Source organism: Mycolicibacterium aubagnense (assembly GCF_010730955.1).
Taxonomy (GTDB): Bacteria; Actinomycetota; Actinomycetes; order Mycobacteriales; family Mycobacteriaceae; genus Mycobacterium; species Mycobacterium aubagnense.
Window position 1 is genome coordinate 4,000,483 of record NZ_AP022577.1, and the last position, 54,858, is coordinate 4,055,340.

Here is a 54,858-nt window from a genome sequence, read left to right on the forward strand (position 1 = left end):
AACCACGGCGCCGCGCCGCAGACGCTGCGCGACGCCTTCGTGAAGGTCCGCGGCAGTGCCCGCGTCACCAGCGCCGACCCCGAGGGCACCTACCAGGCGTTGGAGAAGTACTCCACCGACCTGACCGCTCGCGCCCGGGAAGGCAAGCTCGACCCGGTCATCGGTCGCGACAACGAGATTCGTCGCGTGGTCCAGGTTCTGAGCCGGCGCACCAAGAACAACCCGGTGCTGATCGGCGAGCCCGGCGTCGGCAAGACCGCCATCGTCGAGGGTCTGGCCCAGCGCATCATCGCCGGTGACGTGCCCGAGAGCCTGCGCGACAAGACCGTCGTCAGCCTGGACCTCGGGTCCATGGTGGCCGGCGCCAAGTACCGCGGTGAATTCGAGGAGCGGCTCAAGGCCGTCCTCGACGACATCAAGAACTCGGCCGGGCAGGTCATCACCTTCATCGACGAGTTGCACACCATCGTGGGCGCCGGCGCCACCGGCGAGTCCGCCATGGACGCCGGGAACATGATCAAGCCGATGCTGGCCCGCGGCGAGCTGCGCCTGGTCGGCGCGACCACGCTCGACGAATACCGCAAGTACATCGAAAAGGACGCCGCCCTGGAGCGCCGGTTCCAGCAGGTGCTGGTCGGCGAGCCGTCGGTCGACGACACCGTCGGCATCCTGCGTGGCCTCAAGGAGCGCTACGAGGTGCACCACGGTGTGCGCATCACCGACTCCGCGCTGGTCGCGGCGGCCACGCTGTCGGACCGCTACATCACCAGCCGGTTCCTGCCGGACAAGGCCATCGACCTCGTCGACGAGGCGGCGTCGCGGTTGCGCATGGAGATCGACTCCCGACCTGTCGAGATCGACGAGGTCGAGCGGCTGGTCCGTCGCCTCGAGATCGAAGAGATGGCGCTGGAGAAAGAGGAAGATGCGGCGTCCAAGGACCGGCTGGAGAAGCTGCGTTCCGAGCTTGCCGACTACAAGGAGAAGCTCAGCGAGCTGACCACCCGGTGGCAGAACGAGAAGAACGCCATCGACATCGTCCGCGAGTTCAAGGAACAGCTGGAGACGTTGCGCGGTGAGGCCGACCGGGCCGAGCGCGACGGTGACCTGGCCAAGGCCGCCGAGCTGCGGTACGGCCGGATTCCGGCGGTCGAGAAGCAACTCGACGCCGCGCTGCCGGTCGCCGAGGCCCGCGAGAACGTCATGCTGAAGGAAGAGGTCAGCCCCGACGACATCGCGGATGTGGTGTCGGCGTGGACCGGCATCCCGGCCGGCCGAATGATGGAAGGTGAGACCGCCAAGCTGCTGCGCATGGAGGCCGAGCTGGGGCACCGGGTGATCGGTCAGGAGCTCGCCGTCCAGGCTGTTGCCGACGCGGTGCGTCGCAGCCGGGCAGGGGTGGCCGATCCCAACCGGCCGACGGGTTCGTTCATGTTCCTGGGCCCGACCGGTGTCGGTAAGACCGAACTGGCCAAGGCGCTGGCGGAGTTCCTGTTCGACGACGAGCGCGCCATGATCCGCATCGACATGAGCGAGTACAGCGAGAAGCACGCAGTGGCTCGTCTCGTGGGGGCCCCTCCCGGGTACGTCGGGTACGACGCCGGTGGCCAGCTGACCGAGGCGGTACGACGGCGGCCGTATTCGGTGGTGCTGTTCGATGAGATCGAGAAGGCGCACCCTGATGTGTTCGACATCCTGCTGCAGGTGCTCGACGACGGCCGGTTGACCGACGGTCAGGGTCGTACCGTCGACTTCCGCAACACCATCCTCATCCTCACGTCCAACCTGGGCGCGGGCGGCACCGAGGAGCAGGTGATGGCGGCGGTGCGCTCGCGGTTCAAGCCGGAGTTCATCAACCGCCTGGACGACGTCATCGTCTTCGAGGCGCTCAAGCCCGAGGAGCTGGTGCGGATCGTCGACATCCAGCTGGCTCAGCTGCAGAAGCGGCTGGCGCAGCGGCGGTTGACGCTCGAGGTGTCGCTGGAGGCCAAGAAGTGGCTGGGGGAGCGCGGTTTCGACCCGCTGTACGGTGCCCGTCCGCTGCGCCGCCTGGTGCAGCAGGCCATCGGCGACCAGTTGGCCAAGAAGCTGCTGGCCGGCGAGGTGCACGACGGCGACGTCGTGCCGGTCAACCTCAGCGCCGACGGCGAGAGCCTGGTGCTCGGCTGAGTCCGGGTTGGTTACGGGAAAGCCCCGCCACACTTCGGTGTGGCGGGGCTTTTCTAGATGTTGAAGCGGCCGGCGAATCCGCGCAGCGGGACGTCGGCGCTCGTCAGTAGTCCGGGTGGCGCTGCGACCACCGAGGCGATGGCGTTGAGCGCGGGCAGCCCGGTGACGGTCATGCCGATCGAGGCGAAGTTGTCCGGATTCGACAGGTCCACACCGGGTTTCGGGTAGATCATGTGCTTGTTGTAGACGCACGGATCACCCTTGATCTGGGTGATGTAGCAGCCCTTGATGTTCCAGCTTGGGTCGGTGTGCGGCGTCATCTGCCACTCGAGGTGTGTCTCGATGCGCGGCACCCCGTCGACCATGCCCTGGTACTTGATGTAGTTGCCGCCCAGCGAGCCCTTGGGCAGCGTGTACCAGCCCAGGTCGACATCTTTTGTGCAGGCGCCGAGCTCGTAGCTGAACTTCACCTCGTCGAGCTCGAGTCCGAAGCAGTCGGCCATCATCAGCACGCTGTCGGCGAACACCCGGGTGTACTTTTCCAGCTTCGCCGGGATCGACGGATCATCAACGGGCAGGCCGTATCCCACCTCGATCCAGGTGTCCTTGCTGTGGTGGCAGGACACGTCGACGGATTCGATGGTCGTGACGTTCTCGATCTCGGCGACGTCGGCCGAACACACCACGCCCAGGATCTGGTTCACGCCCGGGTTCATGCCGGTGCCGTAGAACGTGGAACCACCACGTGCGGCCGCTTCCGCCAGGACCTGGGTGACCGGTCTCCCGGAGGGGTGCGGGTGGTTGGTGTCGCGGTGCCAGCCCGTGATCCAGTCGGCCGTCGTGACGATATTGATCCCGGCTTCAAGGACTTTCACGTAGAGGTCTTCGTCGGGGAAGACGCCGTGGAACGTCAGTACGTCGGGTTTGGCGGCGATGATCTCGTCGACCGATCCGGTGGCGATGACTCCGATGGGCCCGATGCCGGCGATCTCACCGGCGTCACGCCCGATCTTTTCCGTTGTGTAGCAATGCAATCCGACCAACTCGAGGTCGGGGCGCTTGCCGATGCGCTTGATCATCTCGGTGCCGACGTTGCCGGTGGCGACCTGGAAGACGCGGATTTTGGCACTCATGGTGTTCAGCCCTTCGGCGTTTCGGGATAAAACTGCATGGCCCATTTGCGGATTGCGGTGAAGCCTTCGTATTCGGCGGTGGCCAGCGCCGGCGGATCGGAGTACCGCTGGTGCGACCAGATGTGGATGTCCTGGGTGAACTGCCGGATCACCTCGTCGCCGAACGCGGCGGCACGTTCGGCGGCTCGCGGACTGTCCTTGCCGGGCGTCCGCCCGATGTAGACCATGAACCGCACGTCGGAGGTGGACTCGTCGACGGGAGTGACGGCCGAGATGGTGCGGTTGTCGATCATTCCCCAGCTCTTGGTGACGGCGATGCCCAAGCCACCGTTGATGGCCTCGACTCCGCTGCGCACGTCGTCGATCGACTGCTGGTCGCCGCCCTCAAAGGTGATGGTGAAGTCGACGTACGAGACCGGCGCGGCGAAGTCGTGGCGGGTGAAGACCGGCACGATCGGGGTCTGGTGCACGAACTTGAAGTGTGCGAAATCGACGCCGTTCTCCAGCACGTACTGCGGATGCAATTCGAGTGCGTCACGGAAGAGCCGCTGCTGCGGGTAGTAGTCGGCGGCGCTGCTGCCGTCGCTGAACGAGGCGAACACGTCGGGCGCCTCGAAGAACGGTTCGCGCCCCTCGACGTCGTGCCAGATATAGATGGCCTCGTTGAGTTCGGTCACGGGGTAGGTGCGAATCCGGCGGCCGCGGTTGGGCCGGTCCTGGTACGGGATGCAGACGTTGTGGCCGGCGGCGTTCCACTGCCAGCCGTGAAACGGGCACTGGATCGTGTCGCCGACGACGTGGCCGCCGAAGCCGAGGTGCGCACCGAGGTGCTCGCAGTAGGCGTTCATGACGGTGACGGCGCCGGATTCCGAGCGCCAGGCGACCATCTCCTCGCCGAAGTACTTCATGGCGTGCACCGCGCCGATGTCGACCTGGTCCGACCAGGCGACCTGGAACCATCCCGTCGGCTTCGTGGGCAACTGCGGTTTGGCCATGACGGGAATCGTAGGGGGTTCTGTGAAACTTGTGAAGGGTTTAGTAGAGGGTTCTGCGAAACTGCGTGCGAGCGGCTAGCCTGCTGAAGATGACCGAGGTGAGCGTGCGCCGGACCAACAAGCGCGGCGACGCCACCCGGGAAAGCATGTTGGAGGCCGCGCGCAAGGCGCTGGCCACCGGAGATCCGGGCGCGGTATCGGCCAACCGGATCGCCAAGGAGATCGGCGCCACCTGGGGTGCGGTGAAGTACCAGTTCGGCGACATCGACGGCTTCTGGGCCGCGGTTCTGCGCCGCACCGCCGAGCGTCGCGCGGGCATGCTGAGCCAGCACGACAGCGGCGCTACGCTGCGGCAACGCGTCGCGACCATCATCGACCTGCTGTATGACGGCCTGACCATCGGCGATTCCCGGGCCATCGAGAATCTGCGCGCGGCGCTCCCGCGGGACCATGCCGAACTGGAACGGCTCTATCCGAAGACGGCCGCGGAGCTGTCGTCCTGGGGGCAAAGTTGGCTGCAGACCTGCCAACAGGCCTTCGCTGACCTGGACGTGGACCCCGAGCGGGTGCGCGAGGTGGCCGCCTTCATCCCCGGCGCGATGCGTGGCATCGCGTCGGAGCGTCAGCTCGGCACGTATACCGATCTCGACCTGGCCCGACGGGGGCTGACGAACGCGATCGTCGCGTACCTGAAATAGCATGTGACCAGCTTGTGACCAATTCGAGTTCGGGCATTTCGGGTACCAGCCAGTAAGCTTGGTGCGATGGTTCCGCTCTGGTTCACGCTTTCCGCGCTCTGCTTCGTGGGTGCGGCAGTGCTGCTGTACGTCGACATCGACCGTCGACGTGGCCTCGGCAGGCGCCGCAAGTCATGGGCGAAGTCGCACGGGTTCGACTACGAACACGAGACTCCCGACCTGGTCAAGCGGTGGAGCCGCGGCATCATGTCGACCGTCGGCGAGAACGTGCACGCCCGCAACGTCGTGCTCGGTCAGATCCGCGGCGAGGCCGTGTTCATCTTCGACCTCGACGATGTGGCCACCGTTATCGCCCTGCACCGCAAGGTCGGCACCAACGTCGCCGTGGACGTCCGGCTGAAGGACATCCCGGAACCTCGGGAAAACGACATCTGGCTCCTCGGTGCCATCGGGCCCCGCATGGTCTACTCCACCAACCTCGATGCCGCTCGTCGCGCCTGCGACCGCCGCATGGTGACGTTCTCGCACACCGCCCCGGATTGCGCCGAGATCATGTGGAACGAGCAGAACTGGACCCTGGTGTCCATGCCGATCACCAGCACCCGCGCGCAGTGGGATGAGGGTCTGCGTACCGTCCGTCAGTTCAACGACCTGCTTCGGGTGCTGCCGCCGGTGCCGTCCGGCCAGAACAGCGTCGCCGGCCAGGCCGTCGCCCGTCGCAGCGGTTCGCCGAGCCGTCCGCTCAGCGCCGGCCCGATGCGCCAGAACGAGCTGCCCGCCGGCCGCAGCAACCAGGCCCCCGGCCGCGCCGATATCGGTCGCTACACGCAGTTCGCTCCGGCCCGCAACGGCCGTCCCGCGCCCAATTATCAGCGCTGAGGTCGTCCGGCTAACCTGAGCCGCATGTCTGTTCGCACGTTGGCCTCGCGGCTGCTGACAATGCTGCTGGCCGGCGTGCTGGTCGCTTGTTCGGGTGGCGGTTCCGCCGACAACAGCATCTACGGTGCGCCCAGTGCGAAAATCGGTGAATCGCAGTCGCTGCTGGGCTGGAACGTGTCGGTCTCCAACCTGCGCTTCCAAGACGACCAGGTGTTGGTCGATGTCGACCTGGCTGCCGCGAAAGCCGGCGGTGAACACGCCAAGCCCGAGACGCTGCGCTTCGGCCTGTACGGCGCGCTGGCACACCCCCTCGAGTCCAACGTGATCGGTGGTTGCGACGGCGTTCCCAACCTGAAGATCAACCCGGCGGTGGTCCAGAACCCGGACAAGGTAACCGGCACAGTCTGTTTGGGTCCGATGCGTGACCAGTCGCAGGTGCGGGGCGTCTACCTGTACTCGCCGGCCGACCGGATCAAGGACACCACCGTGGCCTATGGTGCGGCGTACCCGGTGGGCCTGACACCGACCAACGAGTCCGACACCGGACTGACCCTGAAGGCCACCAGCGTCGATGGGTTCCGGGCCGACGGCGGGCAGTTGATCCCCGCGGCGCTGGGGGACCCGACGGCGTTCACCGGCAAGGGCTACATGCTGTTGGGCCTCGAAATCGGCGGTCTGGCAAGCCGATACAAAGCGGACTCCGTCAAGCGGGGCGGCCCGCTGATGATCGCGGTGGCGCCGACGCTGCCGCCGCCCGGCCTGTCGCATATGTGTGACCTCTACGGTGCCACGCTGCTGGTGCTGCCGGATTCCAAGCTGGGCGCGATCTCGACCCGGGCCTCCTTGTGTACGCAGGGCGATATCAACCAGGCGTTGCTGTACGCCACCGTTACCGTGGTGGGAACCCATGCGGCGGTGTGGATTTCGCGTGAGTGATCACGTCGCCGAGCATGTCGATGTGCCAGGCCCCACCGAGTGGGGCGCCGGGCCCGGCGTCGGCCCATGGCCGGGCGAGCTGCCCGACGATCCGCGCTACGACCCGGAGTTGTTGCGCGAGGGCGACACTCGCAACGTCGTCGACGCCTACCGGTACTGGACGCGGGAGGCGATCATCGCCGACATCGATCAGCGCCGGCACCCGCTGCACATCGCGATCGAGAACTTCGGCAACGACGCCAACATCGGCGCGGTGGTCCGCACCGCGAACGCGTTTGCCGTGGACACCGTGCACATCGTCGGCCGGCGGCGGTGGAATCGGCGCGGCGCCATGGTGACCGACCGCTACCAGCGACTCATGCACCACGCCACTACCGCCGAGCTGCTGGCCTTCGCCGACGGCGCCGGGCTGACCCCCGTGGCCGTGGACAACGTGCCCGGCTCCGTGCGGCTGGAAGAGACGACGCTGCCCCGCGAGTGTCTGTTGATCTTCGGGCAGGAGGGGCCCGGTATCACCGACGACGCCAAGACGGGATCGATGATGACGGTGTCCATCGCACAGTTCGGCTCCACCCGGAGCATCAACGCCGGGGTGGCCGCCGGGATCGTCATGCACACCTGGATCACGCAACATGCACGACTGGATCGGGCCTGGTAGGGCAGGATAGACCGCATGGATCAGCGTCCGGTGGAGCGGAGCGACGGGGATGCAGTTTGGGCGAACCGTGCGGCCAGCGCCGAAACGGCTGTGTTCAATCGGCATATCCGGCGGCTCTGGGGCATACCCGGAACCCAGCTGGGCGTGGTGGCCTGGCCGTCGACCCGGGCCGACCGGCTGTTCAAGAGCTGGGATTACTGGTGGCAGGCGCACCTGCTCGACTGCATGATCGATGCGCAGCTGCGCGACCCGCAGGAGTACCGCGTGGCCCGCATCAGCCGTCAGATCCGCGGACACCGACTGCGCAACAACGGTTCGTGGACCAACAACTACTACGACGACATGGCGTGGATGGCGCTGGCACTGGAGCGCTCGGGCCGGCTGGTCGGCGTGGCGCGGCCCAAGGCGCTCAAGACGTTTGCCGACCAGTTCCTGAACGCCTGGGTGCCCGAGGACGGCGGCGGTATCCCGTGGCGCAAACAGGATCAGTTCTTCAACGCCCCCGCCAACGGCCCGGCCGGCATCTTCCTGGCCCGCCACGACCGGCTGCGGCGAGCGCAGCAGATGTCCGACTGGATCGACGACACGCTGATCGACCCCGATACGCACCTGGTGTTCGACGGCATCAAGGCCGGCTCGATGGTGCGCGCCCAGTACTCCTACTGCCAGGGCGTGGTGTTGGGGCTGGAGGTGGAATTGGCTGTGCGCACCGGGGATTCGCGGCATGCCGAGCGGGTGCACCGGCTGGTGGCCGCGGTCAAGGAACACATGCTCGACGACGGCGTCATCCGGGGCGCCGGCGGCGGCGACGGTGGTCTTTTCGGTGCCATCCTGGCCCGCTACCTGACGTTGGTGGCCACCGCGCTGCCCGGGGATTCCGAGGACGACGAAGCCGCCAGGGCGACTGCCCGCGAGCTGGTGCTGAAATCGGCAGAATCGGCGTGGGACTACCGGCAGTCGGTCAACGGCATCCCGCTGTTCGGCGCGTTCTGGAACCGTGCCGCCGAGGTGCCGAAGGACACCGGCGAGCAGGCGAAATCCGTTGACGGCGCGGTAAATTCATCTGATATCGCGGAACGGGACCTCTCGGTGCAGGTGGCCGGCTGGATGCTGATGGAAGCGGCCTTCGCATTGACCGAGCGCTGACGGCTACTTGGGCGCCAGATCCCGGCAGTAGGCGTAGATGGCCAGCCCGCCGAACTTGACGGCGTCATCGTTGGACATGTTGCCGGCGTTCTTCTTGAGATAGGTCAGCGCCGAGTTGACGCCCCCGCTTCGCATGGCGGTGCAGGTGCCGTGCGCGAGCTTGAGGGCGGTGTTGTTCGGCATGATGAAGCCCTTGTCGTGCAGGGCTTGCAGGAACATGGGGTCGACCTGATCGTCGGCGTGGGCGGGCACGGCCAGCACTATGGTGACCGCCGACGAGACCGCCGCGAGCAGAGCTGCGGTGCGTGAGCGCTTCATCCGGATCCCCCATCAATGTGTGTTTGCTGACAGGCTACGCGAACGGACGCCGCCGGATGCCGGATCGAATCGATCGGAAAGTTTGCGGTATGGCGTGTCGACCGCCGGTACCGGCGGTGCCGGATGTTGCCGCGGCGCGATCTGCGCTGGCAGTCAGCCGATTTCGGGGACCGGGGAATGGAACCGCGGACGACGGCGTCTTATACTTAGGTCGGTTTATTACTTATTGCATTTTTGTTTTTTCGGAGGTTGGCCATGGCCACGTTGAAGAGGATTGCGTCCACTACTGCACTTGCGGCAAGCCTCGGAGCCGCGCTTTTGGGTATCGGTTCAGGTGTCGCCGGCGCCGCGCCGGCGCTCGATCCAGGCATGATCCCGATGGATCACGGGCATGGTTGGGGTGGCGGCGACTGGAATGACCACCACGACTGGCGTGGCCGCGGCTGGGGCGGCGGTCCGTCGTGGGATGGTCCGAGCGTGTACATCGCCCCGCCGTGCGTGACCGGCCCGCTCGGTTACGTCACCGTGTGCGCATAGCGACGGCGGTGTCCTAGCGAAGTGTTCGTACCCGGGCCGGTTGGCGGCCCGGGCATCGACGCTTGTGTTTGCTAATTACGTTGCAGCGCACTATTTCTGAACGTCTCCTGCTTGACAGCTGAACATCCGAAGCGTTTGGCCAGGAGACGGTTGAACCTTCTCGCCCTGGGTAACTCATCGACGACCCGGCCTGCAAATCAGGCATCAGCGGCTGAGAAGGAGGAGAGCAGTGGTCCACAAGCAGATCCAGCGGGATCTCGCGGTTGCTTCGTTGACCGCAGCGGCAATCGCCGCTGGGCTGACCGGGTGCTCGACCGGGGCATCTGGTACGAACGCGGGTTCGCCGACCACCCCGGGCGCTCCCGGTTCATCAGCGTCGTCGAACAGCGTGACAGCGCTCGCGCCGCAGGTTGTCGTCGATGGCCAGCCTCAGCCGGTCACCGGTGGAGTCACCTGCAACAAGTCAGGTAATAACGTCACGATCGGCATCGGCGACGCGTCCAACGGGGTTGGTGCGGTAGTCAGTACCGACAACCCACCTCTGGTTCATACCGTCGGCCTCGGCACTGTCAGCGGTGTGACACTGGGCTATTCAGATGCGGACCCCGGGCAGGCCAGCAGAGCGGGCGCCGCGGCGCGCGGCAACTCCTACACCATCAAGGGCACTGCGACCGGCAGTGACCTCAGCAATCCGCAGGCGCCACAAGAGATCAGCAAGTCCTTCGAGATGGACGTCACGTGCCCGTAACCCCAGCTGGATCCCGCTACTGATCGAGGGGACCTGTCGTCCGCAGTTCACCGTGGCATGCCAAGGTGATTGACCATGACCGCGCCGCCGCCCAGTTTGGGCACTGTCCTGCGAGAGTGGGGCACCATCGGGTGCATCGGTTTCGGCGGGCCGCCCACGCACATCAAGCTGCTGCGCAGCCTGTGTGTGGAGCGGCGCCGCTGGATCGGTGCCACTGAGTTCGAGGACGCCATCGCGACCTGCAACCTGTTGCCGGGGCCGGCGTCGACGCAGCTGTCGATCTACTGCGCCTGGCGGGTACGTGGCCGGCTGGGTGCGCTGGTCGGTGGCGCCGCATTCATCATTCCGGGGCTGATAGTCATCCTCGGCCTGGCGGCGCTGTTCCTGTCCGGTGCGCCGCCGCGGTGGGTCCTGGCGGCCGGCGCCGGTGCGGGTGCCGCCGTGGCTGCTATCGCGGTGCATGCGGGGGCCGCGCTGATCCCCGCGAGCTGGCAGCGTCGCACCAGCGCCATCCGCTGGTCGGTGTACCTGGTGCTGGGAGCGGTCGCCGCGGCGGTGCTGGGTCCATGGCTGGTGGTGGTGCTGTTGGCCTGTGGCGTAATGGAATTGGTGCGGACGACGACGCTGCCCCGATCCGGTGCGCGCAGCATGCCGCTGCTGGCGTTCCACTCGCTGACGCTGGGCACATTGGGTTCGCTGTGCTGGGTGGCATTGAAAGTCGGGGCCCTGTCGTACGGCGGCGGCTTCGTCATCATTCCGCTCATGCAGGGTGACGCCGTCGACCAGTACCACTGGATGACCGGGCCGCAGTTCCTCAATGCCGTTGCGCTGGGCCAGATCACGCCCGGGCCGGTGGTGCAGACCGTCGCCGTCGTCGGCTATGCGGCTGCGGGACTGGTCGGCGGGGTGCTGGCGTCGGTGGTGGCGTTCAGTCCTTCGTTCCTGTTCATTCTGGTGGGTGCCAAGCACTTCGACCGGATTCGCGGCAACGGCTATGTGCGGGCGTTCCTCGACGGTGCGGGTCCGGCCGCCATCGGGGCGATCCTGGGTTCGGCGGTGCCGTTGGCCATGTCGATCAGCCGGCCCTGGCAATACGTGGTGCTGGCCGTTGCAGCGATCGCGGTATTCAGCCGGCTGAACGTCGTCGTCACGTTGCTGCTGGCCGCGGTGGCCGGCGTTGTGGCCACCGCATTCGGCTTACCGCTACCCAGCTGAGCGCCGTCAGCAGCAATTCGGATCGAGTACCCGGCACAGCGCGGCGAGCGCGTCCCGCCGGGCGGTGTGGTGCACGTTCATGCCCTGCCGTTCGGAGGTGACGAAACCCGCCGCACGCAATTGTCCAAGGTGGTGACTGACCGTCGATTCGGCCAGGCCCACCGCGGCTGCGAGAGACCCGGTGGTGCTCGGCCCGGCGTCGGTGAACAGCAGTGACATCAACTTCACGCGCGCCGGGTCGGCAAGTGCCTTGAGTCGCATGGCCACATCGAGCGCGGCGTCGTCGTCGGTCGGGGTGGCGGCCACCGGTGCGCAGCACAGCGGCTCGGACATATCGATGACGGGCAGTGCCTTGGGCATGACCCTGATGCTACGCCCTTTGTTGACATATATCGAAAAGGTGCGTAGAACGAGTGCATCTACATTTTCGATATACGTCTCAAGCCCTAGGGGTAGGTCATGTCCCGAACTCAGCTCGCCCTCAATGTCGACGACCTCGACGAGTCGATCACGTTCTACCGCAAGCTCTTTGGTGCCGAGCCGACGAAAGTCAAGCCCGGTTATGCCAACTTCGCGATCGCGGACCCGCCGCTCAAGCTGGTCTTGATCGAGAATCCGGGGCACGGTGGTTCGATCAATCACCTTGGCGTCGAGGTGGATTCCAGCGACGCCGTGCACTCGGAGATCGCCCGACTCACCGAGGCGGGGATGTTCACCGAAGAGGAGATCGGCACCACCTGCTGCTTCGCGACGCAGGACAAAGTGTGGGTGACCGGTCCGGGCGGGGAGCGCTGGGAGGTTTACACCGTGCTGGCCGACTCTGAGTACTTCGGTGACGGCCCCGGGGCCGACCAGCAGGGTGGCGGCGTGTGCTGCGGAACGGCGTCGTGACGCAGACCTCAAACGCCGGCCACCCGCCGGCGGCCTCCCGACTGTCGACCCTCGACCGGTACCTGCCCGCCTGGATCGGGCTGGCGATGGCTGCCGGCCTGTTGCTGGGCCGCTGGATATCCGGACTGGACACCGCGCTGGAAAAGGTTCAGATAGCTGGGATTTCACTGCCGATCGCACTTGGGCTGCTGGTCATGATGTACCCGGTGCTGGCCAAAGTTCGCTATGACCGGCTCGACACCGTGACCTCCGACCGCAAGCTGCTGCTGTCTTCGCTCGTGCTGAACTGGGTGCTGGGGCCGGCGTTGATGTTCGCACTGGCCTGGCTGTTCTTGGCCGATCTCCCCGAGTATCGGACTGGACTGATCGTGGTGGGCCTGGCCCGGTGCATCGCCATGGTGATCATCTGGAACGACCTTGCCTGCGGTGACCGCGAAGCCGCGGCCGTCCTGGTGGCGCTCAACTCGGTGTTCCAGGTGCTGATGTTCGCGGTACTGGGATGGTTCTACCTTTCGGTGCTGCCGGGCTGGCTGCACCTGCCGCAGACCACGATCGCGACCTCGCCGTGGCAGATCGCCAAATCGGTTCTGATCTTCCTGGGCATTCCCTTGCTGGCCGGCTACCTGTCGCGCCGACTCGGCGAAAACGTCAAGGGGCGCAACTGGTACGAGTCGTCGTTCCTGCCCCGGATCGGTCCATGGGCGCTCTACGGACTGCTGTTCACCATCGTGATTCTCTTTGCGCTGCAGGGACATCAGATTGCCACTCGGCCCTGGGACGTGGCGCGGATCGCGCTGCCGCTGCTGGCCTACTTCGCGATCATGTGGGGCGGCGGCTACGCGCTGGGCGCCGTTCTCGGCTTGGGCTATGAACGCACCACCACGCTGGCATTCACCGCGGCCGGCAACAACTTCGAACTTGCCATCGCCGTCGCCATCGCTACGTGGGGTGCAACCTCGGGGCAAGCGCTGGCCGGTGTCGTCGGACCGCTCATCGAAGTGCCCGTGCTGGTCGCGCTGGTCTATCTGTCGCTCGCACTGCGACCACGGTTGAGGAGCACTCCCGCATGAGCGCCCAGCCGAGCGTCCTGTTCGTCTGCGTACACAATGCCGGCCGATCGCAGATGGCGGCTGCGCTGCTGACCGAGCTGTCCGGTGGTCGCGTCGAAGTGCGTTCTGCCGGAACGGCTCCCGCTGACGCGCTCAACCCCGTTGCCGTCGCGGCCATGGCCGAACTCGGCATCGACATCATGGCCGCGGTGCCCAAGGTGCTCAGCGCGGACACGGTGCAGTCCAGTGACGTGGTGATCACCATGGGCTGCGGCGACACCTGTCCGTATTTCCCCGGGGTGTCCTACCGCGACTGGAAACTCGATGACCCCGCAGGGCAGCCGATCGAGGCTGTGCGCGCCATCCGAGACGCGATCGCCGAACGGGTGAGAGAGCTCGTCGCCGAACTGATGCCCGGCGGGTAGCCGACTCAGTTGGTCGACGGTGTCGGCGGCGGTTCAAAGGGTTGGTACCACCACCATTGGGCGCGTTCGCCGGTGGGTCCGGGGCAGGGTGGGACATCCGGTGTCGGTGTGGTGGGTGGTCGGGCCAGGGATCGGTTGGTCAGGGGTTGTCCCGCTGGGTCGGTGACGACGAGCTGGTCGGCGGGCCCGGTGATGGTGATGCCGCCCTTGTGGTGCAGGCGGTGATGGAACGGGCAGACCAGTACCAGGTTGTGCAGTTCGGTGACCCCGCCGTCCTCCCAATGGATGACGTGGTGGGCGTGCAGGCCCCGGGTGGCGCCACAACCGGGCACCACGCAGCAGCGGTCGCGATGTTCCAACGCCCGGCGCAGCCGGCGACTGATGGTGCGGGTCGTGCGCCCGGCGCCGATCGGCTGACCGTGCCGCTGCAACCACACCTCACAGGTTGCGTCGCACAACAGCAATCTGCGTTCATCATCGGTCAGTGCCGGTCCCACATGCTGTGCGGCTGTGTGCTGTTCGATGTCGAGGTGCACCACCACGGTGGTGTGGTGACCGTGTGGACGACGTTCCACGTCGGCGTCCCAGCCGGCCTCGACCAGGCTCATGAACGCATCGACCTGGTTCGGGAACGGGGGCACCCCTTCCGGCACCGAATCGCCGGACTCTTCGTGGTCGCGTTGGTAGTCCGCGACCAACGCATCCTGGTGCGAGGCCAGAGCCGCGTCGACTTTCGCGGCTTCCAGCTTCGGCAGCCGGATCTTGTAGGTGGTGGACCCGTCGTCGTGCGTGGTTTTGGTGATCGATCGCGGCGGTTCGGGCTTGGGTTCGGGGTCCGGGCGCGGTTCCAGGCTCACGGCTTTACGCAGTTGGGTGACGGTGGCGCTGGCCGCGAACTGCGCGTAATGCTCATCAGCCCCCTCGGCCGCATGCTCGGCCACCACGCCGACCTGATCCAGCGACAACCGGCCCTCACACATCGCCTCGGCGCACCGCGGGAACTCCTCGACCCGGTGCGCGACCGCGACCATGACTTCCGCATTACGCGGCGACACCCCGGTTTTCCACGCCACCAGCGACGTGATCGACTTCGCGCCGGTGGCGCCCCAGAGCCCGTCGCGGTCGATCTCGGCGACGATCTCCACCAGGCGTCCGTCGATCGCGTTGCGCTGACCGGTCAACTCCCCGATCTCGGCGAAGAACGCATCGAGACGCTCGCACGGCGACCCGTCAACATCGGAAGCCGTTGCGGTGCTGGACATGACACCATCAAAGCAGAAGGGTACGACAAGTTTGATCGCCGACGATTCGCCGACCGGGCAGATAGTCCTAGACCAGGCTCCCGAGATGCGCCTGCGACTCGATCAGCCCTTCGTCGCTGGGCGCGCGGCCTTCGCCGAACACGCGCCGTTGTTGCCTGGCGCGCAGATCATGGTGTGCGTCAGCGGGTTTGGCATAGCCGTAGCGGCTGCGTGCCTGCTCGGGGGTGAGGACCTCGTCGGAGATCGGCGCCACGCCCAAGATGTACGGCGCGGCCACCGGGGCCAGCGACGGTGCGATCAGTTGCGCCACAGCCAGTTTCAGTCGCGGGCTCCGATCAGCGATGCCGTAGGCGAGCTTGAGTACTGGACGCACCGCGATGTCGACGGCTCGCGGCTGGTCGAAGCCGCTGAGCTTGCGCATCCATCGGGGCATGGTCGCAATTGCTCCGGCGCGCAGGAACCAGTTGACGACTTCTACCGTCGGTCGCAACGGCAGCGGCGCCGGGGGGAGTACCACCTTGGCGTTGAGCAGGTGGTCCATCATGTGGCGAGCGGCCTCGCTGACCGCCAGATGCGGGCGCATCTGGTCGAAGTACGCACGCACGCGAACCGCTTCGAGCGCATGGTGCGTACGGTGCGGGACCTGGCCGGCCGCTACGAGATGACGCCGTAGCCTGACGACTCAGTCGAGCCGGGTCCAGAGGCAGTACCCGGAGAACTCGACGGAGGACGCCGTGGGGGCGACGTCGAAGTGCAGTGTCTGGTCCGGCGCACCGTCGGTCACCACGGGCGCGCCGACCACGCCGGCACTGATCACCGCGCGCTGCTCGACGCGGCACCGGTTGCCTGGGGCCAGCGGGGTTCCACTCCACGTGCCGGACAACAGGTTCGGATTGCGCATGCCCTGACCGTGCAACGCGATGGCGGGGCCGGTGCTCCACCACCGGTCGCTGGGTTCGGCGGGTAGTGCGACCGCCTGCCAGTGCCCTTCGTGGCACTGCAGCGGAGTGTTGGCTCCCGACGCGGGGGCCGGCGTCGTCGGCATAGTGGTGGCCTCGTCGGCCGTCGGCGGGCACAGCTGATCCTGTTGTGGTGCAACGGGATCAGCCGAAGACAGCGGCGCCACCACGGTCGCCAACGCCACTGCGGCGGCAGTCAGGACGGTCGTGCGAATCACGGCTACACCTTGGTGAGATCGGTCTTCATCAGCATGACGTTGTATTCACTCCACAATGACAGGTTCCAGTACAGATCGGTGCCAGTGCCCAGGGTCGACGGCGACCACGGGTCCATCATGGGGGCGTAGATGCCGCCGTTCTGTTGTGGCATCAGCACTTTGGCCTGAGACCACGTGCCCTGCGGAGTATCCGACGTGCTCATCACGACGTTGTTGAACTGGTCGGCGTAGAGGGTCACGTATTTGTTCAGGGTCTTGTTGTACTGGACGGACATCTCGCCGACGTTGTTGCCCGCCTGGGCGATTCCGCACGCACCGGTGCTCTGGCCGAAGACGGGGGTGGCCATCGACGGGTCGTTGTACCAGCCGGCACTGACGGCACCGAGGCCGAAGAACCAGCCGGGGTTGCCCTTGTTGTAGTACTGGTACTTCGATGCGTCCAGGATGTTGGCTTCCGTCACGCGTGACACGTAAGCCGCGCCGCCGCGACCGTTCGGCGTGCCGTATGAGTAGACGTAGCCATCACCGGGACGCAGCAGCGCTGCCTGCTGGAAATTGGCGTTACCGCCCCAGTTCTGCCGCACGCTCTGCGGCGCGATGGTCCAGTTCTCCCCGTTGTCGGTCGAGTACGCCATCGCCGAGTAATTGGTCGTCCATTGACCCGGGGCGCCCCACTGCTTGACTGACATGAAGCTCAGGTACTGCGTGGCGCCGAATTGGGTGCCCGGTGTCGGCACCGAGATGCCTGACGTCGGGATCAGCGTCACGCCAGAGGGCAGTCCGGGCGGCAAGTTGGCGGGCAGGATGATCTGGCGTGCCGTTGTCGGTGAGGACAGCGGAGTTCCGCCGAACATGTTGCCGTTGAACCACTGGCCGTCCGGGATCGAGATGCCTTTGGAGAGGTCGGTGTTCGAGGTGCGGAACAGGATGTTGTTCAGCCAGTTGCCGGTCATGTTGGGGCCGCTGAAGGTGTCACCGAATGCCATCAACACCTGATGCTCGTCGATCGGTGTGCTCGGATTATCGGGGATTCCGTTGTCCCACATGGTGCCGACGTCGGTACCCCAGACACCGAAGCGGGAATAGGTGTTGTTGGGAGCGAAGTTTCCGGTGACCCAGTTGACGAAGCTCGTCGACGCGCTGATCTGCTGACCAGGGGTCGGGAAGGCTGGTTGTGGGTTGCTCACGGTCGCGGCAGCCACGACCGCGGTGGCGGTCAGTGGCTGGCTCGTGGTGACCAAAGCGGCCGCGGCGTTCTGCGGCTTGATCGCTGACAGTAGGTTGTCGAATTCTCGACGGGCGAAGGCCAGCACGGTCCAGGCCAGGGTCGGCTGGGCCGGGCTGCCGTTCGGATTGAAGGCCCAATTCAGCACGCCGGCAACGGCATTCACGACGGCGGCCACCGGGTTCAGTGCCGTGACGGTCGGAGCGGTGACGGTCGGGGTGATCACGTTCGTCGTCGCGGCGACAGGCGTCGGCGAGGTGGTGACCGCGCTGGTGGTGATCTTCAAGGCAGTCGGTGCGACGGCGGCCACGCTGATCGGGGTGGGTGTCGTGGTCTGTTGGGTGGCGAGCGGCGTGCTGGGTGGGCTCAGCCGTGGTGTTTGCGGCGTGTTCGGGGCCGTGGCGGTCGGTGCGGCGGTTTTGGTATTGGCGTTCTTCGGCCGGTTCGCGCGGTCGCGGTTCGTGGTCGGCAGCTTGTCCGTCGTGGTCTCGGCCGTGGTTTCCGATGTGGGGTCGGTCTTGGGCTCGGCCGCGCTGTCGGTAGACGGCGCCGCGGTCTTGTCGTCGTCCTTCTTGGGCTTCGACTTGTCGCGGCGAGGTTTGGTGGGTGTCCCCGAAGTACCGGATGCACCGGCTTTTTCGCCTGTCGAGGAGGTCGCCGCTGGGCCGGCGGGTGTTCCGGTGTCGGTCTGGTCGGCCCACGCGACGCCCTGCCCGGATACGATCGCGGTTCCGATACTGAGTGCGAAGGCGAGCCGACCGGCCCGGCCGACATATCTGGTGGCGCCCATGGTGCCTCCCCTGTTACTCCAGCTAACTAACCTATGGAACAACATCGGCGCGCGCCGCGGAAGCGTTTCGGCAGGTTGTTGTTGTTCCGATACCGTCAGTTGGTCAGGCCGGCCTCGCGCAGCGCATCCTCGTACAACTCGATGGCGTGGTCGATGCCCCGATCGACCCAGCTGTCGACGAACGCCACCCGGCCCGCGACCAGCTGGATGCCAGTGGCCCAGCGTTCGAAATCCCCGGTGCGACGCAGGATGTCGATCTGCACGCGCGTGCCCTTGATGTGGACGAAGCCGCCCAACTCCGTGGTCTGCGGTCGCAGGATCGTGATGTCGAACTCCTCGATCCGGCCGTCGTCGACGAGTGCCTGCAGGTAGCCGCGAGCATTGCGCAGGGCGGCGAGGGCTTGGAGTTCGCGGCCCTGGGTGGGCAGGCCCCAGGCGATCCAGATTCCGGTCTCGGACATGGCGCTCTACGCTACGCGCGACCCGAGCAGTCGGCGGGGAAGGCGCGGGCGTCGCAGGGTGCGCGCCACCCATTCGCCGAGCGTCACCCCGGCGGCCAGCGTGCACCCGACCATGACGGCGGTGAACAGATTGGAGATGGCCGCGACCGTCTGGCCAGCCATGATCTCCGACAGCCCGCGATAGACCGCGAGACCCGGCACCAGCGGGGTGATGCCGGCGACGGCCACGATGATCGGCGGAACCACCGCGCGCCGGGCCAACATGCCGCCGGCGAGGCCGACGACCGTCGCGGCGGTGGCCGAGGCGACGATCGGCCCGAGCCCGGCGTTCAGGATCGTCCCGACCAGTCCCGCCCCGACAGCACCCGACGCGAAGGAGGTGGCCAGCGCTTTGAGCGAGGCGTAGCTGGCGAGGGCGAACGCTGCGGACGCGAGCCCGCCGGTGAGCACCATCACTGGCAGTGGCGCGTAGGGCAACACCTCCTGCTGCATCGGCGGCAGGCTCGCGCCGAGGGCGGAGGTGAGCCGCAGCGCGATGCCGACACCACCGACCAGGCCCGCGGTGTAGACCATGACTTCGATGAATCGCCCAGCGGCCGTGACGGGCGCGCCCGTGATGGCGTCCTGCACCGAACCGACGAGCGACAGCCCCGCCATGAGCACGATGATGCCCGACACGATCATGCGGTACGGCGCGACGACCGCGCTGTGCTCGATGGCCAGCTTGTAGACAAATGCCGCCGGCACCGTCGCCATGAACCCGCCCATTACCTGCTGGAAGAAGTACGGCAGACCCAGCTTGCCGAGCGCGACGTTGGTTCCGTAGATGGCGGCGGTCGTGACGAATGAGACGACGGCGAGCGTGGGGCTGCCGCCGAGCATCAGTGTCACCGCGGCGGCCATCAGCGCCCACCCGGACAGCGCCACTTTGCGCGAATACGGATGATCGGCGGCGACGATGTAGTCCAATGCCGCGCGGGCGGGCTTGAGGCCCAGGTGCCCGCGGCCGATCCGGCGGATCAGGACGTCCACCTGCTCGAGGCGGGTGTAGTCCAGCGACCGGTACTTCACGGTGCGCATGTAGTTGGTGGGTGGCAGGCCCGGACCCCGCCGGGCGGAGACGTGGATGGCGTTGTAGGTCACGTCGACGGCGCAGTCGGTCAGGCCGTACGTGGCGGCGACGAAGGCGATCTGCTTACTGGTGTCGATGGCGCCGGTGCCCGAATCCAGCAGCACCTCGCCGACGTTCATCGCCAGCTCGACCACCTCGGTGACGGCGCGTTCGTCGCTCTGGTCGATGGGCTGCAATGGCGTGATGACGGGCAGGCCCGCGGTATCGGCGGTGGACGGCCGGTCACCGAGTACGCGGCGTCGAGCAGCGGCAACGCGGTCACGCAGTGTCACCACAAAATCGTAGGTCCCCTGGGCGCCTGGCCTGCGCCGTGTGCCAGATCACTGCCGGGTGGCGTTCGGTTGGCCACCGGTCCGCCGACTACACCTTGCGGAACGTATTCAGAGGGAGTCGTGCGTGGGGGACGGTGAGCCGGGCGACCGGCTGTGGCGGCGTGCGGCCCGCTGGTGGCCGGTGGTCGTGGCGTTGCTGGTCACGATCGCGCTCGCGATCGGCGGGCAGCATTGGTTTGCCAGTTCTGGCCGGTCAAATCCGTTGAGTGAGCCTGCGGCAGCGCTGGCGCGGCAATTCGCTTACGGTGCGACGGATCGCAATCCGGCCCCTCAGCGTGTCGTACCTGCCCAAGCGCCTCGGTGACCGAGCGTTTGACGGAACTGCCGACCTAGGATTGAGGTCAGCTTTGGGGGCGAGGGGGATGGAAATGACGGATGATCCGGTGATCGCGCAGTTGGTGCTGGCGGTCGAGCAGAGTCCGGACGCACTGGCCCTGCGCCTGCACCTGGCAGAGCTGCTGGCCGAGCGGGGGCGGCACGCCGAGGCATTGGCGCACTGTGGTGCGGTACTGGCGGCCGACCCGACCGACGCCAGGGCGCAGGGGTTGTTGCAGCAATGCACTGCGGCACTTGCCGCCCCGGTCTCGGTACCGGAACCTGAAGTCCCGCAATCGAAGTCATCGTTCGACTGGGATGCGGCCGAAGACCAGGTATCCGACATCGTCAAGCCTGCCTTTGTCGATGAACCCGCGCAGGCAGTAGGAGAGGACGATTTCGAGGCGGTTACGCGCAGTGGGGTGCGGCTCGCCGACGTCGGTGGCATGGAAGCCGTCAAGAAACAGCTGGAACTCTCGCTGCTCGGGCCACTTCGCAACCCCGAGCTGATGAAGGCCTACAAAATGTCGGCTCGCGGCGGTCTGCTGCTCTACGGGCCGCCAGGCTGTGGGAAGTCGTTCATCGCCAAGGCCGTATCGGGCGAGCTGGGCGCGAACTTCTATCAGGTCGGCATCGCAGATGTGTTGCACCGCTGGTTCGGTGAGAGCGAACGCAGCATCCGCTCGGTCTTCGACACCGCGCGGCGGAACGCGCCGTGCGTGCTGTTCTTCGATGAGGTCGATGCACTGGGCCACCGCCGATCCGCGTTGAGTGGTACGTCCGGCATCCGGACCATCGTCAATACCCTGCTGGAGGAACTGGATTCGGCCTCGGCCAGCAACGACGGCGTCTACATCCTGGGCGCCACCAACGCGCCATGGGATGTCGATGCGGCGCTGCGCCGACCGGGACGGTTCGACCGGATGGTTTTCGTCGGATTGCCTGACACCGAGGCCCGGGCCGGCATCGCGCGGCTACATCTGCAGGATCGCCCGATTGAGGGGATCGACCTGTCGGCGCTGGCGGCACGCACGGCGGGGTTCTCCGGCGCGGATCTGGCTCATGTCTGTGACACCGCAACGCAATTGGCGATGGCCGACTCGTTGCACACCGGGCAGGTACGGCCGGTGCGAATGTCCGACGTGGAGGCCGCGCTGCGTCAGGTTCGCCCGTCGACCGGTCCGTGGTTCGATACCGCCCGCAACGTCGTCGAATTCGGTAATCGGGACGGTACCTACGACGACCTGGCGAAGTATCTGCGCCGCAACAAGATTCGGTGACAGCCGACGCTGTCGACGCCGCGCTGCAACAGGCGCGGGTATACCTCGACGTCGACAACCACCAGCGTGCCCGCGAGGTGCTGGCCCACGCGCTGTCGATGGCGCCGGACGATCCGGCGTTGCTCATCTTCGATGCCCAGGCCGCCATCGGGCTCGAAGACTACATCGGCGCCGAGCGCCGGCTCTATGCGGCGTTGAAATCGGCCCCTGACAATGAGCACGCGATTCGCTTGTACGCCTTGGCACTTCGTGGACAGGGGCGGCTGCACGAGGCGAAGTGGATGGCCTGGCGAGCGGTCTGTGGCAACCCGAACGAGTACCGAACCCACTTGGTGTATGCCCAGATCCTGTCGGATGAAGGCTGGCTGGATGCCGCGCTGACCGAGGTCACCGAAGCGATCCGTCTGGAACCCTCGGATCCTGACCTGTTTGTCTTGCGCGGGAACATCTTTCGGAAGTTGTCCAGAACCGTCGAATCGGATGCCGAATACACCGCAGCGCTCCGGCTGCAACCCGATCATGCGATAGCGACGCACAACCTGGCGGTCAACCGGATGGCGCGGGGACGGCTGTTGGGTGCGTTGCGGGGCTTTCTCGGCGCCGGCACGCTCGACCCCGCCCTCGGCGGTCTGGCACGCCGCAACATCGCGCTCGCGGTGGCCCGGTGGCTGCGGTGGTGCACTGCCGGAGTGCTGTTCCTGCTGTGGCTGCTGCTCGTCACGGCAGCTCCGGGCAACACACTGGGTGTGGGACCGCGGGTCGGGATCGGTGTGGCGACTGTCGGCCTCGGAGCCGCGCTGGGAAAGCTGGTGGTCACCGTCGGGCGCCGGACCTTGGCTTCGGCCCTGAAAAGCCGGCCACTGCTGGCGGTGCGGCTGGTGATTGTCGTTGTCGCGGTGGTCCTGGGGACGCTCACGACCGTCAGCCCCCGGCAGCTGGAGGTCGTGCAAGTCGGCGCCCCGATGCTGCTCATCGTCAGCTTCGTGGTGCTCTGGGTCGGCCGCTTCACCCGACAGTAGGGAGCCGCGGGCCGCATCGTCATCCTGCGCTAGTACGACTGCCCATTGGCGTATCGCTCGCGACGGAAGTGGCGGCCGTTGCCGCGGTTGCGACTCTTGTACGTCGGCAGCTGTGAGTCACAGTTCGGACAGATCAGCCGCAGGTTCTCCCGACGGTTGTTCGTCGGGTTGCCGTCGATGTGATCCAGTACCAGCGTCAGCGGCAGGTCTTGCCAGGATGTGTCTCCGCCGCAGATCGCGCAGCAGCCGGATTGAGCGTCGGCGAGGTATTGCCGGACGTAATGATCCTGACGGGTGGCGAGGAACACCTCTCCGGTCTCGAGCCACCGTTTCGTCTTCGCGTCGCGGCGAGCCGATGCCTGGCATGCGTTACTGCAGTAGACCTTCTGACTGCGCTTCGAGAGTGGATTACCGCAAGCGAGACATGACCTCATGAGCGGACGTTACGACGGGCCACCGACAAGTGGGCACGGCGTGATGGAGCCCCCTGTCAGGATTGAACTGACGACCTTTCGCTTACAAGGCGAGTGCTCTACCACTGAGCTAAGGAGGCATGCGGTTCGAGAGGCTCGAACCGCCCCGAATCCTAACCCGTCAGGGTGCCTGGTTCGATCCCGGCTGGTCTTGGCCGTTCTCGTCGACAACCCGCTGCGTGGCCGCGGCCCGAGCCGCCGCCCGCCTGCCGCGCTGACGGCTCCCCGGAATCCGCCCGGCGATGTTGCTCAGCGGATTCACCGCGTCGTTGAGGACGAGCACTGCGTCGTACAGCTTGTCGACGGTCGGGGCGAGCCCAGCGAGCACGGGCGCCAGTTGGTTGAGGTTGTCGACGACGTCGTTCAACTTCATGAGGGCGCCGTCGGGTGCGGTGAGGACGTCGATGGCGCCGCCCTCGTCGAGCAGTCGTTCGGCGATACCGCCCTCGCTGAGCAGTCGGTCCACCAGGCCGCCGTCGGCGAGCATCTTGTCGACCGACCCGCCATCGCCGAGCAGGCGGTCGGCGATGCCGTCCGCGCGCAGCACCCGATCGACCACGCCGTTGTCGGCCAGCAGTCTGTCGGCGATGCCGCCTTCGCCGATCAACCGATCGGCGATGCCTTCCGGTCGAAGGACCCGGTCCACAATGCCGCCGTCAGCGAGCACCTGGTCGACGACACCGCCTTCGGCGAGCCCACGGTCGGCCACCCCGCCCGGTTCGAGCACCCGGTCAAGGATGCCGTCGGCGGACAGCAGGCGGTCGACGACACCGCCGTCGGCGAGGACGCGGTCGGCCGGTCCGCCCGGTTCGAGCAGTCGGTCGACGATGCCGCCCGAACTCAGCAGCCGGTCGACCACGCCACCGTCGGCGAGGACGCGGTCGGCAGGTCCGTCCTTGGCGATCAGGCGGGCGGCGATGCCGTCCTCGCTGAGTACCCGGTCCACGACACCGTCGGGGGCGAGCACCTGTTCGGCGAATCCGCCTGGGGCGAGGACTCGGGACAATGCGCCGTCGTCGGATGTCAATTGGTCCAGCAGCCCACCGTCGAGGGTCAGCTGGTCGATGACGCCGCCTGGTGCCAGTGCCCGTGTCACGGCGCCGCCCTCGGCGGTCAGGCGATCGAGGAGGCCTCCGTCCTGGCTGATCTGATCGACCAGGCCACCCGGGCGGAGCAACCGATCGAGCACGCCGCCCGGTGCCAGCGCCCGGCCCAGCGGCGCGTCGTCGTCGACCAGTCGGGTGAGGCGGCCGGCCCGGCTCAGCGTGTCGTCAAGGCCGAGCATGGACATGACGGGCGACCCTACGGTGGTGTCGCCGAGTGCATGCTGGACGCTCGACAGCGCGCCGCCGGCGATCTCGAGACCGGCGTTGGCGATCCGGAGCGGCGTGACGGCCAGGTCTGACAGGGCTTTACCCAGATCCATCGGCCAAGTGTATGGCGGCGATCACATCTGGCGGTGTGGAGGTGCGAGGGGCCTGGCAAACGCCTGTGTGACTCACAGTATCTTCACAGCTATTGGGCAGGGAGGATTTAAGGGCTGCGAGGACCATGGGCTTCATGGCCATGGCTGCAGTTCCTGAGGCAACGCCCGAAGCACGGATCCTCGTAGTCGACGACGAGACCAACATCGTCGAGCTACTTTCCGTCAGCCTGAAGTTCCAGGGATTCGAGGTGCACTCCGCCTCCAACGGTCCCGCCGCGCTCGACAAGGCGCGCGAGGTGAAGCCCGACGCGGTGATCCTCGACGTGATGATGCCCGGTATGGACGGCTTCGGCGTCCTGCGCCGGATGCGCGCCGACGGCATCGATGCGCCCGCGCTCTTCCTCACCGCCCGCGACAGCCTGCAGGACAAGGTCGCCGGCCTCACGCTCGGCGGTGACGACTACGTCACCAAGCCGTTCAGCCTCGAAGAGGTCGTGGCGCGGCTGCGGGTGATCCTGCGCCGCACGGGCCGTGGCGTCGAAGAACCGCGCAGCGCCCGCCTGACGTTCGCCGACATCGAACTCGACGAGGACACCCACGAGGTGTGGAAGGCGGGGGAGCCGGTCTCGCTGTCGCCCACCGAGTTCACTCTGCTGCGCTACTTCATCATCAACGCCGGCACCGTGCTGTCGAAGCCGAAGATCCTCGACCACGTGTGGCGCTACGACTTCGGCGGTGACGTCAATGTCGTCGAGTCGTACGTGTCGTACCTGCGCCGCAAGATCGACACCGGCGAGAAGCGTCTGCTGCACACCTTGCGCGGCGTCGGCTACGTCCTGCGCGAACCGCGGTGATGAGCGCTCGCGCAAAGAACAGACCGCTCTGAGCACTATCCGCCATTCCTGGCGAGACATCGCCAACAATGGAGTGATGACACGTCGGCTGGGCGAGCGAAGCGACGGGACAGGGCCTCAGGGCGAGCGAAGCGACGGGATAGGTCACGGTATCCGCGGCATTCCTCTGCGAGTGGGGCTGGTCGCCGCGACCGTGCTGCTGGCGGCCTGCGGTCTGCTGGCCTCCGGCGTCGCCGTCACGTCGATCATGCAGCACAGCCTGGTCAACCGCGTCGACGAGACGCTGCTGGACGCGTCCCGTAGCTGGGCGCAGGAGCCGCGGCGCATCCCGGCCCTGCCCATCGAAGGACCGAACCCGGCGCGGCCGCCGTCGAACTTCTACGTCCGCGGCATCGACCCCGACGGCCGGGTGTGGATCGCCGTCAACGACAACGACGCCCAGCCCGCACTGCCGGACAGCAATGACGTCGGCCCCGTACCGACAACGGTCGGCTCGACCCAGCACTCCGACGTCAAATGGCGCGCCATGACGGTGCGCGGCCCGGCCGGGGAACTGACGACGGTGGCGATCGACCTTTCCGACGTGGCATCGACGGTGCGCGCGCTGGCGTGGTCGCAGGTCGGTATCGGGGCCGCGGTCCTGCTGATCTTGGGTATCGCCGGCTATGTCGCTGTCCACCGCAGCCTGCGGCCCCTCGATGAGGTCGAGCGCACAGCCGCCGACATTGCCGCCGGCCAGCTCGACCTTCGTATTCCGGAGCGGGACTCACGCACCGAAGTGGGCCGGTTGTCGTTGGCGCTCAACGGAATGCTCGCGCAGATTCAGAATGCGGTCGCGTCGTCGGAACAGTCGGCGGAGACGGCGCGCACCTCCGAGGAACGGATGCGGCGGTTCATCACCGACGCGAGCCATGAGCTGCGGACCCCGCTGACCACCATTCGCGGATTCGCAGAGTTGTATCGACAGGGCGCCGCCAATGATGTCGAGATGCTGATGAGCCGGATCGAGAGCGAGGCTCGCCGCATGGGCCTGCTGGTCGAGGACCTGCTGCTGCTGGCCCGGCTGGACCAGCAGCGGCCGCTGGAGCAGCGTCCTGTCGACCTGCTGATCCTGGCCACCGACGCGGTGCATGACGCGCGATCAATCGCGCCGCGGCGGTCGGTGTCACTGGAATTGCTGGACGGTCCCGGCACCCCGGAAGTCATGGGTGATGAAGCCCGGCTGCGCCAGGTGCTGGGCAACCTGGTGATGAACGCGGTGCAGCACACCCCGGAGTCCGGTGGCATCACGGTGCGCGTCGGCACCGCGGGCAGCGACGCGGTGCTGGAGGTCTGCGATCAGGGTCCGGGCCTGTCGGCCGAGGACGCGCAGCGCATCTTCGAGCGCTTCTATCGCACGGACTCGTCCCGCACCCGGTCCAGCGGCGGCACGGGCCTCGGGCTGTCGATTGTCGACTCGCTGGTACGCGCGCACGGCGGCGTCGTCACGGTGACCACCGCGCCGGGGCAGGGCTGCCGGTTCACGGTGCGCCTGCCGCGCATCCGCGTCGCAGCGGACTCTGCCGAATCAGCCGGCTCAGCCGGCGGTGCCGAGGGCGGCGATGATCTTGGCCTGAGCCTCGTCGAGTGATTCCGGCGACGGGTTGCGGTCGACGTTGGCGAACCCGAAGTCGGACAGGTTGCGGGCCGGGAACACGTGCACGTGCAGGTGCGGCACCTCGAGCCCGGCGATGATCACGCCGGCCCGCTCGGCGTCGAAGGCCTTGCACACCGCGCGGCCGATCTTCTGCGACACCGACATGACCTTGCCCCACAGCTCGGGGTCCAGGTCCTGCCAGTTGTCCACCTCGGCTCGAGGCACGACGAGCGTGTGGCCCTGCGTCATGGGCTCGATGGTCAGGAACGCAACGACGTCGTCGTCCTCGTAGACGAATCGGCCCGGCAGGTCGCGGTTGATGATCATGGTGAACACGGACGGCATGGTGACGAGCATAGTGCCGTGACCCGTGGACGCGAATGGCCCGCTACCGCAAGTATTTTTGCGAAATGCGTGCCATGAGTGGCTATTCGGTTACTCGGCCGGCTGCTCGAATTTCATGGCCTCGAGGTTCCAGTAACCGCGCAGGTTGGTGATCAGCCCGGCATCGTTGACCTTGTAGGTGAACGGACCGCGGACGGTGGCCACGAAGCCGTTGGGGAATTCGGTGCGCAGCACCAGAATGTAGGCGATCTCGTTGGGCGAGCTGGACGGGAACGTCTCCTCGCAGGTGATCGTCAACTGATTGGGCCCGATATTGGTGTCGTAGAAGGCGGCCAGTGCCTCCTTGCCCTTCACGCCGGTGCCGTCCGGGTTGGTGACGGACTCGCCGATCGGGTCTTCGACGACGATGTCGTCGGCCATCAGGGCCAGCCAGCCCTCCCGGTCGTGGCTCTGGACGCAGCGCCACGACGACTGTGACGCGGTGACTACGGGGTTCATGTTTCTCCTTTGTGCCGAAACGGCATTCCAGCAGGTTTTTACTCGGACTTTTCCTGCTGGAATGCCGTTTCGGCGTGGTGCGTCTCGCTCAGCGGTCGGCGTCGGTGTACCGGATGACACCGCGGATGTTGCGGCCCTCCAGCATGTCCTTGTAGCCCTCGTTGATCTGCTCCAGCTTGTACTGCCGGGTGACCATGTCATCGAGGTTGAGGCGGCCGGCCTTGTACATCGCCAGCAGCGACGGGATGTCGTGGTGGGGGTTGCCGCCGCCAAAGATGGTGCCCTGCAGGCGCTTCTGCATCAGCGTGAGCATCGCCAGGTTCAGCTTGACGTCCAGGCTGGCCATGTTCGCGACCGCCGTCACGACGCACGTGCCGCCCTTGCTGGTGATGTTGAGGTAGTTGTCGATGTCCTCGCCGTGCAGCTCACCGACGGTGACGATGGTCTTCGTGGCCATGCGGCCTTCGGTGACCTCCGCGACGCCGGCCATGGCGCTGAAGATGTCCGGGTAGGCGTGCGTGGCGCCGAACTTCAGGGCATTGTCACGCTTGAACTCAACAGGATCCACGACGAAGACGTTGCGGGCGCCGGCGTTGAGCGCGCCCTGCAGCGCGCCGGTGCCGACACCGCCGACGCCGACGATGCAGACATCATCACCGGGGCGCACGTCGCCGCTGCGGACCGCCGAGCCGTAGCCCGTGGTGACGCCGCAACCGACCAGGCAGGCGACCTCGAACGGAATGGTCGGGTCGATTTTCACCACAGAACTCTTGTGCACCACCATGTACGGGCTGAATGTGCCCAGCAGTGTCATCGGGATGACCGGTGTGCCGTCGGCGGCGTGCACGCGGTTGGTGCCGTCGGAGACCGCGGTACCGGTCAACAGGTACATGCCCAGGTCGCACAGGTTGCGCATGCCGGCCTGGCACGACGGACACTCACCGCACGACGGGATGAACGAGAGCACGACGTGGTCGCCGACGGCGAGGTGGTCCACACCCGGGCCGACCTCGACCACGATGCCGGCGCCCTCATGGCCTCCGAGGACCGGGAAGCCGGCCATCGGGATGTCACCGGTCACCAGGTGGTGGTCGGAGTGGCACATGCCCGAGGCTTCCATCTGGATCTTGACCTCGTCCTTGACGGGGTCGCCGATCTCGATCTCCTCGATCGACCACGGCTGGTTGAACTCCCAGATGAGAGCACCTTTTGTCTTCATTGCGCGTGCCTTCCACTAGAACCTGTTCCAGTCAGACTAGAGGGAATAGTTACGTTCGTCACACCCCACCCCTCAACCAACTGCTTGGCCGGTTTCTCACCAGATCGGGACCGGGGCCTCGCCCAGCGGGTAGTAGCCCGGCAGCTGCTCGCCGGCCAGGCTGCGCTGGATGCGTTGCTGCATGCCCTTGGACAACTTGCCCGCGGTCATCAGGTCCAGATAGAGCTTCTGCACGTGGCCGAAGTCGAAGAAGTCGCGCTGCCAGGCGATCTTGGGTTCCCCGTCGACGTTCTCCAGCCGGAACCAGCTGCCGCCGATGCCGTAGACCTCGAAACATGCGGAATCGGTGGCTCCGGCTGAATTGTCGGCTCCGCCGACGATCTGCTTCCAAAAGCCGACGACCTCGCCCTGCTTGTCGTCGATCACGACCCGCTGGTACGGGTACTTCCAGCCCTCGAGGCCTTCCATCTCCAAACCCAGTGCGATGTCGCGGATTTCGGCCTTACCGAGGCACATCACGTCCTCCTTGGGGCCGATGTTCCAGCCGTACGTGGCGTCGTCGGTGTAGAAGTCGGCCATGGGCTTCCAGTCGCCGGCCGCCTCGGCATCACGGTTGACCTGCAGCCACCGCTCGACCCACTCTTCGAGTTGTTCGCGGGGGAATGACGTCATTGTCTTGTCCTTTGTCTTCAGCTGGTTTCGCGAATGAACAGGGCTTGGGTAGGGCACTCGGCAACGGCGCGCTCGATCTCGTCGCGCGCTTCGTCGGGCGGGGTTTCGTCGAGGATTTCGACGGTGCCGCGCTTGGGGACGTTGAAGTAGTCCGGCGCCTCCAGGGCACACATGGCGTGGCCCTGGCACAGGTCGCGGTCGACTTCAACGCGGTAACCAGCCATCAGGCGCGCTTCCGATAGCGCACGGTCGCGGGCCGGGCCAACTGCACGACCATCTTCGAGTGGTCGTTGCGGTAACTCCCCGGGGGCTGAGCCATCTCGAACTCGTACTCGCGCAACAGAACCGAGAAGATCGCCTTGATCTGCATCTGGGCGAACGCCGCACCCACGCAGCGGTGCTTGCCGGCGCCGAACGGAATCCAGGTCCACCGGTTGAGCAGGTCTTCCTGTCGCGGCTTCTCGTAGCGGTCGGGGTTGAAGGCGTCCGGGTCCGGGAAGTCGTCGGGAATGCGGTTCGAGATCGCCGGAGAGGTGGCCACCATCTGGCCCTTGTGGATGGGGTGCCCCTCGACCTCGAACTCGTCCTGCGCCACGCGCATCAGGATGATCAGCGGCGGGTGCAGGCGCAGCGTCTCCTTGAGCGCATTGTCCAGATTCGGAATCTGGCGCAGCGCATGGAAACTCACCTCCTGCCCGTCGGCGTACAGGTCGTCGAGCTCTTGCTGGACCTTGGTGTAGAAGTCGGGGTGGCGCAGCAGCTCGATGAGCGTCCAGCTCGACGTGCCCGAGCTGGTGTGGTGCCCGGCGAACATCAGCGAGATGAACATGCCGGTGACCTCGTTGGCGCTGAAGCGCGGATTGCCTTCTTCGTCCTTGATCGAGACCAGCACGTCGAGCAGATCCCGGTCGCTCTTGTCGGTGGGCGGGTTGGCGATTCGCCCATTCATGACTTCCTGCACCAACTCGACCAGGTTGGCCCGGGCCTCGTCGCGGATGCGGAAGCTCTCGATGGGCAGGTAGGGGTCGACGTAGCACAGCGGATCGGTGCCGCGCTCGAGCAGGTGGTAGTAGTTCGCGAACCGCGAGTCGAGCTGGTTGCGGAACTTGGGGCCGATCAGGCAGGCCGTCGAGGTGTAGATGGTGAGCTCGGAGAAGAACTCCAGCAGGTCGATTTCGCCAGAGTCGCCCCAGTTTTCGGTCATCCGCCGGACTTCGCGCTCGATGGTGGCGGCATGGCCCTTCATCTGTTCACCGCGGAGCGCGGTGTTGTGCAGCATCTCGGCGCGCCGCTCGGGGTCGGCATCGAACACCACGCCCTCACCGAAGATCGGGGTCATGAACGGATAGGCCTCGGCCTGGTTGAGTTCGCTGTCACTGGAACGAAAGAAGAACTCGTTGGCTTCGGCACCGGTCAGCAGCACCACCTGCTTGTCCGCGAGTTGGAACCAGCCGACATCGCCGCACTCGTCGCGGACGCGCTGCATCAGGCCGATGGGGTCGGTGCGGAATTCCTCCAGGTGACCGTGCTCCTCGGCGCCACCGGAAACTCGTTGTACGTCTTTGGTAATGGTCATCGACCAGGCATCCCTTCTTCGCCGAGCGCGAGCGATTGACGTTCCTTGGCTTCGGCCAGCGGCGCTTCGGGCTGAAGTTCCATGTTGGCGATGAATCCGCCGCGCGGGGTCTCGGCGACGAACGTGATGGCGCGCGCCAGGTCGGCCGCGCGCAGGAAGTAGCTGTGCCGGGCCTGGCCCCACTTGGCCCAATCCTCCAGGGCCGGACCGATTTTCTCGGCCGGCAGGCTCCATCCCATCGAGGTCATGGTCGGGCCGGGATGCACCACCGAGGCGCGCACGCCGGTGCCTTCCAGCTCCATCTGGAAGTTGGTCACCATCGCGACCAGGCCGGCCTTCGCGGCGCCGTACGCGCCCATGTGCGGGCGCTGGCGCAGCGCCACGTCGGACCCGACGAAGATCAGGTCGCCGCGTCGGCGCTCGACCATGCCGTCGAGGACGGCGCGGGCCATGCGGTTGGCGCCGACCAGGTGGATCTGCAGCTGCTGGGCGAAGTCGTCGGTGCTCATCTCGTGCAGCCGGCCGAAGTTCGTGTCGCCGGCGCCGGTGACCAGGACCTCGATGTCGCCGAGAGCCGCGGTTGCCTTGGCGACGAAGTTCTCGACCGACGCGGTGTCGGTGACGTCGAGCGGCAGCGCAATCGCTTCTCCGCCTTCGGCTTTGATCTGATCGACGAGTTCCTGACACTTCTCCACCCGGCGGGCCCCCAGCGCGACCGGGAAGCCGCGGGCGGCGAGTGCGGTCGCCGTCGCGGCGCCGATGCCGGACGAGGCGCCGGCCACAATGGCGGGCCTGCGGGCGGGATGTGGTTCAAAACGGGCCATTTGGCGTGCCTCAATCTGTGATGGGTTTCAGCGGTGGGACACCGCGATGGGAAGATGCGCGAATCCTCGTACTGAACTCGAATGCACGCGGACGCAGTTGTCCTCGTCCACCTCGTAGCCGTTGATGCGTTTGAACAATTCGGTCAGCGCCACCCGGGCTTCCATCCGGGCCAGGTGGGCACCGAGGCAGAAGTGGGCGCCGCTGCCGAAACTCACGAGCTTCGAACCGATGTCGCGGCCGATGCGGTACTCGTCGGGCTGGTCGAACACCCGCTCGTCGCGGTTGGCCGAACCGGCCAACAGCAGCAGCACCTCACCCGCCGGGACGGTGGTGCCGTGGAACTCGAGGTCTTCGACCACCGCGCGGGCCAGCAGCTGGCTGGACGTGTCGTAGCGCAGCGTCTCCTCGATCCACGGCGCGATCAGCTCATGGTCGTCGAAGACCGGCGCCAGCTGGTCGGGGTTCTTGTGTCCCCAATAAGCCGCATTGGCAAGCAGTTTCGTGGTGGTCTCGTTGCCGGCGATCACCATCAGGAACAGGAACGCCATGATCTCGTCGTCGGTGAGCTTGTCGCCGTCGATCTCGGCCTCCACCAGCGCCGAGGTGAGGTCGTCGCTCAGACTCTTGCGGCGCTGCTTGACCATGTCGGCGTAGTACATCAACAGCTCACCCGAGGCGGCGATGGCGGATGCCGGCACGTCGGCCGCCCCGTCATCACGGTGCATCACTCCGTCTGCCAGCGCGCGGATACGCACGCGGTCCACGTCGGGGACACCCATCAGCTCGCTGATGACGTCCATGGGCAGCTTGCCCGCGAAGGAGTCTACGAAATCAAATGTGCCGAAGTCATTGTCTTTCAACGCCTCATCGAGATGCTGGACGGCGATCTCGGTGACCCGCCCTTCCAGCTCGCGGATGCGCCGCGGCGTGAAGCCCTTGGAGACCAGGGTTCGCAGTCGCAGGTGCGCTGGATCGTCAAGGGCCAGAAAGGACATCACGCGGTGGGCTTCGTCGTTGCGCGAGATCGGGTCCAGTGAGACGCCGTGCTTGTTGGACAGAGCGGTGCTGTTCCGGAAGCCGCGCAGCACGTCCTCATGCCGGGACAGGGCCCAGAAGTTGAGCTTGTCGTTCCGGTAGATCGGCGCCTCGTCCCGCAGCCGCCGGTAGTACGGATACGGATCCTCGTGGAAGTCGTAGCTGTACGGATCGATCAATAGCTCGACTTCCCGGGGCGAGCGAAGCGACGGGGATGTGTTTGTCGTCATGCGTTGTCTCCCACGATTAATCCGACGACATAGGACAGCCGGTCGGCGATCTGGTGATAGGTGTAGACGCCGCTGCCTGCGTTGACGAGCGCGCCGAAGTACGTCATCTCCAGGGCCGACAGCAGGCGCGGATCGGCAGCGGGGCCGACGGCCGAGCGGATCCGGCGATGGATCTCACCGCCGATGCGGTCACGCACCTTGCGGACGGTTTCGTCGTCGCCCGACAGCAGGGCCGTCGTGCAGGCAGCTGCGACCCCGGGCTCGTCGGCCACGACCAGCGCGAGGCTGCGCAGTGCCTGTTCGACGCGGCTGGCCATCGACTGGTTGACGTCGGTGAAGTACGGCACCTGCCGAACCATGTCCAGGTACACCTCGGCGATGAGGTGGTTCTTGGACGAGAAGTAGGTGTAGGCGGTCGCCGGTGCGACCTTGGCGCGCGCGGCCACGGCGCGCACCGTCAGGTCGGCATAGGACGACTCCCGGAGCATCTCGCGGCCCGCGGCGAGAACCTTCTGGAAGGTCTCCTCCTGGCGGCGGTTACGCGGCTGGTCGTCCGCTTCTTGGCCGGTACGTGTGACTGCGGCCACTGCATCGCTGGACACATGTCCAAGTTAGCCGATGGCGCGCCATGGAAGCAAGGTGGTGGCTTGAAAAGCCAGTTAAATCGGCGTTTACTTCGATATCCGCGGTACTGATCTCGCGGGACCCTTGCTACTCGGCGGCGCGTGAGGTTATGGTTCGACTGAACGTTGTCGGACAGTTGTCCAGAATTCGCAGGAGTGCAGATGGCCTTGTTGGGTGATCGCGAAAGCCGCCTTCTCATCGACGGAAAATTGGTGCCGGGGTCACGCGGTACGTTCCCGACCGTCAATCCCGCGACCGAGGAAGTCCTCGGCGTGGCGGCCGACGCCACGGTGGGGGACATGGCCGACGCCATCGACGGCGCGCGGCGGGCCTTCGACGAGACCGACTGGTCCACCAATGTCGAACTGCGCGTGCGCTGCCTGCGCCAGTTGCAGCAGGCCATGCGCGACCACGCCGACGAGCTGCGCGAGCTGACCATCTCGGAGGTTGGCGCACCCCGGATGCTCACTGCCGGAGCGCATTTGGACGGGCCGATCGAAGACCTGACCTTCGCTGCCGACACCGCGGAGGGCTACCAGTGGACCACCGACCTGGGACACGCCACCCCGCAGGGGATTCCGACCAACCGGACCATTGCGCGCGAGGCCGTCGGTGTCGTCGGCGCGATCACGCCGTGGAACTTCCCGCACCAGATCAACCTGGCCAAGGTCGGGCCGGCGCTGGCGGCGGGCAACACCCTGATCCTCAAGCCCGCACCCGACACCCCGTGGGCTGCGGCGGTGCTGGGCCAACTGATCACCGAGCACACGGACTTCCCTGCGGGCGTCGTCAACATCGTCACGTCCCGTGACCACGGCGTCGGCGCCATGCTGTCGAAACACCCTGACGTGGACATGGTTTCGTTCACCGGCTCGACCGTCACCGGCCGTGCCGTGATGACCGACGCCGCGGCCACCATCAAAAAGGTGTTCCTGGAGCTCGGTGGGAAGTCGGCGTTCCTGGTGCTGGACGACGCCGACCTGGCCGGCGCCTGTGCGATGGCCGCGTTCACGGCATCGATGCACGCCGGCCAGGGCTGCGCGATCACCACCCGGCTGGTGGTGCCGCGGGCCCGCTACGACGAAGCGGTCGCGGCTGCGGCGGGGACGATGGGCGGCATCAAGCCCGGCGATCCGTCCAGCCCGCGGACCGTCTGTGGTCCCGTGATCTCGGCGCGCCAGCGCGACCGGGTGCAGAGCTACCTCGACCTCGCGATCGAGGAGGGTGGCACGTTCGCCTGCGGTGGCGGCCGCCCTGCGGACCGTGACACCGGCTTCTTCATCGAACCGACCGTCATTGCTGGACTGGATAATTCGGCGCGTGTCGCCCGCGAGGAGATCTTCGGGCCGGTGCTCACCGTCATCGCCCACGACGGCGACGACGACGCCGTCCGCATCGCCAACGACTCGCCGTACGGCCTGTCCGGCACGGTGTTCTCGGCCGACCCGCAGCGCGCGGCGGGCGTGGCAGCCCGGCTGCGCGTCGGCACCGTCAACGTCAACGGCGGCGTCTGGTACTCCGCCGACGCGCCGTTCGGCGGCTACAAGCAGTCCGGCAATGGCCGGGAGATGGGCGTCGCCGGGTTCGAGGAATACCTGGAGACCAAGTGCATCGCCACGCTGGCCACCTAGCTCCGGGCGCCCCAAAACCGTTGGCTCACAAGAATTAGACGAGAGGAAATCATGGGCAGGTTCGAGAACAAGGTCGGCATCGTGACCGGGGCAGGCGGCGGCATCGGTCAGGTCTACGCCGAGGCGCTGGCCGCCGAAGGCGCCGCCGTAGTCGTCGCCGACATCAATGTCGAGGGTGCGGAGAAGGTTGCCGCCGGCATCAAGGCCGACGGCGGCAAGGCCCTGGCCGTACGCGTCGACGTCTCCGACATCGATTCGGCCAATGACATGGCAGCGCAAGCCGTGGCCGAGTTCGGCGGCATCGACTACCTGGTGAACAACGCCGCGATCTTCGGCGGCATGAAGCTCGACGGCCTGCTGACCGTGGACTGGGACTACTACCGCAAGTTCATGAGCGTCAACCTCGACGGCGCGCTGGTGTGTACCCGTGCGGTTTTCCCGCATATGGAGAAGCGCGGTGGCGGGTCGATCGTCAACCAGTCCTCCACGGCGGCCTGGGTTTACGCCAACTTCTACGGTTTGGCGAAGGTCGGGGTCAACGGTCTGACGCAGCAGTTGTCCCGTGAGTTGGGGTGGCGCAACATCCGCATCAACGCGATCGCGCCGGGACCCATCGACACCGAGGCCAACCGCAGCACCACCCCGCAGGCCATCGTGAAGCAGATCGTCCAGACTCTGCCGCTGGCGCGGATGGGCACCCCGGAAGACCTCGTCGGTATGTGCCTGTTCCTGCTGTCCGACGAGGCCAGCTGGATCACCGGGCAGATCTTCAACGTCGACGGCGGACAGATCATCCGGTCATGAGCGACGATGAGCGCTTGCGCGAAGAGCAGACCGGCGCAGCACGACTCGGGTATATCGGTCTCGGCAATCAGGGTACGCCGATGGCCAAGCGCCTGGCCGAATGGCCCGGCGGGCTCATCGTTTTCGACATGCGTGCCGAGGCCATGGCGCCGTTCGCGGAACTGGGCGCCACCCTGGCCGACCGCGTCGCGGACGTCGCCAAGGCCGACGTGATCAGCGTGACCGTGCTCAACGACGAGCAGGTTCGCGACGTCGTCGCGCAGCTTGCCGAGCACGCCGAGCCCGGTACGGTGATCGCCATCCATTCCACGATCGAGCCGACGACGGCCGTCGAGCTGGCCGAACAGCTGCGGCCCAAGGGGATTCACCTCGTCGACGCACCGGTGAGCGGTGGCGCCGGGGCGGCGAGCAAGGGCGAACTGGCCGTCATGGTCGGGGCCGACGACGAGGCCTACGACAAGGTGAAGCCCGTCTTCAAGCAGTGGGCGTCGTTGGTGGTGCGCGCCGGCGAACCGGGTGCGGGCACCAAGATGAAGCTGGCCCGGAACATGCTGACCTTCATCGGGTTTGCCGCCGCGTGCGAGGCGCAGAAGCTGGCCGAGGCAGCGGGCATCGACCTGCAGAAGCTGGGCCGCGTCGTGCGGCACAGTGATGCGCAGTCCGGCGGCCCGGGCGCGATCATGGCGCGCGACGACACCAAACCGCTGGCCCCCGACCACTTCCTCTACCCCATGTTCGTCCACACCCGGGGCCTGGCGGAGAAGGACCTCACGCTGGCCCTCGGACTGGGTTCTGCTGTGGGAGTGGATCTTCCGCTTGCCGAGCTGGCATTGGCCAATCTCGCCGAGGGCCTCGGCGTACCGCATTCGAAGGAGTCGTGATGGACGAGTTGCGCGCCAAAGGCCTGGCGAAGATGAACGAGGTGTACGGCTGGGAGATGCCCAACATCGAGGGCGACCCGTACTTCGACCTCACCGTGGACCACTTGTTCGGCACCATCTGGAGCAAGCCCGGGTTGAGCATGCGGGAGAAGCGGCTGATGACGTTGACGTGCGTCACTGCCGTCGGCTCACAGGACCTCGCCGAGATTCAGGTCAACGCCGCGTTGCTCAACGAGGAGTTCACCGAGGCCGAGCTCAAGGACATCGGCATCTTCCTCACGCAGTACCTCGGCTTCCCACTCGGTTCAGCGTTCAACGGCACCGTGTCCAAGGTCGTCGCCAGGCGGCGCAAGGCAGCCGAGAAGGGCCTCGCCGAGGACCGCAAGGCGAACGTCAACGCCGCGGTCAAGATGAACACCGGGAGCGAGCTCGATGACAAGTAGATACGCATCGTTGTCGCGCGCGCAGCTCGCGGCGCTGGTGCCCGAGCTGCTGCTGATCGGGCAGCTCATCGACCGTTCGGGAATGGCCTGGTGCATCGTCGAATTCGGTCGTGAAGAGATGCTGCAGATCGCCATCGAGGAGTGGGCCGGGTCCAGTCCGCTCTACACCAAGCGGATGCAGAAGGCGCTGAAATACGAAGGCGTGGATATCATCACGATCTTCAAGGGCCTGCAGCTGGACATCGGCGCGCCACCGCAGTTCATGGATTTCCGGTACACCGTGCACGATCGCTGGCGCGGCGAGTTCCACCTCGACCACTGCGGCGCGCTCATGGACGTCGAGCCCATGGGCCCCGACTACGTGCGCGGCATGTGCCACGACATCGAGGATCCGACGTTCGACGCGACGGCGCTGGCCACCAACCGGCGCTGCCAGGTGCGGCCCATCCACCGGCCGCCGCGCGTGCCGGCGGACCGGACGCCGGCCTGCGCGTGGACCGTCATCATCGACGAGTCGTATCCCGAGGTCGGGTTCATCCCGCAGCTCGACATCATCGGCGCGACCAATGCGTACCGGTGCGAGCTCGATGACATCGACCCCGCGGACGAGGGGCAGGCCGACTACTCCGGCCCGCTGGTGAGTGACGTCGACTTCTCGGCCTTCTCGCACTCGGCGCTGGTGCGCATCGCCGATGAGGTGTGTCTCCAGATGCACCTACTGGTGCTGTCTTTCGCACTGGCGGTCCGGGCCCGCTGTAACGGCGACCTCCAGAAGGAACGGTCGATCCGCACCAAGGCGCTGATCGGCATCTCGGGCGTGGCAGCCGAGCGCATCCAGCGGGTGCTGGGGTTGCCGAACGATGCCGCCAGTGCCCTGCGGGTGCTGGAGCTGCATCCGCTCCTCAACCCGGCCGCGTATGTCTCCGTTGATGTTTCGGGCGAGGAGGCACACGTGCGGCCGTCGCCGGCGCACGAGGACGACGCCTGGATCGCGCTGGTGTCTCCTGAAGCCGACCTGCCGCTGCAGGCGATCGCCACGGCGGTCAACCCACTGCTGCGCGCAGAAGTCTCCGGCGACGCCCGCGACTGGACCGTACGGTTCATCGAAACCGACACCCCGGCAAAGGAACTCGGCGAGGTCTCGGTGTGCAAGGTGAGCAGCGGAGCGGCGTGGGTCTTCGAGGAGCGTAAGTCCCTGCCGTTGACGGTCGTCTAGCGCGAGCCGGTGAGATCGTCTCTCTTCCTGGGACACTTGTCGGCCGGAGCTGTCAGCATCGGCTGACGTTGTCAGCGCATGATGACAATGTCCCGATTTGTGACAGCTCTGGATCAAAGGCATTGGGGTACGGGGTGACTCCTGCGTTGACCTTGCGGTGACGTCTCGAAAGACCGCGAGTAGATGTGTGCGTGGATGCAGGGTCAGCGTCCGTGCGGGCACGGCCTGGGCCGCTCAGAAGTCGTCGAACTCGCCGTCGAGACTCTGGATCCGCCCGGCGACCCCCGACAGGTCGGTGTGAGAGCGCGCGATGATGTCGGCGACGTCGCCGCTGGCCTTGCCGATCGCCGCCCACAGCGCGTGGTCGGCGGCGGCGGTCGGGGTTTTCTTGGCTTCGTCGGCGAGGTCGGTCACCCAGTGCTTGAGCGCGTCCAGTTCGCGGCGCCCGCCGTTGACCACATCGGCGGACCGCTCGAGCTCGTCGCCCAAGCGCTTGTCGAGGTCGGCGAGCCGGCCGAGGGCCTGGGCGTGCCTGTCGTTGGCGTCGGCGTAGCGGTCGGCTGCGGCACCGCTCCAGTGCGATCCCGGACCTGCCGCCTTCACCTGGTCCTGCAACCCGCGCAACTGGGCACTCTTGTCGAACTCGGTGCGGTCATGTGGCACGCCTTCGCCGAAAGTGGCGCGCGCCCGTTCCCACATCAGCAAGAAGGCATCCAGCGGCTCCACCGGTGCAGACCTCCTCGCGTGCTTCGAGCCCGTCCAGTTTAAGCCGGGCCCGCCCGGAGATTAGGGTGTGGCTGTGCGCGTCCTCGTGATCGGCTCCGGTGCCCGTGAACATGCCCTGCTGCTCGCCCTGAGCCGCGACCCCCAGGTGGACTATCTGGCCGTCGCTCCCGGCAATGCCGGCACCTCCGCCGTCGCCGAGCAGTACGACGTCGACATCACCGCCGCCGACGAGGTCGTGGCGCTGGCCAAGAAGCTGGCCGCCGACCTCGTGGTGATCGGCCCCGAGGTGCCGCTGGTGCTCGGCGTGGCCGCCGCCCTGCGCGCGGCCGGCATCGCCTGCTTCGGACCGAGTAAGGACGCCGCCCGCATCGAAGGCTCGAAGGCGTTCGCCAAGGACGTGATGGCCGCCGCTGGGGTCCGCACTGCGACCAGCGAGATCGTCGACAACCCCGCGCACCTCGACGCCGCACTGAACCGCTTCGGACCGCCCGCCGGCCAGCAGGCGTGGGTCGTGAAGGACGACGGTCTGGCGGCCGGCAAGGGTGTCGTCGTCTCCGCCGACCGTGAGGCCGCTCGCGCGCACGCCGCCGAGCTGCTCGAGTCCGGCCACCCGGTGCTGCTCGAGTCGTTCCTCGACGGACCCGAGGTGTCGCTGTTCTGCGTCGTCGACGGCGAGACCGTGGTGCCGTTGCTGCCCGCCCAGGACTTCAAGCGCGTCGGCGACAACGACAGCGGACCCAACACCGGCGGTATGGGCGCCTACACGCCGCTGCCATGGCTGCCCGCTGCGGTGGTCGACCAGATCGTCGACGAGGTCGTCAAACCCGTTGCCGCCGAACTGGTTCGGCGCGGCAGTTCGTTCTCCGGGCTGCTGTACGCCGGCCTGGCCATCACCTCGAAGGGCCCGGCCGTCGTCGAGTTCAACTGCCGCTTCGGCGATCCCGAGACCCAGGCCGTGCTGGCGCTGCTGGCGTCCCCGCTGGGTGCGCTGCTGAACGCGGCCGCGACCGGCACGCTGGATTCGTTCGGTCCGCTGCAGTGGAAAGACGGGTCGGCGGTGACGGTCGTGGTGGCCGCCGAGAACTACCCGGGGCGCCCCCGCGTCGGCGACGTGATCACCGGATCGGAGACCGCCGGCGTGCTGCACGCGGGCACCACCCGCCGCGACGACGGCAGCGTCGTCTCCTCCGGCGGCCGCGTGCTGTCGGTGGTCGGCACCGGGGCCGACCTGGCCGCCGCGCGGGCCGAGGCCTACCGGATCATCGAGTCAATTCGGTTGCCGGGCAGCCACTTCCGGACCGACATCGGCCTCGCCGCGGCGGAAGGCCGCATCTCCCTCTAGCGATTTGTGCACGATTTTCCGCGGTGCGCGCGGATTATCGTGCACAAATCACTGGATGAGTAGCGGGGCCAGCCAGGAGATTTCGGCCGGCAGCTGCGAACTCCAGAACGACCCGTCGTGTCCGCCGGGGGAGAACCCACCGGCGGCGCCGTTCGGCAGCTGGGCGATGAACTGCTTGGTCGCCGAGTAGAACGGGTCGCTGTCGCCGCAGTCGACCCGGATCGGGATGCCGGCCAGCCCGGGCAGACCCCACACCGAATTGGCCGCGTAGTCGGCCGCGCCGTCGAACGCGCCCGGAGCCGTCGCACCTGACGACGTCCACAGCGCGGGGCTGACGGCGCAGATCGCCGCAGTCCGGGCCGCGCCCAGCCGGGCGCCGAGCAGCAGCGCGCCGTAGCCGCCCATCGACCAGCCCAGGAAGCCCACCCGCGAAGTGTCGAGGCCTTGACCGGCCAGCATCGGGATCAGTTCGTCGAGCACCATCGCGCCGGCGTCCTCGCCGGAATCCCGCTTGTGCCAGTAGCCGCCCCCGCCGTCGACGGCCACCACCGCGAACGGCGGCAATCCCGCCGCCACGGCCTGCGCGAGCCCCTGTTCGACACCACCGGCCATCACCGTCGCGGCGTCGCTGCCTTTGCCGTGCAGCGCGATCACGGGGCGAAGCGGTGTGGTCTGGCCCGGCGGCCGGGCGATGGCCCAGTTGGTCGAGATGCCGCCACGCGCCTGCGAGACGAACGAACCGGTCACGTAGGTGGAGGCGGGCTCCTGAGCCTGCGGGGCCAGTGGCGGTGGCACCATCGGTGCCCCGACGCTCGTCATGGTCACCGGGGTTGCGGTGACGGTCGGGCGGTTGAAGATCGACCCCAACGCGAACGCGCCGGCGGCCCCGGTGGCGGCGCCCGCTCCGAGACGGAGGACGGCGCGTCGGCTCAGCTTTGCCATGGCCGCCATCATGCCATCGGCCGGCGGCCCTGATTCCTGAGTAATGCCTAATGGATTACGTGAAATCGTGATCGCCGCGTGACCATTCCTGGCAGCATTTACCGAGTGATGACAGCGGTGACCCCGAAGGGGGAACGGCGACGGTATGCGCTGGTCAGCGCCGCCGCCGAGCTGCTGTGTGAGGGCGGCTTCGACGCCGTCCGGCACCGCGCCGTGGCGCAGCGAGCCGGGCTGCCGTTGGCCTCCACCACCTACTACTTCTCGTCGCTCGACGACCTCATCGAGAAGGCGGTCGCGCACGTCGGAGAATTCGAATCTCAGCAGCTGCGAATGCGGGTCTCGGCGCTGTCACGGCGCCGCCGCGGGGCGGACGCGACGGCGGACCTGCTGGTCGATCTGCTGGTCGGCGACGGCAACCGGGCATCCGACCAGTTGATTTCCCGCTACGAGCGGTACATCGCCTGTGCCCGCCAGCCCGGGCTGCGCGACGTGCAGCGCCGCATCCTCAAGCAGCGGTCCGACGCCGTCGTCGAGGTGGTGGAGCGGTCCGGGCGCTCGGTGCGGGCCGAACTGCTCACGGCCCTGGTCTGCGCGGTGGACGGGGCAGTGGTGGCCTCGATAGTGAGCGATGGTGACGGCCCTCGGGCGACGGCCCGGGCCACCCTCGTGGACGTCATCGACGTCTTGGCCCCCTTCGACCAAGAACGCCGGGTCGCCCTATAAGCGGGCTTAGTAGGCTGTAGCTCCGTGAGCATCCCCAACGTGCTGGCCAATCGATACGCCAGCGACGAGATGGTGGCCATCTGGTCGCCGGAGAACAAGATCGTCGCCGAACGCCGGCTGTGGCTGGCCGTGCTGCGCGCGCAGTCCGAGCTGGGCGTGTCGGTGCCCGATGGGGTGCTGGCGGACTACGAGCGCGTACTGGAGCAGGTGGACCTGGCGTCCATCGCCGCGCGCGAGCGCGTGACCCGGCACGACGTCAAGGCGCGCATCGAGGAGTTCAACGCGCTCGCCGGCCATGAGCACGTCCACAAGGGCATGACGAGCCGCGACCTCACCGAGAACGTCGAGCAGCTGCAGATCCGGCAGTCGCTGGAACTGGTGTTCTCGCACGGGGTCGCGGTGGTGGCGCGGCTGGCCGAGCGTGCCGCGCTGTACCGCGACCTGGTGATGGCCGGCCGCTCGCACAACGTGGCGGCCCAGGCCACCACACTGGGCAAGCGGTTCGCCTCGGCCGCCGAGGAGACGCTGATCGCGCTGACCCGGCTGCGCGAGCTGATCGACCGCTACCCGCTGCGCGGCATCAAGGGCCCGATGGGGACGGCGCAGGACATGCTGGACCTGTTCGGTGGCGACGCCTCGCGGCTGGGCAAGTTGGAAAGCCGAATCGCCGAGTTTCTTGGATTCACCGAGGTTTTCACCTCCGTCGGCCAGGTGTACCCCCGGTCGCTGGACCACGACGTGCTGTCCGCGCTGGTGCAGCTGGGTGCCGGACCGTCGTCGTTCGCGCACACCATCCGGCTGATGGCCGGCCACGAACTGGCCACCGAGGGCTTCGCGCCGGGGCAGGTCGGCTCGTCGGCCATGCCGCACAAGATGAACACCCGGTCGTGTGAACGCGTCAACGGCCTGCAGGTCGTCCTGCGCGGCTACGGCTCCATGGCCGCGGAACTCGCTGGGGCGCAATGGAATGAGGGCGATGTGTTCTGTTCGGTGGTGCGCCGTGTCGCGCTGCCGGACGCGTTCTTCGCGATCGACGGCCAGACCGAGACGTTCCTGACGGTGCTCGACGAGTTCGGCGCCTACCCGGCAGTTATCCAGCGGGAGCTGGACCGCTACCTGCCGTTCCTGGCGACCACGCGCATCCTGATGGCCGCGGTGCGCGCCGGCGTCGGCCGCGAGACCGCGCACGAGGTCATCAAGGAGCACGCTGTCGCCGTGGCGCTGGCGATGCGCGAAAAGGGTTTGGAGCCAGACCTTCTGGACCGGTTGGCCGCTGATCCGCGGCTGCCGCTGGACCGTGTCGAGCTCGACGCGGCGCTGGCCGACAAGCAGGCGTTCAGCGGTGCGGCCGGCGATCAGGTCGACGGTGTGGTGGCTGCGGTGGACCGGTTGGTCGGGCAGTACCCGGAGGCGGCGAAGTACACCTCGGGCGCCATCCTGTGACGTTGGCGGCGAGCTTGTCCGGGGTCGACCTGACCGACCTCGACAACTTCGCGTCCGGCTTCCCGCACGAGCTGTTCGCGCGGCACCGCGCGGAAGCTCCGGTGTACTGGCATGAGCCGACGGAGAACACCCCGGACGGCGAGGGCTTCTGGTCGGTTGCCACGTACGCGGAAACCCTTGCGGTGCTCCGTGATCCGGTGACGTACTCGTCGGTGACGGGCGGTTCGCGGCCGTTCGGCGGGACCCTGATCCAGGACCTGTCCATCGCCGGCCAGGTGCTGAATATGATGGACGACCCGCGGCACGCGGAGATCCGGCGGCTGGTGTCGTCGGGGCTGACACCGCGGATGATCGCGCGGGTCGAGGACGACCTGCGGGTGCGCAGCCAGGCGCTGCTGGACGGGATCGTACCGTCGCAGCCCCTGGATTTCCTGGTCCAGGTGGCTGCCGAGCTGCCGATGCAGATGATCTGCATCCTGATGGGTATCCCTGAGTCGCAACGACATTGGCTGTTCGAGGCCATCGAACCGAGCTTCGATTTCGGCGGGTCGCGCAAGGCCGCCATCACCCGGTTGTCCGTGGCGGAAGCCGGCTCCCGGATGTACAACTTCGGCATGGAGCTGATCGCCGCCAAGCGGGCCGAGCCCGCCGACGACATGCTTTCGGTGGTGGCCAACGCACCTGATGTGTCGGACATCGAGGTGTATCTGTTCTTCAACCTGCTGTTCAGTGCCGGCGCGGAAACGACCCGCAATTCGGTCGCCGGCGGGCTGTTGGCGTTGTGCGAGAACCCATCTCAGCTGGCATTGCTGCGCTCGGACCCGTCGTTGCTGCCCTCGGCGATCGAGGAGATGGTGCGGTGGACGTCGCCGTCGCCGTCGAAGCGGCGCACCGCCACGCGCACCGTCGAGTTGGGTGGGTGCACCATCGAGGCGGGGCAGAAGGTGGTCGTCTGGGAAGGCTCGGCCAACCGCGACGAGCGGGTGTTCACCGATCCCATGACCTTCGACGTGGCCCGGAAACCCAATCCGCACTTGGGTTTCGGGCAGGGGCTGCACTACTGTCTGGGCGCCAACCTGGCCCGACTGGAGCTGCGGGTGCTGTTCGAGGAACTGTTGACCCGGTTCCCGGACATCCGGATTGTCGAGCCACCGGAATGGACGCGGAGCAACCGCCACACCGGGCTTCGGCACCTGATGGTCGCCTTCTCGTGATTTGTGCGCGAAAAGGGTCGGTCAGCGTACTTTTTCGTGCACAGATCACTACTTTTCGAGCGTGAACTGGTTGATGTCGACCTGGCCGAGCCGGAAACCCTTTGCACAGCCCGTCAGGTACTTCATGTACCGGTCGTAGACCTCCACGGATTGCAGCTCTATCGCCTCATCGCGGTGCGCTTCCAGCGCTTCGGCCCACAGGTCCAGCGTCCTCGCGTAGTGGGGCTGCAGGGATTGCACGCGGGTCACCCGGAATCCGGCTTCGGCGGCGCGCTGTTCGACCATCGCGGTCGTCGGCAGCCGGCCGCCCGGGAAGATCTCGGTCGTGATGAATTTGATGAAGCGGGCCAGCTCGAAGGTCAGAGGTATGCCGAGTTCTTTGGCATACCGCGGGTCGAAGCCGCAGATGGTGTGCAACAGCATGACCCCGTCGGCCGGAAGTGCGTTGTAGGCCATCTGGAAGAACGCCGGATAGCGGTCGTGGCCGAAATGCTCGAACGCGCCGATGGACACGATCCGGTCCACCGGTTCGCGGAACTGTTCCCAGCCCTCTAGCAGCACGCGGCGTGAGCGTGTCGTCTCCATCCCGTCCAGCAGTTGCTCGACGTGGGTGGCCTGGTTTCTGGACAGCGTCAGCCCGACGACGTCGACGTCGTACTTCTCGATCGCGCGCCGCATCGTGGCGCCCCAGCCGCAGCCGATATCGAGCAGCGTCATCCCCGGGGTCAGGCCCAGCTTGCCCAGCGCTAGGTCGATCTTCGCCATCTGGGCTTGTTCCAGGGTCATGTCGTTGCGCTCGAAATATGCACAGCTGTAGGTCTGGCTGGGATCCAGGAACAGCCGGAAGAAATCGTCCGAGAGGTCGTAGTGCGCTTGGACATCCGCGAAATGCGGTTTGAGTTGTTCTGCCATGGCTTCCTCTCCTGGCCGACGGCCGGGGCTGCTGATCGTGCGCGCTGTTCGGGGCCGGCGACGGCGACGGCCCGGACGCTGGTGCCGGATGCTCGGTACACGTGTGTAATGCCCGCACGGTTCACGAGCACGACAACCGGTCTTCGTTACCAGATTTCAGTTGGATGGGTCGGACGGCGAAATTGCTGGATACAGGACTGCGGAGCGATCGGTAGTGCAGCGATCAATAGCGCAGGAATTCACGGTCTGGCGGCGCCCGCGCTTCTGGAGCGATCAGCCAGAGAAGTCCTGAAATGTATTGCCGACGGCTTACCAGTGAAGCAACGACTCAGCGGCAATGCAAGAGCAAACGCCCGAACGACCGGCGCCGACTGTCAGGACGGGGTGCGCCGGGCCGGACGCAGGCCGGCCGATCGCAACTCCAGCGCCGCGAGCTTGCGGATCGCGATGGTGTCGTGGGTACGCCAGGCGGTCACCGGGTCGTCGGAGACCTCGGTGAGCTTGGCCAGCGGCCGGTTGGCCAGCGCCCGCAGCGCCAGCAGTTGTTCACCGGCATCTGTCGACGCCAGCGTCACCGCCGTCCATTTGCGCCGGAAGAACCGGATCCGCAGGACCAGCCAGGGCATCGCCACGGCCAGGATCGGCGGCAGCGCGACCGCCAGCGCGAGTACCCAGGCAAGCCAGCCTGCGGTGCTGTTCAGGCTGTCACCGGCGCCCGCGATATCGGTCGCGGCGCTGCCGGCCGACCGCAGCGGAGCCCCGAAGGCCTTTCCGATCAGGGGAATCCCATCGGCGTTGTGACCGGCAGACGCCAGGCTGTTGGCGACACCGTCGGCGCCGTCGTGCACCTGACGTCCGACGTCGGCGATGGTGGCGATGGCGTTGTGCACCGCGACGCCGACCGAGATCCAGATGGCGAACCAGACCAACGCGACGATGTCGCTGGTCAGCTGGCCGAGCAACCGGCCCGGCGTCCGGGCGTAGGGCACGTAGCGCGAACTCATGCCAGCTATCCCAGCAGATAGGGTGGTCCGATGCGCCCAGCTTTGTCCGACTACCGGCATCTGACCAGCGGCAAGGTTCGCGATCTGTATCGAATCGACGACAACCACCTGCTGTTCGTCGCGTCCGACCGGATCTCGGCTTTCGACTATGTCCTGGACAGCGAGATCCCGGATAAGGGCCGGGTGCTCACTGCCATGAGCGTCTTCTTCTTCGACTACCTGGCCGAGCAGTTGGGTACCGCCAACCACCTCGCCGGCCCCGCCGACGACGAGCGCATCCCCGCCGAGGTGTTGGGCCGCGCACTGGTGGTGCGAAGCCTCGAGATGATGCCGGTCGAATGTGTGGCACGTGGGTACCTGACCGGTTCGGGGCTGATCGACTACCGCAAGACGGGTCAGGTGTGCGGCATCGACCTGCCTGCCGGGCTGACCGAGGCCAGCCGGTTCAGCGAGCCGCTGTTCACTCCGGCGACCAAGGCCGAGTTCGGTGCGCACGACGAGAACATCGCGTTCGACGCCGTCGAGAAGCTGGTCGGTACCGACCGGGCCGCGCAGCTGCGCGACGAAACCCTGAAGGTCTACAGCGCGGCCGCCGCGCACGCGCTGACCAAGGGAATCATCTTGGCGGACACCAAGTTCGAGTTCGGGGTGGACGCCGACGGTGGGCTGGTGCTGGCCGACGAGGTGCTGACACCGGACTCGTCGCGGTACTGGCCGGTGGACGGCTACACCGAGGGCGTGGTGCAGCCGAGCTTCGACAAGCAGTTCGTCCGGAACTGGCTGACCGGCCCGGACTCCGGCTGGGACCGCGCCGGCGACACCCCACCACCGGCGTTGCCCGACGACATCATCGAGGCCACCCGGGCGCGGTACATCGAAGCGTACGAACGGATTTCGGGACGCCGCTTCGCCGACTGGATCGGGGCATGAGCATGCGCACGCCTCCGGTCGCCAAGAAGGTTGAGCACCGCCGTGAGCACCACGGTGACGTGTTCATCGACCCGTATGAGTGGATGCGGGACAAGAACGATCCCGACGTGATCGCGCTGCTGAATGCGGAGAACGCCTACACCGAGGAGATCACCGAGCCGCTGGAACCATTGCGGCAGAAGATCTTCGACGAGATCAAGGCCCGCACCAAGGAGACCGACCTCTCGGTGCCGACCCGGCGGGGCGACTGGTGGTACTACGCCCGGAGCTTCGAGGGCAAGCAGTACAGCGTGCACTGCCGGTGCCCCATCAGTGATCCCGATGACTGGACGCCGCCACAACTCGACGAGCACACCGAGGTCCCCGGCGAGCAGGTGCTGCTGGACGAGAACGTCGAGGCCGAGGGTCACGATTTCTTCTCGCTCGGCGCGGCCACCGTCAGCGTCGACGCCAACATCCTCGCCTACTCCGTCGACACCGTCGGTGACGAGCGATACACGTTGAAGTTCAAGGACTTACGCACGGGCGAGCTGTACGACGACCGGATCACCGGCATCGGCGCCGGCGGTACCTGGGCGGCCGACAATCGCACGCTCTACTACGTCACCGTCGACGAGGCCTGGCGGCCGGACACCGTGTGGCGGCACCGGCTGGGTTCCGGGCTGCCTGGCGAGAAGGTGCACCACGAATCCGACGAGCGGTTCTGGGTCGGTGTCGGGCGCACGCGTAGTGACAAGTACATCTTCATCGCCGCCGGCAGTGCCGTCACCTCCGAGGTGCGCTACGCCGACGCCGGCGACGCCAAAGCCCAGTTCACTGTGGTGTTGCCGCGCAAGGACTCTGTGGAGTACTCGGTCGAGCATGCGGTGCTCGGCGGCGAAGACCGGTTCCTGATCTTGCACAATGACGGCGCCGAGAACTTCACTCTGGTGGAGACGCCGGTGTCCGACGCCCCGCTGGCCGGCCTGGACAACACCCGCACGCTGATCGCGCACCGCGACGATGTCCGCCTCGATGGTGTCGATGCGTTCGCGGACCAGTTGGTGATCAGCTACCGGCGCGAGGCATTGCCCCGAATCCAGTTGTGGCCTTTGGGTGCCGACGGCAACTACGGCGAGCCCCAGGAAATCACCTTCGAATCGGAGTTGATGTCGGTCGGTCTGTCGGGTAACCCGAACTGGTGGTCACCGCGGCTGCGGCTGGGGGCGACGTCGTTTGTCATCCCGGTGCGGATCTACGACCTGGTTCTGGCCACCGGTGAGCGAATCCTGTTGCGTGAGCAGCCGGTTCTCGGCGACTACCGGCCGGAGGACTACCTCGAGCGCCGCGACTGGGCCGTCGCCGCCGACGGCACGAAGGTGCCGCTGTCGATCATCCAGCGGGTCGGCGCGCCGAATCCCGCGCCGGCGCTGCTGTACGGCTACGGCGCCTACGAGTCCTGCGAGGACCCACGCTTCTCCATCGCCCGGCTGTCGCTGCTGGACCGCGGCGTGGTGTTCGTCATCGCCCATGTGCGTGGCGGTGGTGAGCTGGGGCGTGGCTGGTACGAGCACGGCAAGCTGCTGGAGAAGAAGAACACCTTCACTGATTTCATCAGTGCCGCGGAGCATCTGATCGCCACCGGGGTTACCCGGCCGGAGAATCTGGTGGCCCTCGGTGGCAGTGCCGGCGGGCTGCTGATGGGTGCGGTGGCCAATATGGCGCCTCAGCTGTTCGCGGGGATTCTGGCGCAGGTGCCGTTCGTCGACGCGCTGACCACGATCCTCGATCCGTCGCTGCCGCTCACCGTCACCGAATGGGACGAGTGGGGTAATCCGTTGGCGGACAAGGCTGTCTACGACTACATGAAGTCCTACACGCCGTACGAGAACGTAACGGCCCAGGACTACCCGAGCATCCTGGCGATGACCTCGCTGAACGACACCCGGGTGTACTACGTCGAGCCGGCGAAATGGGTTGCGGCCCTGCGTGCCACCAAGACCGACGACCATCCTGTCCTGCTCAAGACCGAGATGGTCGCGGGCCACGGTGGCACCAGTGGGCGCTACGAACGGTGGAAGGAAGCCGCGTTCCAGTACGCCTGGGTGTTAGCCACCGCGGACCGCGACAAATACGGCAGCGGCCAGGTAGACGACCTCCTCGACGGAGCGCACGCATAGATTCGCCGTCATGGACGGCGGGGTGTCGGGCATCTGTGAGGCGTAGATGTTGGCCGGAAACATGGCGAGCATCAACAGGAACAGACAGGTCGCCGCGGCGATGCGAGTAGGTGGGTACAGCAGCCCGACCGCGCCGAGGAGTTCCAGCGCGCCCGTGATCGTCACCAACAGCTCGGGCGACGGGAGCCGGGGCGGGACGATCGCGATCATGTCCCGACGCATGCGCGGTACGAAGTGGGCGACGCCGGTCATCGTGAACATCAGCGCCAGGCCGACCGCGATGGCACCGGGCCAGCTGTCGACGTAGCTGACGCCGAGCCAGCCGGCGCCGCGGGCGGCCAAACTGCCCAGCACGAGAGCGAGAAGAACGGCCATGAGCTGCGCCTCCGTAATCTGGTCAACGCCTAGATCGAAGGATAGCCCGAAACTTGTCACTGTCAAGATAGGATGCGGTCATGGCCCGGCAGAGCTACCACCACGGCGATCTGAAGTCCGTCATCCTGGCGCAGGCGGCGGCGCTGGTCGCCGAGCGCGGTGCCGACGGCATGTCGCTGCGCGAACTGGCCCGCGCCGCCGGGGTGTCGCATGCGGCACCCGCGCACCACTTCACGGACCGGCGTGGGTTGTTCACCGCACTGGCGACCGAAGGCTTCGCGCTGCTGGCCGCAGCGCTCAATGAGGCCAAGCCCGACTTCGCCGACGCCGCAAGGGCTTACGTGCAGTTCGCCCTCGACCAGCCCGGTTACTACGCGGTGATGTTCGACAAGATGCTCTACGACGCCGCCGACCCGGCCCTGCGTGCCGCCGAAGCCGAGGCCGCGGCCGAGCTCACGGGCGGCGTCGCGACCCTGGCCGATCCCAACGCCCAGCGCGACCCCGCCGGCGCGGCCCTGGCTGCCTGGTCCCTCGTGCACGGCTTCGCGCTGCTGACGCTCAACGGCGCGGTCACCGCTGACGACCCTGTCGACACTGCCGAGCGCCTCGCCCGAATCCTGTTCTCCGCCTGACCATCTCTCGCGAGCGTGCGTGTCTGCGGGCGACACACCGTGGATTTCATACGAGAACGTCGCGCTCACGGCCGACGAGCGTGACGTTTTTGCACGCCGGTAGCGGCGTGTCGCGCGCAGACACGCACGCTCGCGGGGAGGGGGGAGCGCGCTGGCGGGGAGGGGGAAAGGGTGCCAGAGTTCAGCTGCCACACAGGCTGAGGCAACCAATGGGACACCTCAAGTTGTCACACTGCTTGCATGGCTGGCCAATTGATCGTCTCGATCTCGGGCATCCGGGACCGCACGCTGGGCGACGTCGCCGACTTCTGTACCGAGCTCGATGCGCGCCGGATCCCCGCGTCGCTGCTGGTGGCCCCGCGGCTCAAGGGTGGTTACCGCCTGGACCGCGACGCCGCCACGGTCGACTGGCTGACCACTCGCCGCGCCGGCGGCGCCGCGGTAGTCCTGCACGGATTCGACGAAGCGGCCAGCAAGAAACGTCGCGGCGAATTCGCCGCCCTGCCCGCCCACGAGGCCAACCTGCGGCTCATGGGCGCCGACCGAGTGCTCGAACACCTCGGTCTGCGCACCCGGCTGTTCGCCGCACCCGGCTGGACGGCGTCACAGGGCACCGTGACGGCATTGCCGCGCAACGGTTTCCGGATGCTGGCCGGGGACAGCGGGATCACCGATCTGGTGCGGTCGACAACGCTGCGGGCCCGGGTTCTCGGCATCGGCGAGGGCTTTCTCATCGAACCCTGGTGGTGTCGGACGCTGGTACTGGCTGCCGAGCGGACGGCGCGCCGTGGCGGCACCGTCCGGCTGGCGGTGGCCGCCGGCCAGCTGCGCCGGATCGGGCCGCGGCAGGCGATGCTCGACGCCATCGATCTGTCGCTCATGCACGGCTGCGCCCCCGCAGCCTACGAGTGGACGGCGCGCCCGGCATTGAACGAGGCAGCCTGAACCTGAGCCATCTGACTCGCTGACCGCGAGGGGGCGCTAGCGTGGCGCCATGGATGCTGATGTCATCGTCGTGGGGGCGGGGCTCGCCGGGCTGGTTGCCGCCGCTGAACTGCTGGAGCGTGGTCGGTCGGTTCTGATCGTCGACCAGGAGAACGAGGCCAACATCGGCGGCCAGGCGTTCTGGTCGTTCGGCGGACTGTTCTTCGTCGACAGCGCCGAACAGCGCCGCGTCGGTATCCGAGACAGCTACGAGCGGGCGCTGCAGGATTGGCTGCGCACGGCGGGATTCGACCGCGACGAGGATCACTGGCCCGAGCAGTGGGCGCGGGCCTACGTCGACTTCGCCGCAGGCGAGAAGCGCAGCTGGCTGCGGGAACGTGGCCTGCAGACGTTCGCGTTGGTCGGCTGGGCCGAACGCGGCGGCTGGGACGGCAAAGGGCCGGGCAACTCGGTGCCGCGCTTCCACATCACCTGGGGCACGGGCCCGGCCTTGGTCGACGTCTTCGCCCGACGCGTCGTCGGCCATCCCAAAGTGAAGTTCGCTCATCGGCATCGGGTCGACGAGCTCATCGTCGACGGCGATGCCGTCAGTGGTGGGAGCGGCAGCGCCGTCACCGGTGTGCGGGGCGCGGTGCTGGAACCGTCGGCCACTGCCCGCGGTGAAGCGTCGTCACGTAACGCCGTGGGGGAGTTCGAATTCCGGGCGCAGGCGGTTATCGTCGCCAGCGGCGGCATCGGCGGCAACCACGACCTGGTGCGCCAGAACTGGCCCAAGCGCATGGGCCGCGTGCCCGGGCAGCTGCTGTCGGGCGTGCCTGCGCACGTCGACGGCCGCATGCTCGGCATCAGCGAAGCCGCCGGCGCCAGCGTCATCAACAACGACCGGATGTGGCACTACACCGAGGGCATCACCAACTACGACCCGGTGTGGCCGCTGCACGGCATCCGCATCCTGCCGGGCCCGTCGTCGCTGTGGCTGGACGCCACCGGCAAGAAGTTGCCCGACCCGTTGTACCCCGGCTACGACACCCTCGGCACGCTGGAGTACATCTGCCAAACCGGCTACGACTACACGTGGTTCGTGCTCGACCAGAGCATCATCGCCAAGGAGTTCGGGCTGTCCGGCCAGGAGCAGAATCCCGACCTCACCGGCAAGAACCTGCGGGAAGTGCTGGCGCGCAGCCGAAATGGCGGGCCCGCTCCGGTCCGTGCGTTTGTGGACAAGGGTGTGGACTTCGTGTCGGCGAACACGTTGCGGGACTTGGTGACGGCCATGAACAACGTGCCCGACGTCGTGCCGCTGGACTACGCGACCGTCGAAGCCGAGGTCGCCGCCCGCGACAAAGAGATGACCAGCAAGCTCACCAGCGACGGCCAGACCGTCGCCTACCGGGCCGCGCGTTCCTACCTGCCGGACCGGCTGGCCCGGATCGCCGGCCCGCATCGGCTGACCGATCCCAAGGCCGGCCCGATGATCGCCGTCAAGCTGCACATCCTGACCCGAAAGTCATTGGGCGGCTTGCACACCGACCTGGACTCCCGGGTGCTGACGCCGGCGGGCGGAGTGCTCGACGGCCTGTACGCCGCTGGTGAGGCAGCCGGTTTCGGTGGCGGCGGGGTGCACGGCTACCGGGCGCTGGAAGGCACCTTCCTGGGTGGCTGCATCTTCTCGGGCCGGGCTGCCGGACGTGCCGCGGCGGCTGCCGTGGGCTGAGGTTTACCGCCGAACACTTCCATTTTCCCAGTGCGAGGCGCCCCTGATTCGTGAATGGTGCAACGCCTGTGGCCCAGCCGCCAGAATGGCCAGGCACACCATCGACGTCGCATAGAGCGTGCCGCCAATGATGTCGGTGAAGTAATGGAGGCCGTTGCTGGCCATCCCGATGGAGGGGATGGCGGCACCGATCACGGCGAGGGTGACACTCCACGGGTGAATCCCGATCGCGAGCACCAGCATGGCTGCGACGGTGATCGCCACCGTGGTGTGGCCGCTGGGATACGCGAGATTCTCGCCGTACCAGGGTCGGCCGAACAGCACCTTGAGCACCTTCGCGCCGATGATCGAGATGACGGGGCACAGCGCGGCCACGGTGGCCAGCCGCCGCTCGCGCCGCCACAGCGGGATGGCGATCGCCAGCAGGTAGAGCGGCACCAGCACGCGCACCCGATTCAGCAGCAGCATCCAGTGCGGGTGCGGGCCGAGCAGTTCTTGCGACGTCTCCATGAACCAGCGATCCACGGCGGAGTCCCCCGACCTGACAGCCAGGCCAAGGGCGATCGTCGCGGTGAACCCCACCAGGGGCCACCACAGCAGGAAGCGCCGGGTGTTCAGAACC

Annotated in this window: 56 protein-coding genes, 1 tRNA gene and 1 pseudogene (2 of these 58 cut by a window edge); 29 read left to right on the forward strand and 29 right to left on the reverse strand. The window is 66.9% G+C overall.

Annotated elements, in window-relative coordinates:
- On the forward strand, nt 1-2,166 hold the 3' portion of the coding sequence (gene clpB / locus G6N59_RS19085; protein WP_138228411.1) for an ATP-dependent chaperone ClpB. 381 nt of this gene lie to the left of the window's left edge; 2,166 of the gene's 2,547 nt are visible here — the last part of the coding sequence; its start codon lies off the left edge, out of view; the stop codon is at nt 2,164-2,166.
- Between the two features lie 53 nt (nt 2,167-2,219).
- Here the strand turns inward: clpB and G6N59_RS19090 are convergent, their stop codons facing one another.
- Nucleotides 2,220-3,299, reverse strand: coding sequence for an NAD(P)H-dependent amine dehydrogenase family protein (locus tag G6N59_RS19090; RefSeq protein WP_138228412.1), 1,080 nt, complete (start codon nt 3,297-3,299; stop codon nt 2,220-2,222).
- Nucleotides 3,300-3,304: 5 nt separating this feature from the next.
- Nucleotides 3,305-4,294: a Rieske 2Fe-2S domain-containing protein gene (locus G6N59_RS19095; protein ID WP_138228413.1), complete on the reverse strand. Its 990-nt coding sequence runs from the start codon at nt 4,292-4,294 to the stop codon at nt 3,305-3,307.
- Nucleotides 4,295-4,383: 89 nt separating this feature from the next.
- On the opposite strand from G6N59_RS19095, the gene G6N59_RS19100 reads away from it, so the two are divergent.
- The 5 genes from G6N59_RS19100 (at nt 4,384) to G6N59_RS19120 (ending at nt 8,611) form a co-directional block, all read left to right on the forward strand.
- Entirely contained in the window at nt 4,384-4,992 is a 609-nt protein-coding gene (locus G6N59_RS19100; protein WP_138228414.1) for a TetR/AcrR family transcriptional regulator, read from the forward strand.
- A gap of 66 nt (nt 4,993-5,058) precedes the next feature.
- Nucleotides 5,059-5,871, forward strand: coding sequence for a trehalose monomycolate transport factor TtfA (gene ttfA / locus G6N59_RS19105; RefSeq protein WP_020098707.1), 813 nt, complete (start codon nt 5,059-5,061; stop codon nt 5,869-5,871).
- Nucleotides 5,872-5,895: 24 nt separating this feature from the next.
- A complete protein-coding gene (locus G6N59_RS19110) occupies nt 5,896-6,807 on the forward strand; it encodes a hypothetical protein (protein WP_234884044.1) in 912 nt (303 codons plus the stop codon).
- Nucleotides 6,779-7,465, forward strand: coding sequence for a TrmH family RNA methyltransferase (locus G6N59_RS19115; protein ID WP_138228415.1), 687 nt, complete (start codon nt 6,779-6,781; stop codon nt 7,463-7,465). Before G6N59_RS19110 ends, G6N59_RS19115 begins: the two co-directional genes overlap by 29 nt.
- Nucleotides 7,466-7,480: 15 nt before the next feature.
- Nucleotides 7,481-8,611, forward strand: a complete 1,131-nt coding sequence (locus tag G6N59_RS19120) for a glycoside hydrolase family 76 protein (protein ID WP_138228416.1) — start codon at nt 7,481-7,483, stop codon at nt 8,609-8,611.
- A 3-nt stretch (nt 8,612-8,614) separates the two neighbouring features.
- On the opposite strand, the gene G6N59_RS19125 is transcribed toward G6N59_RS19120, so the two are convergent.
- Nucleotides 8,615-8,929, reverse strand: a complete 315-nt coding sequence (locus tag G6N59_RS19125; protein WP_138228417.1) for a DUF732 domain-containing protein — start codon at nt 8,927-8,929, stop codon at nt 8,615-8,617.
- 255 nt (nt 8,930-9,184) lie between these two features.
- Between G6N59_RS19125 and G6N59_RS19130 the strand changes: the two genes are divergently transcribed.
- The 3 genes from G6N59_RS19130 (at nt 9,185) to chrA (ending at nt 11,429) form a co-directional block, all read left to right on the forward strand.
- On the forward strand, nt 9,185-9,466 hold the full coding sequence (locus G6N59_RS19130) for a hypothetical protein (protein ID WP_138228418.1): 282 nt from the start codon (nt 9,185-9,187) through the stop codon (nt 9,464-9,466).
- Between the two features lie 229 nt (nt 9,467-9,695).
- The gene (locus G6N59_RS19135) at nt 9,696-10,214 is read left to right on the forward strand and encodes a lipoprotein LpqH (protein WP_275938271.1); all 519 of its coding nucleotides are present in this window, start codon (nt 9,696-9,698) and stop codon (nt 10,212-10,214) included.
- A 75-nt stretch (nt 10,215-10,289) separates the two neighbouring features.
- Nucleotides 10,290-11,429, forward strand: a complete 1,140-nt coding sequence (chrA, locus tag G6N59_RS19140) for a chromate efflux transporter (protein WP_138228419.1) — start codon at nt 10,290-10,292, stop codon at nt 11,427-11,429.
- A 6-nt stretch (nt 11,430-11,435) separates the two neighbouring features.
- Here the strand turns inward: chrA and G6N59_RS19145 are convergent, their stop codons facing one another.
- Nucleotides 11,436-11,789, reverse strand: a complete 354-nt coding sequence (locus G6N59_RS19145) for an Rv2640c family ArsR-like transcriptional regulator (protein WP_138228420.1) — start codon at nt 11,787-11,789, stop codon at nt 11,436-11,438.
- Between the two features lie 99 nt (nt 11,790-11,888).
- Here G6N59_RS19145 and G6N59_RS19150 point away from each other — a divergent pair, with 99 nt between their 5' ends.
- Together G6N59_RS19150 and arsB are read left to right on the forward strand one after the other, a co-directional pair.
- Nucleotides 11,889-12,320 carry an ArsI/CadI family heavy metal resistance metalloenzyme gene (locus tag G6N59_RS19150; protein WP_138228421.1) on the forward strand — a complete coding sequence of 144 codons (432 nt, stop codon included), beginning with the start codon at nt 11,889-11,891 and terminating at the stop codon, nt 12,318-12,320.
- Nucleotides 12,317-13,794 (forward strand): annotated as a pseudogene (gene arsB, locus G6N59_RS19155) (ACR3 family arsenite efflux transporter). The gene G6N59_RS19150 and the pseudogene arsB overlap by 4 nt, the downstream one beginning before the upstream one ends.
- Before the next feature lie 5 nt (nt 13,795-13,799).
- Here the strand turns inward: arsB and G6N59_RS19165 are convergent.
- From G6N59_RS19165 to G6N59_RS19190, 6 genes are all read right to left on the reverse strand, one after another.
- Nucleotides 13,800-15,056, reverse strand: coding sequence for an HNH endonuclease signature motif containing protein (locus G6N59_RS19165; protein WP_138228424.1), 1,257 nt, complete (start codon nt 15,054-15,056; stop codon nt 13,800-13,802).
- A 67-nt stretch (nt 15,057-15,123) separates the two neighbouring features.
- On the reverse strand, nt 15,124-15,660 hold the full coding sequence (locus G6N59_RS19170) for an oxygenase MpaB family protein (RefSeq protein WP_234884045.1): 537 nt from the start codon (nt 15,658-15,660) through the stop codon (nt 15,124-15,126).
- Between the two features lie 78 nt (nt 15,661-15,738).
- A complete protein-coding gene (locus G6N59_RS19175) occupies nt 15,739-16,233 on the reverse strand; it encodes a hypothetical protein (RefSeq protein ID WP_234884046.1) in 495 nt (164 codons plus the stop codon).
- Nucleotides 16,234-16,235: 2 nt separating this feature from the next.
- On the reverse strand, nt 16,236-18,248 hold the full coding sequence (locus G6N59_RS19180) for a glycoside hydrolase family 183 protein (protein WP_138228425.1): 2,013 nt from the start codon (nt 18,246-18,248) through the stop codon (nt 16,236-16,238).
- 95 nt (nt 18,249-18,343) lie between these two features.
- The gene (locus tag G6N59_RS19185; protein ID WP_138228426.1) at nt 18,344-18,709 is read right to left on the reverse strand and encodes a hypothetical protein; all 366 of its coding nucleotides are present in this window, start codon (nt 18,707-18,709) and stop codon (nt 18,344-18,346) included.
- A gap of 6 nt (nt 18,710-18,715) precedes the next feature.
- Nucleotides 18,716-20,113 (reverse strand): threonine/serine exporter family protein, encoded by a 1,398-nt coding sequence (locus tag G6N59_RS19190; RefSeq protein WP_138228427.1) that lies wholly within the window; start codon nt 20,111-20,113, stop codon nt 18,716-18,718.
- Between the two features lie 428 nt (nt 20,114-20,541).
- On the opposite strand from G6N59_RS19190, the gene G6N59_RS19195 reads away from it, so the two are divergent.
- On the forward strand, nt 20,542-21,768 hold the full coding sequence (locus tag G6N59_RS19195; protein WP_163911486.1) for an AAA family ATPase: 1,227 nt from the start codon (nt 20,542-20,544) through the stop codon (nt 21,766-21,768).
- On the forward strand, nt 21,765-22,787 hold the full coding sequence (locus G6N59_RS19200) for a tetratricopeptide repeat protein (RefSeq protein WP_138228429.1): 1,023 nt from the start codon (nt 21,765-21,767) through the stop codon (nt 22,785-22,787). Before G6N59_RS19195 ends, G6N59_RS19200 begins: the two co-directional genes overlap by 4 nt.
- A 29-nt stretch (nt 22,788-22,816) precedes the next feature.
- Here G6N59_RS19200 and G6N59_RS19205 read toward each other — a convergent pair whose 3' ends face one another.
- From G6N59_RS19205 to G6N59_RS19215, 3 genes are all read right to left on the reverse strand, one after another.
- Nucleotides 22,817-23,221, reverse strand: a complete 405-nt coding sequence (locus G6N59_RS19205; RefSeq protein WP_138228430.1) for an HNH endonuclease — start codon at nt 23,219-23,221, stop codon at nt 22,817-22,819.
- A 44-nt stretch (nt 23,222-23,265) separates the two neighbouring features.
- Nucleotides 23,266-23,340 (reverse strand) — tRNA-Thr (locus G6N59_RS19210).
- 41 nt (nt 23,341-23,381) lie between these two features.
- Entirely contained in the window at nt 23,382-24,686 is a 1,305-nt protein-coding gene (locus G6N59_RS19215; RefSeq protein WP_138228431.1) for a hypothetical protein, read from the reverse strand.
- Between the two features lie 134 nt (nt 24,687-24,820).
- Here G6N59_RS19215 and G6N59_RS19220 point away from each other — a divergent pair, with 134 nt between their 5' ends.
- Both G6N59_RS19220 and G6N59_RS19225 read left to right on the forward strand, forming a co-directional pair.
- Nucleotides 24,821-25,540, forward strand: a complete 720-nt coding sequence (locus G6N59_RS19220) for a response regulator transcription factor (protein WP_020098732.1) — start codon at nt 24,821-24,823, stop codon at nt 25,538-25,540.
- 76 nt (nt 25,541-25,616) lie between these two features.
- Nucleotides 25,617-27,170, forward strand: a complete 1,554-nt coding sequence (locus G6N59_RS19225; protein ID WP_138228432.1) for a sensor histidine kinase — start codon at nt 25,617-25,619, stop codon at nt 27,168-27,170.
- On the opposite strand, the gene G6N59_RS19230 is transcribed toward G6N59_RS19225, so the two are convergent.
- The 9 genes from G6N59_RS19230 to G6N59_RS19270 all read right to left on the reverse strand — a co-directional run bounded on the left by G6N59_RS19230 (nt 27,117) and on the right by G6N59_RS19270 (nt 34,178).
- Nucleotides 27,117-27,521 (reverse strand): HIT family protein, encoded by a 405-nt coding sequence (locus G6N59_RS19230; protein ID WP_163911489.1) that lies wholly within the window; start codon nt 27,519-27,521, stop codon nt 27,117-27,119. The two genes, G6N59_RS19225 and G6N59_RS19230, sit on opposite strands and share 54 nt — an antisense overlap.
- 90 nt (nt 27,522-27,611) lie before the next feature.
- On the reverse strand, nt 27,612-28,019 hold the full coding sequence (locus G6N59_RS19235) for a nuclear transport factor 2 family protein (protein ID WP_138228434.1): 408 nt from the start codon (nt 28,017-28,019) through the stop codon (nt 27,612-27,614).
- A gap of 88 nt (nt 28,020-28,107) precedes the next feature.
- Complete coding sequence (locus G6N59_RS19240) at nt 28,108-29,238, reverse strand: NDMA-dependent alcohol dehydrogenase (RefSeq protein WP_138228435.1); 1,131 nt, start codon at nt 29,236-29,238, stop codon at nt 28,108-28,110.
- A gap of 96 nt (nt 29,239-29,334) precedes the next feature.
- Complete coding sequence (locus G6N59_RS19245) at nt 29,335-29,910, reverse strand: nuclear transport factor 2-like protein (protein WP_138228436.1); 576 nt, start codon at nt 29,908-29,910, stop codon at nt 29,335-29,337.
- A 17-nt stretch (nt 29,911-29,927) separates the two neighbouring features.
- Nucleotides 29,928-30,134 (reverse strand): ferredoxin Fdx, encoded by a 207-nt coding sequence (locus tag G6N59_RS19250; protein WP_138228437.1) that lies wholly within the window; start codon nt 30,132-30,134, stop codon nt 29,928-29,930.
- Nucleotides 30,134-31,486: a lanosterol 14-alpha demethylase gene (locus tag G6N59_RS19255; RefSeq protein WP_138228438.1), complete on the reverse strand. Its 1,353-nt coding sequence runs from the start codon at nt 31,484-31,486 to the stop codon at nt 30,134-30,136. Before G6N59_RS19255 ends, G6N59_RS19250 begins: the two co-directional genes overlap by 1 nt.
- The gene (locus tag G6N59_RS19260) at nt 31,483-32,310 is read right to left on the reverse strand and encodes an SDR family oxidoreductase (RefSeq protein ID WP_138228439.1); all 828 of its coding nucleotides are present in this window, start codon (nt 32,308-32,310) and stop codon (nt 31,483-31,485) included. Before G6N59_RS19260 ends, G6N59_RS19255 begins: the two co-directional genes overlap by 4 nt.
- A gap of 27 nt (nt 32,311-32,337) precedes the next feature.
- The gene (locus tag G6N59_RS19265; RefSeq protein WP_138228440.1) at nt 32,338-33,576 is read right to left on the reverse strand and encodes a cytochrome P450; all 1,239 of its coding nucleotides are present in this window, start codon (nt 33,574-33,576) and stop codon (nt 32,338-32,340) included.
- Nucleotides 33,573-34,178, reverse strand: a complete 606-nt coding sequence (locus G6N59_RS19270) for a TetR family transcriptional regulator (protein WP_138228441.1) — start codon at nt 34,176-34,178, stop codon at nt 33,573-33,575. The genes G6N59_RS19265 and G6N59_RS19270 overlap by 4 nt, the downstream gene beginning before the upstream one ends.
- 183 nt (nt 34,179-34,361) lie before the next feature.
- Here G6N59_RS19270 and G6N59_RS19275 point away from each other — a divergent pair, with 183 nt between their 5' ends.
- The 5 genes from G6N59_RS19275 to G6N59_RS19295 are packed head-to-tail and all read left to right on the forward strand — an operon-like array spanning nt 34,362 to nt 39,175.
- Nucleotides 34,362-35,831 (forward strand): aldehyde dehydrogenase, encoded by a 1,470-nt coding sequence (locus G6N59_RS19275; RefSeq protein ID WP_138228442.1) that lies wholly within the window; start codon nt 34,362-34,364, stop codon nt 35,829-35,831.
- A 51-nt stretch (nt 35,832-35,882) separates the two neighbouring features.
- Nucleotides 35,883-36,635 (forward strand): SDR family oxidoreductase, encoded by a 753-nt coding sequence (locus G6N59_RS19280; RefSeq protein WP_138228443.1) that lies wholly within the window; start codon nt 35,883-35,885, stop codon nt 36,633-36,635.
- Entirely contained in the window at nt 36,632-37,516 is an 885-nt protein-coding gene (locus G6N59_RS19285) for an NAD(P)-dependent oxidoreductase (protein WP_138228444.1), read from the forward strand. The genes G6N59_RS19280 and G6N59_RS19285 overlap by 4 nt, the downstream gene beginning before the upstream one ends.
- Nucleotides 37,516-37,959 (forward strand): carboxymuconolactone decarboxylase family protein, encoded by a 444-nt coding sequence (locus G6N59_RS19290; RefSeq protein WP_138228445.1) that lies wholly within the window; start codon nt 37,516-37,518, stop codon nt 37,957-37,959. Before G6N59_RS19285 ends, G6N59_RS19290 begins: the two co-directional genes overlap by 1 nt.
- Complete coding sequence (locus G6N59_RS19295) at nt 37,949-39,175, forward strand: hypothetical protein (protein ID WP_138228446.1); 1,227 nt, start codon at nt 37,949-37,951, stop codon at nt 39,173-39,175. The genes G6N59_RS19290 and G6N59_RS19295 overlap by 11 nt, the downstream gene beginning before the upstream one ends.
- A 234-nt stretch (nt 39,176-39,409) precedes the next feature.
- Here G6N59_RS19295 and G6N59_RS19300 read toward each other — a convergent pair whose 3' ends face one another.
- On the reverse strand, nt 39,410-39,901 hold the full coding sequence (locus G6N59_RS19300; protein ID WP_138228447.1) for an EspA/EspE family type VII secretion system effector: 492 nt from the start codon (nt 39,899-39,901) through the stop codon (nt 39,410-39,412).
- A 73-nt stretch (nt 39,902-39,974) separates the two neighbouring features.
- Between G6N59_RS19300 and purD the strand changes: the two genes are divergently transcribed.
- Complete coding sequence (gene purD, locus G6N59_RS19305) at nt 39,975-41,243, forward strand: phosphoribosylamine--glycine ligase (RefSeq protein ID WP_138228448.1); 1,269 nt, start codon at nt 39,975-39,977, stop codon at nt 41,241-41,243.
- Nucleotides 41,244-41,291: 48 nt separating this feature from the next.
- On the opposite strand, the gene G6N59_RS19310 is transcribed toward purD, so the two are convergent.
- A complete protein-coding gene (locus G6N59_RS19310) occupies nt 41,292-42,194 on the reverse strand; it encodes an alpha/beta hydrolase (RefSeq protein ID WP_138228449.1) in 903 nt (300 codons plus the stop codon).
- Between the two features lie 99 nt (nt 42,195-42,293).
- On the opposite strand from G6N59_RS19310, the gene G6N59_RS19315 reads away from it, so the two are divergent.
- Genes G6N59_RS19315 through G6N59_RS19325 form a run of 3 tightly spaced genes read left to right on the forward strand, consistent with a single transcriptional unit; the run spans nt 42,294 to nt 45,565 of the window.
- Entirely contained in the window at nt 42,294-42,908 is a 615-nt protein-coding gene (locus tag G6N59_RS19315; protein ID WP_163912077.1) for a TetR/AcrR family transcriptional regulator, read from the forward strand.
- A 24-nt stretch (nt 42,909-42,932) separates the two neighbouring features.
- Nucleotides 42,933-44,351, forward strand: coding sequence for an adenylosuccinate lyase (purB, locus tag G6N59_RS19320; RefSeq protein ID WP_138228451.1), 1,419 nt, complete (start codon nt 42,933-42,935; stop codon nt 44,349-44,351).
- Nucleotides 44,348-45,565 carry a cytochrome P450 gene (locus tag G6N59_RS19325; RefSeq protein ID WP_163911496.1) on the forward strand — a complete coding sequence of 406 codons (1,218 nt, stop codon included), beginning with the start codon at nt 44,348-44,350 and terminating at the stop codon, nt 45,563-45,565. The genes purB and G6N59_RS19325 overlap by 4 nt, the downstream gene beginning before the upstream one ends.
- A gap of 48 nt (nt 45,566-45,613) precedes the next feature.
- On the opposite strand, the gene G6N59_RS19330 is transcribed toward G6N59_RS19325, so the two are convergent.
- Nucleotides 45,614-46,477 carry a cyclopropane mycolic acid synthase family methyltransferase gene (locus tag G6N59_RS19330; protein WP_138228452.1) on the reverse strand — a complete coding sequence of 288 codons (864 nt, stop codon included), beginning with the start codon at nt 46,475-46,477 and terminating at the stop codon, nt 45,614-45,616.
- A gap of 374 nt (nt 46,478-46,851) precedes the next feature.
- Entirely contained in the window at nt 46,852-47,481 is a 630-nt protein-coding gene (locus tag G6N59_RS19335; protein ID WP_138228453.1) for a DUF4175 domain-containing protein, read from the reverse strand.
- Between the two features lie 30 nt (nt 47,482-47,511).
- Here G6N59_RS19335 and G6N59_RS19340 point away from each other — a divergent pair, with 30 nt between their 5' ends.
- Together G6N59_RS19340 and G6N59_RS19345 are read left to right on the forward strand one after the other, a co-directional pair.
- A complete protein-coding gene (locus tag G6N59_RS19340; RefSeq protein ID WP_138228454.1) occupies nt 47,512-48,411 on the forward strand; it encodes a phosphoribosylaminoimidazolesuccinocarboxamide synthase in 900 nt (299 codons plus the stop codon).
- Between the two features lie 2 nt (nt 48,412-48,413).
- Nucleotides 48,414-50,570, forward strand: a complete 2,157-nt coding sequence (locus G6N59_RS19345) for a S9 family peptidase (RefSeq protein WP_407665896.1) — start codon at nt 48,414-48,416, stop codon at nt 50,568-50,570.
- On the opposite strand, the gene G6N59_RS19350 is transcribed toward G6N59_RS19345, so the two are convergent.
- Nucleotides 50,499-50,945: a DoxX family protein gene (locus G6N59_RS19350; protein ID WP_138228456.1), complete on the reverse strand. Its 447-nt coding sequence runs from the start codon at nt 50,943-50,945 to the stop codon at nt 50,499-50,501. The two genes, G6N59_RS19345 and G6N59_RS19350, sit on opposite strands and share 72 nt — an antisense overlap.
- A gap of 80 nt (nt 50,946-51,025) precedes the next feature.
- Between G6N59_RS19350 and G6N59_RS19355 the strand changes: the two genes are divergently transcribed.
- The 3 genes from G6N59_RS19355 (at nt 51,026) to G6N59_RS19365 (ending at nt 54,236) form a co-directional block, all read left to right on the forward strand.
- On the forward strand, nt 51,026-51,577 hold the full coding sequence (locus G6N59_RS19355; RefSeq protein ID WP_138228457.1) for a TetR/AcrR family transcriptional regulator: 552 nt from the start codon (nt 51,026-51,028) through the stop codon (nt 51,575-51,577).
- 240 nt (nt 51,578-51,817) lie between these two features.
- Entirely contained in the window at nt 51,818-52,522 is a 705-nt protein-coding gene (locus G6N59_RS19360; protein WP_138228458.1) for a DUF2334 domain-containing protein, read from the forward strand.
- A gap of 49 nt (nt 52,523-52,571) precedes the next feature.
- Nucleotides 52,572-54,236 carry an FAD-binding dehydrogenase gene (locus G6N59_RS19365; RefSeq protein ID WP_138228459.1) on the forward strand — a complete coding sequence of 555 codons (1,665 nt, stop codon included), beginning with the start codon at nt 52,572-52,574 and terminating at the stop codon, nt 54,234-54,236.
- Nucleotides 54,237-54,239: 3 nt separating this feature from the next.
- Here the strand turns inward: G6N59_RS19365 and G6N59_RS19370 are convergent, their stop codons facing one another.
- Together G6N59_RS19370 and G6N59_RS19375 are read right to left on the reverse strand one after the other, a co-directional pair.
- Complete coding sequence (locus tag G6N59_RS19370) at nt 54,240-54,761, reverse strand: phosphatase PAP2 family protein (RefSeq protein ID WP_163911499.1); 522 nt, start codon at nt 54,759-54,761, stop codon at nt 54,240-54,242.
- 89 nt (nt 54,762-54,850) lie between these two features.
- On the reverse strand, nt 54,851-54,858 hold the end of the coding sequence (locus G6N59_RS19375) for an MBL fold metallo-hydrolase (RefSeq protein ID WP_138228461.1). The gene runs 655 nt beyond the window's last position; only the last 8 of its 663 coding nucleotides appear in the window; its start codon lies beyond the right edge, outside the window; the stop codon is at nt 54,851-54,853.

What these genes read in the sequence shown, in the direction of transcription:
- G6N59_RS19090 (WP_138228412.1), bottom strand. Translation starts at nt 3,299, where the DNA reads ATGAGTGCCAAAATCCGCGTCTTCCAGGTCGCCACCGGCAACGTCGGC.
- G6N59_RS19095 (WP_138228413.1), bottom strand. Translation starts at nt 4,294, where the DNA reads ATGGCCAAACCGCAGTTGCCCACGAAGCCGACGGGATGGTTCCAGGTC.
- G6N59_RS19100 (WP_138228414.1), top strand. Translation starts at nt 4,384, where the DNA reads ATGACCGAGGTGAGCGTGCGCCGGACCAACAAGCGCGGCGACGCCACC.
- ttfA (WP_020098707.1), top strand. Translation starts at nt 5,059, where the DNA reads ATGGTTCCGCTCTGGTTCACGCTTTCCGCGCTCTGCTTCGTGGGTGCG.
- G6N59_RS19110 (WP_234884044.1), top strand. Translation starts at nt 5,896, where the DNA reads ATGTCTGTTCGCACGTTGGCCTCGCGGCTGCTGACAATGCTGCTGGCC.
- G6N59_RS19115 (WP_138228415.1), top strand. Translation starts at nt 6,779, where the DNA reads ATGCGGCGGTGTGGATTTCGCGTGAGTGATCACGTCGCCGAGCATGTC.
- G6N59_RS19120 (WP_138228416.1), top strand. Translation starts at nt 7,481, where the DNA reads ATGGATCAGCGTCCGGTGGAGCGGAGCGACGGGGATGCAGTTTGGGCG.
- G6N59_RS19125 (WP_138228417.1), bottom strand. Translation starts at nt 8,929, where the DNA reads ATGAAGCGCTCACGCACCGCAGCTCTGCTCGCGGCGGTCTCGTCGGCG.
- G6N59_RS19130 (WP_138228418.1), top strand. Translation starts at nt 9,185, where the DNA reads ATGGCCACGTTGAAGAGGATTGCGTCCACTACTGCACTTGCGGCAAGC.
- chrA (WP_138228419.1), top strand. Translation starts at nt 10,290, where the DNA reads ATGACCGCGCCGCCGCCCAGTTTGGGCACTGTCCTGCGAGAGTGGGGC.
- G6N59_RS19145 (WP_138228420.1), bottom strand. Translation starts at nt 11,789, where the DNA reads ATGCCCAAGGCACTGCCCGTCATCGATATGTCCGAGCCGCTGTGCTGC.
- G6N59_RS19150 (WP_138228421.1), top strand. Translation starts at nt 11,889, where the DNA reads ATGTCCCGAACTCAGCTCGCCCTCAATGTCGACGACCTCGACGAGTCG.
- G6N59_RS19165 (WP_138228424.1), bottom strand. Translation starts at nt 15,056, where the DNA reads ATGTCCAGCACCGCAACGGCTTCCGATGTTGACGGGTCGCCGTGCGAG.
- G6N59_RS19180 (WP_138228425.1), bottom strand. Translation starts at nt 18,248, where the DNA reads ATGGGCGCCACCAGATATGTCGGCCGGGCCGGTCGGCTCGCCTTCGCA.
- G6N59_RS19185 (WP_138228426.1), bottom strand. Translation starts at nt 18,709, where the DNA reads ATGTCCGAGACCGGAATCTGGATCGCCTGGGGCCTGCCCACCCAGGGC.
- G6N59_RS19195 (WP_163911486.1), top strand. Translation starts at nt 20,542, where the DNA reads ATGACGGATGATCCGGTGATCGCGCAGTTGGTGCTGGCGGTCGAGCAG.
- G6N59_RS19205 (WP_138228430.1), bottom strand. Translation starts at nt 23,221, where the DNA reads ATGAGGTCATGTCTCGCTTGCGGTAATCCACTCTCGAAGCGCAGTCAG.
- G6N59_RS19215 (WP_138228431.1), bottom strand. Translation starts at nt 24,686, where the DNA reads ATGGATCTGGGTAAAGCCCTGTCAGACCTGGCCGTCACGCCGCTCCGG.
- G6N59_RS19220 (WP_020098732.1), top strand. Translation starts at nt 24,821, where the DNA reads ATGGCCATGGCTGCAGTTCCTGAGGCAACGCCCGAAGCACGGATCCTC.
- G6N59_RS19225 (WP_138228432.1), top strand. Translation starts at nt 25,617, where the DNA reads ATGACACGTCGGCTGGGCGAGCGAAGCGACGGGACAGGGCCTCAGGGC.
- G6N59_RS19230 (WP_163911489.1), bottom strand. Translation starts at nt 27,521, where the DNA reads ATGCCGTCCGTGTTCACCATGATCATCAACCGCGACCTGCCGGGCCGA.
- G6N59_RS19235 (WP_138228434.1), bottom strand. Translation starts at nt 28,019, where the DNA reads ATGAACCCCGTAGTCACCGCGTCACAGTCGTCGTGGCGCTGCGTCCAG.
- G6N59_RS19240 (WP_138228435.1), bottom strand. Translation starts at nt 29,238, where the DNA reads ATGAAGACAAAAGGTGCTCTCATCTGGGAGTTCAACCAGCCGTGGTCG.
- G6N59_RS19245 (WP_138228436.1), bottom strand. Translation starts at nt 29,910, where the DNA reads ATGACGTCATTCCCCCGCGAACAACTCGAAGAGTGGGTCGAGCGGTGG.
- G6N59_RS19250 (WP_138228437.1), bottom strand. Translation starts at nt 30,134, where the DNA reads ATGGCTGGTTACCGCGTTGAAGTCGACCGCGACCTGTGCCAGGGCCAC.
- G6N59_RS19255 (WP_138228438.1), bottom strand. Translation starts at nt 31,486, where the DNA reads ATGACCATTACCAAAGACGTACAACGAGTTTCCGGTGGCGCCGAGGAG.
- G6N59_RS19260 (WP_138228439.1), bottom strand. Translation starts at nt 32,310, where the DNA reads ATGGCCCGTTTTGAACCACATCCCGCCCGCAGGCCCGCCATTGTGGCC.
- G6N59_RS19265 (WP_138228440.1), bottom strand. Translation starts at nt 33,576, where the DNA reads ATGACGACAAACACATCCCCGTCGCTTCGCTCGCCCCGGGAAGTCGAG.
- G6N59_RS19275 (WP_138228442.1), top strand. Translation starts at nt 34,362, where the DNA reads ATGGCCTTGTTGGGTGATCGCGAAAGCCGCCTTCTCATCGACGGAAAA.
- G6N59_RS19280 (WP_138228443.1), top strand. Translation starts at nt 35,883, where the DNA reads ATGGGCAGGTTCGAGAACAAGGTCGGCATCGTGACCGGGGCAGGCGGC.
- G6N59_RS19285 (WP_138228444.1), top strand. Translation starts at nt 36,632, where the DNA reads ATGAGCGACGATGAGCGCTTGCGCGAAGAGCAGACCGGCGCAGCACGA.
- G6N59_RS19290 (WP_138228445.1), top strand. Translation starts at nt 37,516, where the DNA reads ATGGACGAGTTGCGCGCCAAAGGCCTGGCGAAGATGAACGAGGTGTAC.
- G6N59_RS19295 (WP_138228446.1), top strand. Translation starts at nt 37,949, where the DNA reads ATGACAAGTAGATACGCATCGTTGTCGCGCGCGCAGCTCGCGGCGCTG.
- G6N59_RS19310 (WP_138228449.1), bottom strand. Translation starts at nt 42,194, where the DNA reads ATGGCGGCCATGGCAAAGCTGAGCCGACGCGCCGTCCTCCGTCTCGGA.
- G6N59_RS19315 (WP_163912077.1), top strand. Translation starts at nt 42,294, where the DNA reads ATGACAGCGGTGACCCCGAAGGGGGAACGGCGACGGTATGCGCTGGTC.
- G6N59_RS19330 (WP_138228452.1), bottom strand. Translation starts at nt 46,477, where the DNA reads ATGGCAGAACAACTCAAACCGCATTTCGCGGATGTCCAAGCGCACTAC.
- G6N59_RS19335 (WP_138228453.1), bottom strand. Translation starts at nt 47,481, where the DNA reads ATGAGTTCGCGCTACGTGCCCTACGCCCGGACGCCGGGCCGGTTGCTC.
- G6N59_RS19340 (WP_138228454.1), top strand. Translation starts at nt 47,512, where the DNA reads ATGCGCCCAGCTTTGTCCGACTACCGGCATCTGACCAGCGGCAAGGTT.
- G6N59_RS19345 (WP_407665896.1), top strand. Translation starts at nt 48,414, where the DNA reads ATGCGCACGCCTCCGGTCGCCAAGAAGGTTGAGCACCGCCGTGAGCAC.
- G6N59_RS19350 (WP_138228456.1), bottom strand. Translation starts at nt 50,945, where the DNA reads ATGGCCGTTCTTCTCGCTCTCGTGCTGGGCAGTTTGGCCGCCCGCGGC.
- G6N59_RS19355 (WP_138228457.1), top strand. Translation starts at nt 51,026, where the DNA reads ATGGCCCGGCAGAGCTACCACCACGGCGATCTGAAGTCCGTCATCCTG.
- G6N59_RS19360 (WP_138228458.1), top strand. Translation starts at nt 51,818, where the DNA reads ATGGCTGGCCAATTGATCGTCTCGATCTCGGGCATCCGGGACCGCACG.
- G6N59_RS19365 (WP_138228459.1), top strand. Translation starts at nt 52,572, where the DNA reads ATGGATGCTGATGTCATCGTCGTGGGGGCGGGGCTCGCCGGGCTGGTT.